Here is a 54,903-nt window from a genome sequence, read left to right as displayed (position 1 = left end):
TGGTGGATGAAGAGCTGCTTCTTTCCGGGCGTCTCCGGGTCGTCCATCATTTCGTAGACGGCGGCCGGGCAGAAGCTCACGCAGGGGTTGCCGTACTCCTCGGTGCAGACGTCACTGCAGAGATCCTTGTCGGCCACGACCAGATGCGAGGGTTGGTCGGCTTCGTGGGCGGTGCCGGAGAAACCGACGAGGTGTTCCTTCGAGAAGGTGAGCACGCCGTCGAACTCGAATTCTTCCTTGACGCGCTTCTCCGGAGGCAGTTCGGAGAGCTTCGTGTAGGCCTCGTGGCCGGCGTGGAAGGTCGGCATGCCGAGCAGGCCTCCGCCGTCGGTGAGGAAACGCCGGAATGGTTCGTTCAAGGCCGTGAAGGCGAAGCTCGAGGCGAACGAAGCGTGGTGGGTGCGCGTCTTCCAATGTTCTTCGAAGGCCCAGCTTTGTCGATAACGCTCGGTGTAGCCGCCGAGTGTGACGGACGTGAAGTCGTCCGCCTGCACGGCGTCGGCGATCGTCTCCGCCGCCATCATCCCGGACTTCATCGCCAAGTGAACGCCCGAGAGTTTCTCTCCGTTGCAGAAGCCCGCCGAATCGCCGATCAGCAACGCGCCGTCGGTGTAGAGCTTCGGCATCGAGGTGAGGCCGCCAATCGGGATGGTCTTCGCTCCGTACCGAACCAGCTCCGCACCGTCGAAGAGCTTCCGGAAGAAAGGGTTCGTCTTGACTTTTTGGGCCCGCAGGTGGGGGTCGAGGAACGGATTGGAAGACTCGAGCGCCGTCACCACGCCGAAGGAAACAAGGTTGTCTTGCATGTCGTAGAGAAACATGCCGCCGAAGGCGTCGATCAGATCAAGTGGCACCATGCCGTGCACGACCCGACCCGGTACGTGGTTTTCGGGCTTGACCCGCCAGATTTCCTTGATGCCTGTCTCGAAGATCTGTGGGTTGTCGCCTTCGAGACCGAAGCGGGAGACCAGCTGCTTGGTGAGCGAGCCGCGGACGCCTTCGCCTAGCACAGTCACCTTGGCCTGGATGTCCATGCCGGCCTGGAAGGTGCCCTTCTGTTTGCCGTCCTTGTCGATGCCCATGTCGCCGAGTCGGACGCCAACGACCTTGTCGCCCTCCAGGAGCAACCGATCCCCAGAGAACCCGGAGTAGATATCGACGCCGAGTTCTTCGCATTTTCCGGCCAGCCACTTCGCCACCTTGTTCAGAGACGCAACCATATAGCCACGCTTTGCGAATTCCGGTGGGTTGATCGGGAGGCGGAAATGGTAGTTCGGCAGGAAGACGTGAGTCTGCGGCTTGTCGCAGACGAACTCGAGGGGGAACCCCTGGTCGAGGAAGTCGGGCATGAGCTCTCGGATGCCGCGGGGGTTCACGCAGGCTCCGGACAACATGTGGTCACCGACTTCGGCGCTCTTCTCGATCACCAGCACGGCCGGTGCCTCGATGCCCCGTTCTTCGCAGGTCTTCACCAGGTGATACGCCGAGGCCAGCGTCGCCGGGCCGGCGCCGACGAAAAGGACATCGACCTCCATAATCTCGCGTTCGATGGGGGCGTTCATCGGGGTCCTCCGGCGTATCCAGGGAAACGGAACAGCGGCCGGACCATAGGGCAGGGAGGGGCGTTTTCAAGCGACATCGAGGGGCACCAATCTGCCCGGAGCCGGAATTTCCCGAGCGACGGCGGGGCGTTGACCCCATAGAGCGCAATCCCTAAGGTGCGCCGCGCGCCAGGAGGAGCCGAGCGGATGTCCACGATGATCACCGAAGAGTGCATCAACTGCGGCGTATGCGAACCCGAGTGTCCGAACGAGGCGATCAGTGAAGGCGAAGAGACCTTCGTGATTGATCCGAAGCTCTGCACCGAATGCGTCGCCTTCCACGAGACAGAGCAATGCGCTGAGGTCTGTCCCGTCGATTGCTGCGTACCGGATCCGAACAACGCCGAGGAAGAGGCTCTGCTCTTCACCAGGGCCCAGGAAATCCACCCGGACAAGGCGTCGGATTTCACTCTCTCGGTGGAGACGTCTCGCTTCCGTCAGTAGCGCTGCCTGGCTGCGGCAATAGTTGCCCGCGTAGCCCAGCGAAGAGCACGAGCGCTGCGACCATCATGGCGCCCGCTGCCCAGAAGGGGGCACCGAGGCCGACGGTCGCCATCAGCTGGCCGCCGCCCCACGCGCCGACGATGCGCCCGGCTGTGCCCATCGAGTTGCTCTGCCCGAGGAGTTCCCCGGCTTCCTCCGCACGGCAGACCTGGGAGTAGAGGCTGGTAAAGGCCGGGAAAGCCAACCCATTGCCGACGGCGATGATCGGGCCCAGCACGTAGAACCAGCCGTAGCTCGGTGCCATCGGAACGCCGAGGAGGCCCGCGGCCATGAGAGCCAGCCCCGCCACCACCAACGAGAACTCGGTGGCGAAGAGCATCAGCCGACGCAGCAGGACAGCCTGGGTCAGCACCAGGAAGATGCCGATCCACCCGAAGATCAGCGCGGCATCCAGCTCGTCTGCGCCGAAGCGTTTTCCGAGATAGAGGGTGATCATGGCTTCGAGCACCGAAAAGGCGCTGAAGAACGCGAAGAAGAGCAGCAAGTAGAGCCCGACGCGACGATCTCGCACATCGACCATCAGGCGGAGGGGCGCCGGGATCAGGCTGCGCCCGAGGTCGCGCAGGGGCGGGCGCGCCAGCTCGGCAGGGCGTGACTCGTCGAGGGCGAAGACCGCCAGCACGCCATTGGCGCCTGCCAGTAGCGCGACGGCGTAGAAGGGCGCCTGCTCGTGGATGATGGCGAGGCCGCCGCCGAGCATGGGCCCCATGATCATGCCGGCGCCGAACGCCGCGCCGATCAGCCCCATCCCGCTGGCCCGTTCCGAGGGTGGGGTGAGATCCGTGACCACGGCCTGGGCCGTGCCGACGCTGGCGGCGAAGAATCCGGCAAGGGCCCGGGCCAGGTAGACCGTCTCGATGTCCCGGGCCATGGCCAGTAGCACGAAGGACGCGGCGGTTCCGAACAGCGAGACCAGCAACACGGGTCGTCGCCCGAGGCGATCCGAGACCCAGCCCCAGAACGGAAGGAAGAGCAGCTGCGCCAGGGCATAGATCGCCAGGATCAACCCGACCTGGACCGGGTTGGCACCCAGGCGGCTCGCGAACAGGGGAAGCACCGGGATCAGCACGCTGAACCCGACGAAGTCGATCAGGATCGTCGTGAAGACGACCCCGAGCAGGGTCCGGCGGCTCGTCATCGAAGTGCGTCGCTTGCCTGAAAGGAGACCCGTCTACCATACTGCGACCCATGCGGACGATCGACTCGACCCTGGTCGATATTGCGCGCGATTTCCTGATCGCCCACCGGGCCCTGCGCCAGGTGGCGGCTCGCCATCACAACGGCGAGCTGCGTTTCGAGGAGGTCGTCGAGCTGGTCGGTGATGACGAGAAGAGCGTGCTCTTCCGCCTGAAGGAGTGCTGTCATCGCGTCTTCCGCGCGACGGATACGGACGCGGAAATCGGCCCCGGTGCGCTTTTCGATCTGGCCATCGGTTCGCTCTTCCATGAGGCCATGAAGTTCCGGGAGAACGTCTACACCCGGGATATCTACGGCCCCCGCGTCTCGGCCCTCCGAAAAGCAGGCGTTGACGACGAGGGTGGCTTGCTTCGAGAGTTCGAGAAGATCGTCGCGGAATCCGGAGTGCGGCTCGAGGAGTCGCTGGTCGAAGCCGAAACCCTGCTCCGCCAGACGACGGGCCAGTTCCGCGTGCTGCTCGTCGCCAATGCAAGCAATCCCTACGTCACCCGCTTCCTGATCGCCCAGGCGGACGACATCGAGGGGGTGATGGGGAAGCCGCTCGACCAGGTGCTCTCGGACATCCACGGCAGCGCCTCCGCGGGCTACGCCCAGGCCGCAGAATCCTATTTGTCGAGCGGATTCTTCGAGGCGGGTGTGGGTGCGCTCGAGAATGCCGGCCGGCTCGGGCATTCGCCCGAGGAAGTCTTCCGCCTGGGGGCCTACGCCCAGGGCATGCAGGCTTTTCTGGAGGGGCGCTTCGCGGACGCCATGGCCTCGCTTGGCGCCTGGTTGGATGCGCGGCCCGGTGAGGGGGACGCTCATTTCGCGAGGCTCGCATTCTCGGCGCTCTCGCGGGTGGGCCAGTTGATCGGAGAAGAGGGTGAGCCAGCTCTCAGCGATGGCGCGGCGGCCCTGGCGGAACGGATCCGCGCTGAAGTGCCATTCGAAGACGAGGCGTCTACCGCCTGAAGAAGGCCGCCGTTCAGAGGCCGGTCGCTGCTTCCGGGTCGACAAGGATTGCCCGAATCACGAGCGCGCGAATCTCCTTGGCGCGCCACTTCACCATATCGGCGGTGAAGAGACTATCGACCTCGAAGATCGCTGCGCCGAGGGGCCCGGTTGCATAGTGGAAGACGGTCGCACCCAAGGTGCTCGTGAGCAGATGCCGAGCAGAGCAGCGCACGAACACGCCTTGATCCATGCCGCCCTTCAGGAAGGTGAGGAGCCTCCCGATCAGGCGCCGGATCGGGCCCCCCAAGAGTTCGCTGCCGGTGATCTCGTAGCTGTCCATGAAGACGCGGATCAGCACCTGGGCGTAAGTGGGCCGTTCCGCCAGGAGGGAGTTGAGCCGATCCACGACCTCGAGCACGCGCTCCACGTGGCTGGTGGGCTTGTCGAGGACGTCCGCGACATGCTGGTCGAAGACTTCCATCATCCCGGCCAATACAGATTCGAAGAGCGCGGCCTTGCTCGGGAAATAGTAGTAGAGAGCCGTCTTCTGAACACCGACCTGGCTGGCGATGCGCTGCAGGTGGGCGCCTGCATAGCCACGCTGAGCGAATTCCGCCTCTGCGATCTCGAGGATCTTCTGTCGGGTGTCGCCGCTGCGGCGCTCGTGGGTCATACAGGAGCCTCTGAGGTTTGGCTGCGATAGTACACCCATCCGCCTGCGCCTAGCACCACCAGGGCCACACCGATCCATTGAGGCTCCGTGAGGCCGAGGGCCACCTTCGGGTTGATGCGAAGCATCTCGATGAAGAAGCGCCCGAAGCCATTTGCCATCAGGTACTCGCCGAAGATGAACGGGCTGGTCTTGCGTCGGCGCCACAACAACGCCCCGGCGAAGACCAGCCAGACCACTTCGTAGAGCTGGGTCGGGTGGACCGGGACCATCGTCGGCGGAGCACCCTCCGGAAACGCGACGCCCCACCACCCATCCGTGGGCCGACCGTAGTCGTCCCCGACCAGGAAGCAGCCGACGCGGCCGAAGGCCTGGCCGATGAGGGCCGCGCTGGAAACGCAGTTCGAGATCATCAGCGTCGAAATGCCGTGAATCCGGGTCCCGATCGTGACCGCCAGGGTTCCACCGATCAGGCCCCCGTACCAGGTGATGCCGGCCCGGTTCAGCAAGGCGTCCATGAAAGGCATGGATCCGAGCGCCCACTGGTCGACGGCGAAGTAGAGCTTCGAGCCCAGGACGCCGCCCACCATCGCGTAGATGAGAATCGTCGATGCAAGCTCGGGATCTTCGCCGTACTCGGCGAGGCGCTTTCCGACGATCCAGGCGGAGACCAGGAAGCCAACCGCCATCATCAGCCCGAAGGTGCTGATCGGGTAACCAAAGACTTCGAACAGGACGGGGTACACGTGGGAGGCCTCCGGCCGCCGAGGCTACGGGAAGCCCTTCGATTGGCAAGCTGGGCCGCCCCAGTCAAATGGCTTCGATGGGTCTGGAGCGGCGGAAGCCGGGCGGGAATTCAGGCGCTAGGCAGCTCGACGTGGAATGTGGCGCCGTCGCCGGGTCGGCTCTCCACCCAGGTTCGTCCGCCGCGGGATTCGGCGATCTTCTTGACGATCGCAAGCCCCATGCCGGTACCGCTGCCGTTATGCGAACCGCTGTGGAAGATCTCGAAGATCCGCTCGTGCTCATCGGCCTCGATGCCCACACCGTTGTCCGAGACGGAGATGCGCGTCCCCTCTCCGAAATGCTCGATGTCGACCTTGATACGTGCCTCGGGGCCCGGGCCCATGTGCCGGAGCGCATTGCCGACGAGATTCGAGAAGAGCTGGTAGAGCCGGGTGCGTTCGAAACGCAGCATCGGCGGGTCGGTGGGCAGATCGAGCAAGACGCGTTCTTCGTCGAGCCGCGGCTTCAGCTCGGCCTGGAGCTGAAGGAGCACGTCGCGAGGATCTATGAGATCCCGGGGCGCGTCGTTGACCCCGATGCGGGAGAGTTCGAGGAGCTCCTGGATCAGCGATTCCATGGTCCGGCCGGCTTCCTCGATGCGTTGGAGGAAGTGCTGCCCCTTCTCACCCAATGCCGGCGCGAAATCCTCACGCAACAACCGTGAGAACCCCAGGATCGAGACCAGCGGCGAACGCAGATCGTGGCTGACGGCGTGGACGTAGTGCTCGAGCTCCTCGTTCTTGCGCGAAAGGTCGCGCTCGAACTGGCGTCGCCGGGTGATGTCCTGCACATAGGCGACGGCACCTATCTGGGTACCGTCTCGTAAGGTCAGTCGGCTCACCGATACGGAGACATCGAGCGGAGAGCCGTCCCGACGCCGCACGGAGAGTTCCATCCCTCGGAGTGACGTGTGATCCGCAAGCGCTGAGGCGAGCGAATCCAGATCCTGCTGCGCGTTGAAGAACACGGCCAGCGGCTGGTCCACCAACTCCTCATGGGACCAACCAGAGAGTTCGAGCATGGCGGGATTGGCGTAGGTGACGAAGCGGCTGCGATCGACCACGATGACGCCGTCGGGAGCGCTATCGAGCACAGCGGCCAGGTAGCGAAGGGTCGAGGCCAGTTCCTCGACCCGGTCTTCGCCGTGCCGGAAGATCGCGACCACCGAGCCACAACCCGGGGCTACGCGCGCGGCGGAAACCGTCGCGCGAACCGGCTCGCCGCCGTCATGGACCAGGGACACCGGCTCACCGGAAATCTTGCCCTCGCTCTCGAGCGTCGCTTCCAATCGGGCGCGGTCTTCGGCGCGAGCCACCGAATCCAGCCAATGCATTCCCTCGAAGCTTTGGCCACCACCGCAGGTACTGGTGAGGGCATCCGACATCCACAGGATCTGACCCTGTGCATTCATCAGCGCAATCCAATCATGGAGCGGGGCGAGGCCCTGGGCCAGGGGAAGGGTGGCTCCGACTTCGCCGCCCGTGTGTTCTGCTACTGCCACGCTCATATGTTGGTTTCGTTGCCTCACCAAGGACGTCCATCCGTGTTACCGGGAGTTTGCTCCCGTCGATGCCACGGAGTTTTCTTCTGATCCTTGAAGGCGACCCGCTGCAATCGCGCGGTTCGCCCCCAAAACCCCGCGTCCTGCGGGGGATTGGATGCTATCAGAGGCCGGAACCGGGGGTCAATCCAAACACTCATTTGGGGAATCACCCAATCGTTCGCGGAGGCCACTACCCATCAGATTCAACTCCTTTGCGCGATGGGTGTGTGGCCCGGGTCACGGACCGGTTCCCAGATATGGGACTCTCGCGAAGGCCAAGAACGTGCCCCCGGGGGACTTTCTGCTTTGGCAGCGCCCGGGTCCATTTAGTAGGTTCCGGCCCGCGCCGGTGGCAGCGAAAAAGGGCGCCCCCCAACATGACCCACTCAATCCACAGAACGTCTCTACGTCGGGGCCGATGGCGTGTCGCCCTCGTGGCCGTGGCTGCGGGTATGACGCTCAGCGGCTCTAGCGCGCCACGCATGGCCGCGGAGCCGACCCCGGAAGTCGCTGAGAACCTGGCGGTGGCCGCTGCGCTACCCAAGGCGATCCGTGGCGAACTCGTGCGGCTCAATCCTCATCTCGCGCCCGCATGGATCGACAGGATCCAGGCCGCGATCCAGGCAAGTAGCGACCGCCACGGGCTGGATCCAGCCCTGGTGCTGGCCGTCATCGAGGTCGAGAGCCATGGGCGGCCGGACGCACGCAGCCCGAAGGGCGCGCTGGGTCTGATGCAGGTGATGCCGTACATGATGCGGCCGATGGGCCTGGCCGGGAATGCAATGACCGTCGAGGCCAACATCGAGGCCGGCTGCATGATCCTCTCTGGCAACATCCAACGCCTGGGCGAGGCGGATGGCATCTCCTCCTACTTCTGGGGCTCCCAGATCCGCGGCGTCGGGTACCTGAACCGCGTGCGCGCCGCCCAGGAGCGCGTCGAGCGCGCTCTCACCTCCTAGCCCGGCCGGGCGCCAGGATGGCGAGCGCAGTAGAGGACGGGCCGCAACTGCGCCGCACCGAGACGACGGTCTCCGGTGCCGACGGCCTCAACCTCTTCCGTCGTACGTGGGTGCCGCCTTCCCCTGAACGGCTGGTCGTCCTGGTGCATGGCTACGCCGAACACAGTGGCCGCTACGAAGGCATGGCAAGCTGGTTGGCCCGCCGCGGCGCGGCCGTCAGTGCCTACGACCATCGGGGCCACGGCCGATCCGGTGGGCGCCGCGCTCACCTGCGAAGCTTCGCGGAGTACCTGGATGATCTCGCGAACATGCTCGAGCTTGCGAAGGCCGAACATCCGACGCTTCCGATCCATCTCGTCGGCCACAGCATGGGCGGGCTGATCACGCTTGCCTATCTGGTCGAGCGCAATCCGGTCATCAGCAGCGCCGTCACATCCGGCGCGGCGATCAACCCCGACGGTGTTTCGGCCGCTCGCGTCGCCGTGGCACGGGCCCTGCGAAGGGTCTGGCCCACGCTCCGAATCGGGAGCGGCCTGGATCTCGACGGCCTTTCCCGGGATCCGGCCGTCATCGAGCAGTACCTCGCTGATCCGCTGGTCTTTCGTGACATGACCGCATCGCTCGGGGCGGAGTTGATCGGCACTGCGGCGCGGATTGCACCTCGAGCTTCCGAGGTGAAAGTCCCGTTGCTGATGCTCCATGGAGAGGACGACGGCTTGTGCGCAGCGCGGGGCAGCCGCGAATTCTTCAGCGGGGTGGAATCCGAGGGCAGCGATCTGCGCATCTACCCCGAGTTGCGGCACGAGATCTTCAACGAGCCCGAGCGCGAACAGGTCTACACGGATTTGTGGCAGTGGTTGGAGTCGCTCGCTTGAGTGGCCCGCTGACCCATCTGGACGAGCAGGGCCGTGCCCGCATGGTGGATGTGGGTGACAAGCCCGTGACCGAGCGCGTCTGTGTTGCGCGCGCCGAGGTGGAGATGGCGCCCGAGACGCTGGCCGCCATCACCGAGGGTCGCGCGCCGAAGGGCGACGTCTTCGCGACGGCTCGCATCGCCGGGATCCAGGCGGCCAAGCGCACCGATGAGTGGATTCCCCTGGCCCACCCGCTGCCCGTGGAATCGATCGAGGTCCAACTCACACCGGATCCAGCGGCATCCTGTGTACGGGTGGAGGCCACCGTTCGCGCCCACGCCCGAACCGGAGTCGAAATGGAGGCGTTGGTGGCCGTCTCGGCCGCAGGCCTGGTCATCTACGACATGTGCAAGGCCATCGACCGCGGCATGACCGTGACCCACATCCGACTCGTCCAGAAGACTGGCGGCAAGAGCGGCGTGTGGAGCCGTCCCGGGGAGTGAGTCTTTTTCTTCGGCGTTGAATATCCCCCGGGGGAACGCGTCGAACGAAGGAGTTCCTTCATCCGTAGACAAGGGAAATTGTGGAACCATCTTGGTGGTCCTCGTGTCCCAAGGACGTGGCTTTCGTGACTCAACCGCTCTTGAACAGACCTTCTTCCCTCACCGCCCACCGGGTTGCCCCGGTGGAGAGCGTCGATCCCGATCTCGAGCTGATCGACCGCTGGCGCGATGGCGACAACCAAGCCTTCGAGGCTCTGGTTCGTCGCCACGAGCGCCGCGTATTCGGCCTGCTCCTGCGCATGCTCGGCAGCCGGGAGGAGGCCGAGGACGCCGCGCAGGACACGTTCCTCAACCTCCATCGTCACGGGCACCGCTTCCGGCGTGAGGCCCGCTTCTCCACCTTCCTGTACAGGGTCGCGATGAACGCGGCCCTGAACCGTCGTCGCAGCCTGGGCCGACGCCGCGCCCACATGGACGCCCTGGTCCGGGAACAATCCGGCGGCAGTGCGTTGCCCTCGGTGCCGCGCGGCCCGGAAGATTCGGCTGCCGGCGGAGAGATTCGCGATCGGGTCCAACAGGAACTTCAGGGCCTGCCCCCCGCACTGCGGGCGCCGGTCGTCCTCTTCGACATCGAGGGGCTCGCCTACGCGGAGATCGCCGAGGTGCTCCAGGTTGCGGAGGGGACCGTGAAATCTCGTATTCACCGGGCCCGAAAGGCGCTGAAAGAACGCCTGCGGGACCTGGTACCGGACGAGGGGCCGGCTGAACAGACGGAAGGCCTGCCCGCATGAGACATGCCAGCTGCGCCCGGCGCCTGAGCCAGTACGCCGACGGCACACTGTCCCCGGAAATCTGTCTTCGCATGGATGCTCATCTTGCGACCTGTTCGGAATGTCGGGCGGAGTTCTCCGAGCTGCGCGGCACCATCGACCTGTTAGGGACCCTCAGCAGTTCCTCCGCTTCCGCCGGCTTGCCGTCGGATTTTGGAGAGCAGGTGATGGCGCGGATCTCGGCTGGAGAGGCCGACCCCGGTGTCTTGGGCCGATTCGGTGACCAATGGCGACGCTGGATGGACTCGAGCATGGGCCCGCCATTAGTGACGGCTGCGTTTGGATTGACACTCCTGGTCCTGGTCCAGGGCGTCGAGGTCGAGGTTTCCCTGCCCGGTTTCGGATCCGCCGCATCCGCCGGGGCGGCCACGCTTTCGCTCGAAACCGCGGCGTCGGACCGGCCCACAGCGTCACCGGCTGCCAGCCCCCTGGCTGTTCGCCGACGTATCGTCCCGATCCCGGCCATGCCTCCCCTCGCGGCATGCCTGCGAGGTGCCGAATCCGGCTGCGGGCGTTGGCATGCCTGGCATGTCGGCCTTGGGATGCGCGAGCCCCGCGTATTCCTGCGCGAGGTCGAGAACGTTCCGGACCGCGCACGTGAACGCTGGTTGGCCGAGCTCTCCCGGTTTGCCGCCCATTCGGGCACCGCATCCGTGCTGGCCGCCCGGCTGCGAGAGAGCGGCGATCCGCGCGCCCACGGGGTGGCCACCCATTTCGAGCAGGTCGCCGCCATTCCGCGTCGCTGATCCGAGCCCGGGTCGCTGATCCGATCCCGGGTCATTGATCCGATCCGCGGGCAGCGTCCCCGAAAGCCCTGTAGCCTCCTCTCCCCGGTGGCGACCTGAGAGGACATGTTGAAGCGCGCTCGTCGAAGATCACGAAACCACATTTCGAGGGTGATGGCTGCGGCCGGGCTCGTCGTCGCCCTGCTCGGCCTCGCGCCTGCGTCGGCTGAGGAAACGATCCACCTGATCCCCGATGACAAGGCGGATTGGACCCCGGGCAATGTCTTCGGCTTCCTTCGGGCCTCGCATAACTACGGCGAGCGCTTCATCAAGGTCGAGACGGTGCCTTCAGGGGCTTTCCTCGACCTCTTCTACATCCGCTCCAATTTCCAGAAGCGCTACGAGCAAACAGAGGCGCCGGTCAAGGTCATCCTTCCCTCGCGAATCGAAGCCGGGCCTCGGGATGCCGTGATGATCCGAGCCTTCCTGGAGGGCTACCGCCAGAAAGAGGCGAGCATCCGTGTCTCCTCCAAACAGGAAACCCTGCTCCTCGAGCTCGAGCCCCTGCCCAACACGTTGGTTGCGGCCTCTCATGTCTACCTGGCAGGCCGCTCCTCGATGGCTTTCCTCACCAAGGAGGCTCTGACGGTTCGGGTCCAGAACCGCTCCGATGGGTTCGGCGTGATCCTCGCGGAGACGGCCAAGAGCGAGCAGGCGAGCGCAACCCTGGCGCAGGTGACCAGCCCGCACGTCGGGGGCGTGGAAGCCATCCAACTCGGTGAGGATCTGCTCGTGCGGGTGGAGACCCGGGACGCAGCAGGAGAGTACGAGCTGCGTTCCCGGCAGAGCCTGGACGAGTTGCGCGATCTCTACGTCTACTCGGTGGAACTCGTGCCCTCCGACGGCGGAATCGAAGCAGCGCGCAAGGCGCGAGCCGCCCTGGCCGAGATTGGCGCCGGCGAGGTGAATGGCTGCGCTGCGCGCTTCGATGAGAACCTGCGGACGGCGCTCGAACCGGCGGCACTCTCCCGGGCGCTTTCGGAGCGCGGGGCCTTCACCGATCGCTACGTGCGCGCCGCCATGAAGCGGCTCGGCGCGGTTTCTCCAGATGGACGCATACGCATGACCGATGGCTCCACGTTCCTCGGGTCGAGCGGGCTGGAGCTGGAGGCGGCGATGAGCCAGCCGGGCGAAGCCAAGGGTTTCCTGGCACTGCTGCGCGCATTCGTCGGTCGGGTCGAAGAGCCCGGCCACCGCCGCAGCACGTTGCGGGGGCTTCTGGCTCCCGAGCTTCCGCCGGACCAGTTCGAGGAGGCTTACGATCGTGCGGAGTCCGCCGAGAAAGCCTGCCGAGCCTGAACGGATTCCACTCCTCCGGTCCCACGGAGATCCGCCATGGGCGGGCGAGTTCGCGCGATCAAGGGCGCAGGGTCCACACACCGAGAACCGAGGGATGGGCCGCGTGAGCGTTTGCATGGACACGGTCCCACTGCGCTCGCAGACGCAGAGCTCGTGGCTTTGTTGTTGGGAACCGGTTCTGGTGGCCGCGGCGTACTCCAACTGGCCGAGGACCTTCTGGCCCCGGGAGGTTTGCGTGCACTCGCTGCAGCCTCGTCGGCAGAACTTCGTCGAACGCCCGGCGTGGGCGCTGCCAAGAGCGCAAGTCTGCTCGCTGCGGTCGAACTCGGCCGGCGCCTGGCGGCCCAGCGACTGCGAGAGGGGGATGCGATCCGCAGCCCGGAAGACGTCTTCCGTCACTTCCATTCGAGCCTGCGCGATGCCCCCCACGAGCGCTTTCTCGTTCTCCTGCTCGATGGCCGGCATCGGGTGATCCGTGAGGTGCTCACCTCCCAGGGCACCTTGACCTCGAGCCTCGTGCATCCTCGCGAGGTCTTCCGGCCAGCTCTCAGAGAGGGCGCTGCCGCCCTGGTGGCGGTGCACAACCACCCGAGTGGGGATCCGACGCCGAGCCCCGAGGATCGCCAGGTGACCCTGCGCTTGATCCAGGCCGGCAAGCTCCTCGGAGTGCCCCTGCTCGACCACGTGGTGGTGGCCGAGAGGGGATTCGCCTCTCTGCGGGAGGCTGGCGCGTTCGAAGAAGCGCCTGCTGGCGTCTTCGGTGCCGAATCGCATCCCCGCGGGGTTTCAGGCTCCTAAAGCCCCTAGAGGGTCTCGGTCGAAGAGAGGTTCATGGTGGAGGAAGCCCGGGAAGACATCCAGACGTACGTGGAGCAGCGCCAGTCGGCTCGTACTCCCGTCACCGTCCGGATCGAATACGAGACGGTGGACTCGTTGTTCTCCGAATTCACCCGCAATATCAACGAAGGCGGCGTGTTCATCGAGACCAAGAAGCCGTTGGGTCTCGAGGAGAAGGTGCAGCTGCAATTCCGGCTGCCCGGTGACGAGGAACCCGTGAAACTGAGCGGGCGCGTCGTTCGCGTGGAGTCGTCCGGGATGGGCATCGAGTTCGGCGAGCTCGATTCCACTGCGCGCGAACGCATCAACCAACTCGTCGTCCAGCTGCGAACCGACCGCTAGCCAAACGAGGAACGCTCCCTCGTAGAACGCTGTTCGCGGGTGCCAGGTGAACTTCAGTTCGCCATTGACGGTCCGCAGCAGGCACGGGATGATCGCGAGACACCCTCATTTGTCTCGGAGTGCCCCCCATGGCAGCAGGCGTCAACAAAGCGATCCTGATCGGAAACCTCGGCCGCGATCCCGAGCTTCGTTATACGAAGGGCGGCCAAGCCGTCGCCAACTTCACCCTGGCGACCAGCGAGTCGTACACCACCAAGGACGGTCGTCGAGAAGACCGCACTGAGTGGCATCGGATCGTCGTGTGGGGCCGGGTGGCAGAGAACTGCGCCCAATATCTCGCCAAGGGCCGGAACGTCTATATCGAGGGACGGATCCAGACCCGGGAGTGGGAGAACAAGGAAGGCCAGAAGCAGCGCACCACCGAGATCGTCGCGCAGAACGTCCAGTTCCTCGGCGGTCCTCGCCGCGAGGGCGGTGGAAGTCAAGGCCAGGGAGCCTCCGGTGGCGGAGACCCCGGCAGCAGCGGTGGCGCTCCCTCCGGCGGGGGTGGCGGGTTCGATCCCGGCGAGCCGCCGCCGAGCGACATTCCCTTCTAGCGCACAGCCGTCCCCGGCGGCCTACCGCCTCGTAGCTTGCCAGTGGCGTCGGGCTGAGTACGCTTGCTCCGTTGCCCGTCCCAATGGGTGAGGGACGCAGGGATGGCTGAGGCCACGCGCGGTTCGCGCCGCGGAAAGAGGAAGAAGAAGGCACGCCGCGGTCGTCGCGGCGGAAGCGCCTTCGAGAACGTTGGTCGTGAAGTGGCCGGGGTGGCGCTCGTCGGCTTGGCGTTGCTGGCCGGGATCGCACTCTGGACGTTCGATCCCGCCGATCCGGTGGGCATCTGGGAGCCGGTCCGCAATGGCGGCGGCGTAGCTGGTGCCACCGTGGCCGGCCTGCTGATTCGTGCCGTTGGAGCGGGGGCCGTGGTTCCCGTGCTCGGCATGCTGGTGCTGGGCCTCCGGCTGATGCTGCCCGGTACGATCCAGCCGCCCCCGAAGCGATTCTGGGTCGGGGCGTTGCTACTGCTCGTGAGCCTCGCAGCGTTGCCCGAGTTGCTGGAATCGTTGGCGCCGCACCTGGCGTTTGCCAGCGGCGGATGGCTTGGTGAGGTGGTGGCACCGGTCGAGCGCATGCTGCTCTCCGGCCCGGGCGCCCTCGCGCTGAATGCCCTGGCATTCCTCGTAGGCGCGCTCGGCGTCGCAGGCGTGCCCCCGGGAGTGGCGCTGGCACGCCTCGGCCAGGGGGCGGGCGTCGCCGCCCAATGGACCGGCGCGGGATTGGGCGCCGGGCTCGCATTCTTGCAGGAAGCTGGCGTGCGGGCAGGGCGACAGCTTGCGCGGGTGCCGGCGGGAATCACCGTATGGCGAGAACAGCGTGCACGTCGTGCACGCCGGGTGGCGCGTGACGAAGAGGTCGAGATTGCGGGCGACGCGGAGACGGCCATCCGGCCGACACGCGACGCTCCCAAGGCGCCACGTCCGAGCAAGGGCGCAGCGCCCGATATCGTCGATCATCGGAACAGCGGGAAGCAGGAGCCCGAGCAGGGGGCGTTCACCTTCTCCGAGAGCACGTCGTTCGGCCCGTACTCGCCGCCCGTCGTTTCGGAGATCTTTCAGGCGGCGCCGAAGGGGAGCCAGAAGTACGACCGCGACAGCCTGATCATGAACTCCCGGATCCTCGAGAAGAAGCTCGCGGATTTCGGCGTCAGCGGGCGCGTCGTGACCGTGCATCCCGGCCCGGTCATCACGATGTATGAGTTCGAGCCCGCGCCAGGCGTCAAGGTCAACCGGATCACGAACCTCTCGGACGATCTTGCTCTCGCGTTGCGCGCCCTTTCGATCCGCATCATCGCCCCGATCCCCGGCAAATCGGTCGTTGGCATCGAGGTGCCGAATCCGGACCGGGAGACGGTCTACATTCGCGATCTGCTCGAATCGAAAGGCTTTCGGACCAACGAGTCGAAGCTCACCCTTGCGCTGGGCAAGGATATCTTCGGCAACCCGGCGGAAGGCAATCTGGCCGCCATGCCCCATCTGCTCGTGGCCGGTGCGACGGGGACCGGCAAGAGCGTGTTCTTGAACTCGCTGCTGTGCTCGATCCTGGTTCGGGCGACACCCGACGAAGTGAAGTTCCTGCTCGTCGATCCGAAGCTGTTGGAGCTTTCGATCTACGAAGGCATTCCACATCTGATTGCAGAAGTCGTCACCCAACCGAAACGCGCCGCGGCGGCCCTGAAGGGCATCGTCTTGAAGATGGAGGAGCGCTACCGGGCAATGGCGGCGCTCGGTGTGCGCAACATCCTGCAATTCAATGCGCGTGTCGACGAAGCGTTGGAAGCCGGCGAGAAGACCTATCGCCTGAAACCGCTGCCGGGCGAGGATGAAGGGCGAGAGGTCGAATTCCAGCGCATTCCGTACATCGTGGTGGTGATCGATGAACTCGCCGATCTGATGGTCGTGTCAGCCCGTGACGTCGAGGAGAGCCTTCAGCGCCTTGCGCAGATGGCGCGGGCTTCCGGGATTCATCTGATCCTGGCGACGCAGCGGCCCAGCGTTGACGTGTTGACGGGCATCATCAAGGCCAACTTTCCCTCGCGCATTTCGTTTCAGGTCTCGTCGCGCACGGATTCCCGTACGATCCTCGATCAGGGTGGTGCCGATACTTTGTTAGGCCAGGGTGATATGCTCTTCCTTCCGCCGGGCACCTCGAAGCTCCAGCGCCTGCATGGTTCGTTCGTCACGGAGAAAGAAGTGACGAAGCTCGTTGCTCATCTTCGCGCGCAGGGAGCTCCCAAATTCGATGACGACCTCGTTCGCATCGAGGAGTTGGTCGAGGCCGGCGAGGTCCTGCCGGGAGAGGAGACCGACGAGCACTACGATCTGGCCGTTCAGATCGTCGCCGAGACACGCAACGCCTCGATTTCCTACATCCAGCGCCGGCTGAAGGTCGGTTACAACCGGGCAGCGCGGATGATCGAGCAGATGGAGCAGGAAGGCGTCGTCGGTCCCCAGGTCGGTACCCGATCCCGCGAGGTCTTCGTCCAGCCGATCGGTGGCGCCGAAGAATGAGCCGAGTGCGTTGCCTGGCCCTGGCCGGGGGGCTGGCGTGGATCCTGTCGGCTGGCTCAGCCGCCGGAGGCGATCCCGCGACCCCGGATCCCGCGCCAACCCCGGAATCGGTCGCGGACGCGGCACCGGCGGAACCCGCGACTGCCGACTGCGGGGAGAACGTTGCCGCTCGCGTGCAGGCCTATTACGACGAAGTGCGAAATCTGTCGGCGAACTTCCGGCAGACGACGCAGAGCGTAGCGTTTGGATCCGCGGCCGGCGCGGGCCAGCGCGCTGCGGGAACGGTCGAGTTCGCGAAGCCCGGCAAGATGCGCTGGACCTATACCGAGCCCGAGCCGAGCGAAGTGGTGAGTGATGGCTCCACGCTCTGGGTCTACGATCCGGCTGCGAAAGAAGTGCAGATCCTTCAGGTAGGCGAGGCCTTCCTTTCGGCCGCGGCCATCCAGTTCTTGCTCGGCTCCGGCAAGATCCTCGAGACCTTTCGCGTTGCGGCGACAGATTGTGACGCCTCACCCGTCCATCTCGTCCTCTCGCCGCGGAAGCCCGCCACCTACCAACAGCTCGAACTCGATGTGGATCCGGCCTCCGGCGTGATCACCCGTACGCTGGTTCTCGATGTGCTCGGCAACCGCACGGAAGTCGCTTTCGACGGTCTGCAGATCAATCGCTCACTTCCGTCGGACCGCTTCGTCTTCCAGGTGCCGGAAGGGGTCCGCGAGCTCCGTCTGGACGCCCCCTGAACACGGGATTGTCGGGAAGGACCGCGCTTTGGCCCCGGAATCGGCAACCCGCCGGCATCTGGGCTCCGTTCCTGCCCAGGCCCGGCAGTTTCCTCCACTCTTTCTGCTGTGACTGCAAACCAGCGCATAGCCGTCGGGAGCGTCGGCCGAGCGACACTAGCGTCAAGAACCCACCAGCATGCGGGTGCAGCAATGCATCGTAGAGCGGCACCCCAGGGGCAGCTTTCGATGGAATCCAGCCAACTCAAAAGGGTTCTCCGCCAATACCCGGTTGGGCCGAGAAGGGAGGGTCGGGTGGTCCGAAAGGAGCACGGCCGCGCGCTGGTCTTGGGCGGGAGCTGCCTCTCGGAGTGCTTGACACCCCTTGGCCCTACCCTATGCTCGATCGGTCAAAATGTACGTGAAAACAAGGGGTTTGGGGATTCCGATGCATCCTCATACAGCTTCCTTGGCGGGGTCCATCGGTGTTTCCGGGGATCCGCAGCTCAGCCTCGAAGGCCGCGAAGTGACTGAGAAAGGCTTGGCCCCCAGGCCCCACCATCGTCTCTCGTCGAGGCACTCCCACCCCGCAGGAGCCGGCAGCGGTTCCTCTATCTTGCGTTTCAAAGCCGCGCCCCCCCGGGCGTTCTACCTGCAGCGGCATGGGCTTTGCACACTCCAGGGTCGTCTCCGTGATGGGCACGGAAGCAACCAGGAGAGGGCGCAATGAGCGAATTCGAATCCGATGGTGGCCGGCGGGGTCTCATGAGAGACGTCATGCGACGGATCTCCCCGAGCGGTCCCGGAAACGAGGATGACGATTCGCAGGCGTCTGCTTCATCGCCTGGCGATAGCGCCAGGTCGACGGATTCGGAGCGCGGGCAATCCATGGCACGATCCCTACAGGACGAGATCGAAGATCTCCGAGAGGCACTGCGCTTCTTCGGGGGAGATTCCGCTGAGTTCCGGCGCCGCCTCGATCGGCTGCTCGCCGAGCACGAGGCGATCCGACGTCGCTTCCATTTGACACGCGACCAACTCACCGATGCGGAGCGTCAGAACGAGAAGCTGGTCGCCACGCTTCAGGAAGCCAAGCAGCAGATGGAGCTCCTGAAGGAAGAGGTCGACAAGCTATGCGCGCCGCCGAATGGTTACGGCGTGTACCAGCGCTCCAACAAGGATGATACCGCCGAGATCGTGGTCGACGGCAAGCCGATGCGCGTGAACGTGCATCCGAACATCGATACTTCCCATTTCGAGGAAGGTCAGCTCGTCGTCTTGAACGAAGCGTTCAACATCGTCGAGGGTGCGGGCTTCACGGCCCGTGGCGAAATCATGGCGATCGTCGACAACCTCGGCGATGGCCGCGTCGTCGTGCTCGGCCATACCGATGACGAGCGCGTCGTAACGCTCTCCGACCCGCTTCGCCGCGAGCGCCTGAAGGTGGGCGACCATGTCCTGGTCGATCCCCGGACGCAGTATGCATTCGAGAAGATGCCGAAATCGGCAGCCGAAGAAGTGGCCCTCGAAGAGGTTCCGGACATCACCTACGACCAGATCGGTGGTCTGGGCGAGCAGGTCGAGATCCTGCGCGATGCCATCGAACTGCCCTACCTGCACCCGGATATCTTCAGGGAGCACAAGCTTTCGCCGCCGAAGGGCATCCTGCTCTACGGTCCTCCGGGCTGCGGAAAGACCCTGATCGCGAAGGCGGTGGCCAATGCCCTGGCCAAGCGCATCGAAGAGAAGACGGGGCGGGAAACGCCTGCGTACTTCCTGAACGTGAAGGGCCCGGAGCTCCTCAACAAATACGTCGGCGAAACGGAGCATAAGATCCGTGAGGTCTTCAAGCGGGCACGCGAGAAGGCGAACGAAGATGTGCCCGTCGTGATCTTCTTCGACGAAATGGATTCGCTCTTCCGTATGCGCGGCTCTGGAATCTCCTCGGATATGGAGGCCACCGTGGTCGCCCAGTTCCTTTCGGAGATCGACGGCGTCGAGTCGCTGAAGAACGTGATCGTGATCGGCGCTTCGAACCGCCAGGATCTGATCGACCCGGCCGTGCTGCGGCCCGGTCGCCTGGATCTCAAGGTCAAGGTGCATCGCCCGGATCGGGATGCTGCCTACGAGATCTTCACGAAGTACCTCGTCGAGGATCTGCCCTACCACGCGGACTCGGAACAGCGTTATGGCAGCGATCCGGCGAAGATCGTCGACGGCATGATCCGCGACACGATCGACGACATGTACGCCATGGGCGAGGACAACAAATTCCTCGAGGTGACGTACGCAAAGGGCGAGCGTGAGATCTTCTACTTCAAGGATTTCGCCAGCGGCGCAATGATCGAGAACATCGTGGCTCGGGCCAAGAAGATGGCGGTGAAGCGCTACCTCGACAACGAGGAACGCGGAATCCGGGTTGGCGATTTGATGCAGGCCGTTCAGGACGAGTTCAAGGAGAACGAAGATCTCCCGAACACGACCAACCCGGATGACTGGGCGCGCATCTCTGGCCGCAAGGGCGAGCGGATCATCAACGTCCGCACCCTGATCAGCGGGATCAGCCGCAAAGAGCGCTCGATCGAGAACGTCGACTCCGGCCAGTACCTGTAGGAGGATCTCGCGTCGCTGCGGCGCCAGACATCGATATGGCGATTCCGATGGTGATGGGGACGGAGATCGAGTACGGGATCACGGTCAAGAACGACCGTGATTTCGATCCGATCTCGAGCTGCGTGCTTCTGGTCAACGCCTACCGCGAAGACCGGGTTACGAAGATCCTCTGGGATTACGACCAGGAGAATCCGCTGGCCGATGCGCGGGGCTTCCAGGTGGACGGCGAGAAGTACACGCCGAACCAGCAGGAGAACATCGCCCGCAACAAGACGCTCGAGAACGGTGCGCGTTACTACGTCGATCACGCACATCCCGAATACTCCTGCCCTGAGGTCACGAACCCTTACGAGCTCGTCGTACACGAGAAAGCCGGTGAGCGCATTCTCGAGTTCTCTCGCCGCGAGGCGACGGCGCTATTGCCCGAGGGTGTGACGATGCTGTTGCACAAGAACAACAGCGACCACAAGGGAAACAGCTACGGCTCCCACGAGAACTACTTGATGAATCGACGAACCTCGTTCAAGCGAATCGTCGAGCACCTGATGCCCTTCTTCGTGAGCCGCCAGGTCTACAGCGGTTCCGGCAAGGTGGGTAGCGAGAACAGGGCCCAGCCCTGCGACTATCAGATCTCCCAGCGAGCGGATTTCTTCGAGACCGAGGTCGCGCTGGATACGATGGTCAAACGGCCGATCATCAACACCCGCGATGAGCCCCACGCGGATCGCGAGAAGTATCGCCGCCTCCACGCGATCATCGGCGATGCGAACATGAGCGAGTACACGATCTACCTGCGCCAGGGCGCGACCTCGATCGTGTTGGGAATGATCGAAGACGACGCCATCGATCGGGAGCTCTCGCTCCGGGATCCGGTGAAAGCGATCAAGGAGATCTCCCACGATCCGACCTGCCGCCGTGAGGTGGAGCTGACGAACGGCAAGAAGCTCACCGGCGTGCAACTGCAGCTCGAGTACATGCAGATGGCACGCAAGTACATCGAGAACTACGACGTACCGGCCTGGACAGCCGATATCGTCGAGAAATGGGCCGAGGTGCTGGACGCTCTGGAGCGCGATCCGTTCGAATTGGCCGATCGCATCGATTGGGTGATCAAACAGGTCATGATCGAGCGTTTCATGGAGCGAAAGAGCCTGGAATGGGGGGATCCGCAGGTTCAGCTGCTGGATCTCCAGTATCACGACCTTCGACCCGACAAAGGCTTGTACTATCTTCTCGAGAGGCAAGGAAAGGTGGTGCGGATCGTGACGGATCAAGAGATCACGAAAGCGATTACCGAACCCCCTGAAGACACGAGGGCGTATTTCAGAGGCCACTGCTTGAAGCGCTTCGGCAACGAGGTCTTCGGCGTCAATTGGGACTCGATCTCGTTCGGTATCGGTGACGATCCGATCAAGCGCGTCTTGATGGCCGAGCCGCTGAAGGGCTCGAAACAGCACGTTGACGATCTGCTCCAACGCTCCAGCAATGCGGCGGAGCTGGTCAAGAACCTCCGCGCCTGAATCCCGCCAGGAGACATCTGATGATGCGAAGAATCGAACGACCCACGAGAGCCTCTACCGATCCCAATGCGGATCTCCTCCGCTTCGCCAGCGCAGCTGAGAGCAGCCAGAAGCAGAAATCCGGTGGTGGTGGCGATGACGGTGGATCTGGGACGAGTGGCGAAGGTGCAAAGAAGCTCGCCAAGAAGGGCGAGGATCTGAAGGAAGAGATGGACGCCCTCGTCGACGAGATCGATGAGGTCCTCGAGGAGAACGCCGAGGAATTCGTCAAGAATTACGTCCAACGCGGAGGCGAGTAGGCCAAACGGCCTCGACACGATCCACGCACACCGGGGGGGTTACGTGCGGTTCTGGGATGGCTACAAGGGCTCCAGTTTCATGGAGCTGATCAACGACGAGTTTCCGCAGTTGAAATGCGACCTGAGTGCTGGGTTGGCCAGCGCGGGCACGCTACCGGAAACGGCACATGGCACGACCTGCGTCGGGCTTCGTTTCGCCGACGGTGCGCTGGTGGCAGGTGATCGCCTTGCCACGATGGGCCATCAGGTTGCCAATCGTGACATCGAGAAGGTCTACGCTACCGACGGATACTCGTTGATGGCGATTGCGGGTGCAGCGGGCCCGGCCATCGAGATGGCGCGGCTGCTCGGCGTGCAGTTCGAGCACCATGAGAAGATCGAGGGCGAGCCCCTCGAGCTCGAGGGCAAGGCCAACACCCTGGCCAACCTCATCCGTCAGAACCTGCCTGCCGCCATGCAAGGGCTGGTGGTGGTTCCGCTCTTTGCCGGCTACGACCGCCGGCGCCACACGGGTCGGGTCTGGAAATACGAAGTGACGGGTGGACGCTACGAGGAACTCGAGTTCGACGGAATCGGTTCGGGTTCGATCTTCGCGAAAGAATCCTTGAAGAAGTCGTTCCGCGCCGACGCGACCCGCGAGGCCGCAGTCGGGATGGCCATTACGGCTCTCACCGACGCAGCCGACGAGGATCGGGCCACCGGGGGGGTCGATCTCGAACGCGGCATCTTCCCTCGGGTCAAGATCGTCACGGAAGGTGGAGTCGAAGAAGTGGGCGATGACGAGATCGCTCAGGTGTACCAGGGCGTGCTCGGAAGCCGCCGCCGGCCGGGAGCGTAGTCATGTCTTTTCCGTTCTACGTCAATCCGGAGCAGATGGCCCAGGACAAGGCCGAGTTCGCCCGCAAGGGAATCGCTCGGGGCAAGTCCATCGTCAGTGTCGAATACGATCAGGGCGTGATGATGGTCGCGGAGAATCCGACCCGGCTGCACAAGCTGGGAGAAGTCTACGATCGGGTCGCGTTCGCCGGCGTCGGCAAGTTCAGTGAGTTCGATCGCCTTCGAAAGATGGGTGTGCAGTGGGCCGATGTAGAGGGCTACCGCTTCAGCCGCGACGACGTTCGCGGCAAAGCCCTCGCCAATGTCTACTCCCAGATCCTCGGGGAGGAGTTCAGCCGTTCGATGAAGCCCTTCGAGGTGGAAGTCGTGGTGGCCGAAGTCGGCGACCCGGAACTGGCCGGGCACGAGGGCAACTCGCTCTTCAAGATCGGCTTCGATGGCACGGTGCAGGACCAGGAAGGTTTCTGCGTGATTGGTGGCTCCGAGAGCAATCTCCAATCCCATATGCAATCCAACTATCGGGATGGTCTCAGCCTGGCGGAGGCGATCGCGCTCGGGCGAGAAGCCTTGCAGCGGGCCGAGAACGGCACGCCGGACCTTCCGGCCAAGAGCCTCGAAGTCTGCGTTCTCGACCGGAGCCTGAACGGCCGGAAGTTCAAGCGCCTGACGGTCGATGAGGTCGCCGCGCTTCTCGGCTGAGCTTCGAGAGAGGCCCCCCCCCCCCCCCGGGGGGGGCCCCAGTTGACCGGATCTTTCAGGTCTCCGTTGGCAGCAGATCACCTCGCGGAGACGTCGAAAGGTCTCGCACGTACCTGCCGATAGAGGAATGGCTACATTGGCCCTCCGAATTGGGTGGGAGCACGTGCAAAAGCGGATCTACGGAGTCGAGACCGAATACGGAATCATCTTCACGCCCGAAGGGCGGAAGACGTTGCCGGTCGAAAAGGCGATTCGCTTCCTCTTCGAGAAGCTGATCACCACGGAGCACTTCCTGAACGTGTTCCTGGAAAACGGCGCACGCTTCTACCAGGACACCGGTTGTCATCCGGAGTACGCCACGCCGGAGTGCGCGTCGCCGCGGCAGCTGATCGTCTACGACCGGGCCGGTGAGCGCATCCTCGAGGATCTGCAGGATTACGCCGAGAGCAAGATTCGCGAGGAGCGGATCGCCGGCAAGTTGTCGATCTTCAAGAACAACACGGATTTCGTCGGCAACAGCTACGGCTGCCACGAGAACTACCTCGTCGATCGTGACGTCGATTTCTACTACCTGGCCGAGCAGTTGATTCCGTTCCTGGTGACGCGCCAGATCTACACCGGTGCGGGCAAGGTCTTCCAGACCCAGGACGGCGTGCACTACTGCATCAGCCAGCGTGCCCAGCACATCTACCAGAAGATTTCCGGCACCACGACGAACGATCGCTCGATCATCAATACCCGCGACGAGCCCCATGCCGATCGCGAGCGCTATCGCCGCCTGCATGTGATCGTCGGCGATTCGAACATGAGCGAGTACACGAACTTCGTGAAGATCGGGACGTGCGCAATCGTCCTGCAGATGATCGAAGACAACTACATCAACAAGGATTTTACGCTCCGCAATCCGGTCAAGGCGATCAAGGACATCTCCTGCGACACGACCTGCAAGCGGAAGCTTCGCCTCGACAACGGGCGCGAGTACTCACCGATCGAAATCCAGCGCGAATACTGCGAGATGGCCCAGAAGTACATGGAGCAGTATCCGGTTTCCGACGAGCTCAAGGAGAGCGTCGGAATGTGGCAACACGTGCTCGACTGTCTGGACGACGATCCGAACAAGCTCTCCCGCCAGATCGACTGGGTGATCAAGCGCAACCTGATCGAATCCTACGTCGACAAGCACGGCTCTCGCTGGGCCGATCCCCGCGTCTTCATGCTGGATCTCCAGTACCACGACATCCGCGTGAACCGCGGACTCTATTATCTGCTCGAGCGCAAGGGAGCGGTGGACCGCATCCTGAACGACGAAGAGATCAACAAGGCGAAGACCGAGCCGCCCCATGATACGCGCGCACGAATGCGCGGTGAGTTCATCAAGCTCGCCCGCCAGAATGGCATCCAGTACGATCTGGATTGGTCGAATATCCGCCTCGGCAACCTGCTCAACGTCCGGGTGATCTGCAACAACCCGTTCGAGACGGACACCGAGAAGGTGGCCGAGCTGGTGCGCACGATCCAGAAGACGAACTTGCGCAAGACCAGCCTTTCGAAACTCGTCATCCAGTCCTGATTCGCCAGCGCGCCCGTTCGCGATTCCCTCCCCAACGCGTCGAGGTTCCCCCATGAACGATGCACGCCCCCAACTGGTCGCCATCGACGGCGACGCCTTGCCCCACGAAGCCAACGGAGGGCAGGGCGGAGAAGCCCCTCGCAATCCGGCAGGCCTGGGTCGGAACGGCCGAATCGCCGCGGTGCTGGCCATCGTCGGCCTGCTCGGCTGGGGATACATGGGCTACCGGGCCTGGCAGCTCGAAGCCGCTCTGGCGGCCTCTGAGGCCGCTCTGGCGGCGGCTGAGGGCCGCATCGAGGGCTATCAGGCGCATCTCCTCCAGGTCCGCGATCGGACGGGAACACTCGTCGAGGGGATGGACGCCGTGGTCGGCCAGCTCGGGTCGCTCGCTTCGGACCTGGAATCCCTCGGCTCATTGGTAGGCGAAGACCCCACGGCAACCGGCAACGACAAGGCGGAAACACCCGCTCGGCCGTAGTTCTTCCAGCCTCGCTGCCGGCTCCCTGCGCATCGGCTGAGCGCGCATTTCCTGCGCAATTCCGCCCACTTCCGGGTGCGTGTCACTCAACTCCTGCCGCCCGGTGCCGATACGGAGAGAGCTCCCCGGTCCATCCCGGAGCCGGGACTCGCGAGAGGCGATCTTCATGCTCGATGCCATTGCCGGCCTCTTCTCCAGCGACCTGGCCATCGATCTCGGTACGGCCAACACCTTGGTGTATGCCAAGGGCAAAGGCTTGATCTGTTCTGAGCCTTCGGTCGTGGCCGTTGCCCAGGATCACAGCGGCCGGGGCGAGAGGGTCCTCGCCGTGGGCCACGAGGCAAAGGAGATGCTCGGGCGCACGCCCGGCGGTATTCGTGCGATTCGTCCGATCAAGGACGGCGTGATCGCGGATTTCGAGATCACCGAGGCCATGCTTCGTTATTTCATCCAGCGCGCGCACAACCGGCGCAAGCTGGTGCGGCCGCGGATCGCGATCTGCGTTCCGCCCTGCATCACCAGTGTCGAGAAGCGCGCTGTGCGCGAATCCGCTCTTTCGGCGGGAGCTCGCGAGGTCTACCTGATCGAAGAGCCGATGGCGGCCGCGATCGGTGCGGGCCTCGATGTGACCGCGGCCACCGGCAACATGGTCGTCGACATCGGTGGTGGCACCACCGACGTGGCGGTGATCTCGCTCTCAGGCATCGTCGCCAGTCGCTCCATCCGCTGCGGTGGCGACGCAATGGACGAGGCGATCATCAACTACGTGAAGCGCAAATACAACATGTTGATCGGTGAGCGCAGTGCCGAGGCCTGCAAGGTGAACATCGCCACGGCCTCTCCCACCGCGAAGACAGAGACCCAGGAGATCAAGGGGCGAGACCTGGTCGCCGGAATTCCGAAGGTCGTCGTGACGACCAGCGAGGAGATCCGTGAGGCGCTCCTCGAGCCCATCGGCCAGATCGTCGAAACGGTCCACCTGACCCTCGAGCGCACGCCGCCCGAACTCGCTGCCGACATCATCGACCGCGGCATCATGCTCGTGGGAGGTGGTTCGCTGCTGAACGATCTCGACCAGATCCTTCGCCAGGAGACCAAGCTGCCGATCCTTCGCAGCGAGGATCCCTTCACCGCGGTCGTCCACGGTGCCGGGCGGGCCCTGGACAATCTGGATCTCCTGAAGGAAGTCGCGATCCAGTAGCCCCGGTGCTCTCGCGCCAAGGCACCGTGCCCTGCTTTCCGTCCGGACTCTGGCTAGTGGTTGACAATCAATCCTATATAGTACAGACTAGTACGTACGATTCAGGATCCATCCCGATGTCGACACCGCAACGCAGAAGCCTTCTGAGTAGAGAGCGAATCCTTGCTTCTGCCACGGAGCTGTTCGCGGCCAGAGGCTACGCCGGCACTGGCGTAGACCGCGTCGCCGAGAGTTCTGGCATCGCGAAGACCGCCATCTACTACCACTTCGGCAACAAAGAGGGATTGCTCGCGGCAGTCGTCGAGCGCGCGGCCGGTGCCTGGATCGAAGGAATCTCCGAGGCGTCGCGACAGGCAGGCGAGCCGGCGGCACGCCTCGATCGTGCGCTGCTCGGCATGCGCGCCATGCTGGAAGAGAAGCCCTGGATCCTGAAGCTGATCCAGATCCTGGCGCTCGAGGTCGCTGCTGAAAAGCCCGAGATCCGCGCGAGCCTGCAAAGGCTCATGGATCAGGCACGGGCCGCCATCGTCCAGGGCATACGGGATGCGCTCGGTCTCGACGTGCCCGACGCGGATGGCGTCGCTTCCGCTCTGTTGGCGATGCTCGACGGCATTGCGCTCGGTCGCGAGATCGATCCCGACGGTTTGTCGCTGGACGACGCCTTCGTGGACATCCGGCGCGCGACCGCGTTCCTGATCGCCATCCGCCTGAACCCGGAACTCGGACGCTTCTTCGATGCGCCCTCACCGGAACGCGCCCCCGAGCTGGCAGCGCTCCTATCAGGAGCCCTACCGGCAGGAGAGGAAAGACCATGACTGCGACGACATTCACGGCCGAGCTGCCCCAGGAAGAAAAGCAGGGAGCTCCCGACGGCGGGGCGTACGAGCGACTGCTGGCGAAGCTTTCCCAGCAATCCGTGACGAAGCATTTCGATGCCTATGCGGACATCCCGTGGGAGGATCCTGAGTACGCGGTCGACCCCTCCGACCCGCGCTTCGCGATTCCCGAGGACGATCCGCTCGGGCGTACGGCCTGGTACCGCAGCCTTCCCGCGGAGACACGTGCGAGGATTGGCCTGCATATGGTGGCGACCTTCGCACGGATCGGATGGTCGTTCGAGAGCGTCCTCAAGCGCGGGTTGCTCGAGTTTGCGGCACGGCTGCCAGATGATGCTCCCGAGTTCCGCTACTGCTACCACGAGGTCATCGAAGAGGCGCATCATTCGCTCTTCTTCCACGAGTTCGTGTTGCGCACGGGCCTCGACGTGAAACCGCCTCCGGTCCTGAAGCTCGGCGCGCGTCAGGTGATCGGGTTCGGACGTTGGTTCCCCGAGCTCTTCTTCATCTTCGTGCTGAGCGGAGAGGATCCGATCGATTGGGTACAGCGCCGTGCGGTCGCGAGCGATCACGAACTCCATCCGTTGATCGAGCGCATCAGTCGCATTCATATCACGGAAGAGGCGCGGCATATGGCCTTTGCGCGCCACTACCTGCTCCGGCATGTGCCGGAAGTCCGAGGCCCGAAGCTCTTCCTGCTGCGGTTGCGGTCTGCGATCGTTCTGAAGATCGCATCGGCGCTGATGATGCGACCCTCCCGCCAGATCATCGAAACCTATGGCATCCCGAAGGCGACGATCAAGGAAGCCTATGGACGAGGTTCGTCAGGAGCCCTGATGGCTCGTGCCGCGTTGTCGAAACCGCGTGAATTGTGCTGGGAACTCGGCATCCTGAACGAGCGCTGGACGCCGCTCTGGAAGGCGCTCGGCATCTGGGCACCGCGTGGGGCGAAGTTCGACCTGTAGACCAGCGATCCCTACCGAGAGAGACTCATGGGTCTCCGGCTCATCCCTCTTCGAGCTTCCGGGGCGCCATGAACCAGGTCAGCGGCCTGGGCTCCCGTTCTGCAGGCTCGGAGACGCCTTCCAGCAGATCGAGGCCCCGGTCCCGGACAGCGTTGAAGATCCGCTCGGTCCTGCGCAGTTCTTCCTTGTCGGTCGTGGGAGTGCCTATTTCTCCTGCGAAGCCCAACAGGTCTTGACCGTCGGAGAAGTGACCTCGGTTTGCGCGATGATAGGTTCCGCAGCTGGTCAGGTGCTCGTCGATCCTCTGGAAGAAGGAGGCAAAGTTCGAGAGTGCAGTGAGAACGTAGTTGCGTTGGATCAGTTGGCGCTTGAGCTGGCGGGCGTTCAGGTGCTTGTCCTGGAAGTAGGATGAGACCCAGAGGTTGTAGTAGCAGGCGACATCGAAATCCCATTTGAGCTTGCAGAGCTCGTAGCTTCCCAGCACCGAGTACTGATCCCGATAGAGGCGCATCGCTGCCTCGACTCGAAACTGCATGAATTCATCGTAGAGATCCACGCGAGCACCGAGGGCTTCTGCGTCCTCGCCTCCGAGGTCCCGGACGATCAAGTCCGCGGTGAAGTCGTTTCCGAGCGCGATGAAGTCGGCGCCCGGGCTGTAGAACGGATCTGGGAATGCCGAGGCTTCTCCTGCCAGTGCCCAGCGGTTCGGGCTGTAGAAGCGCTTCGTGCCGTAGGCCAGGTGCATGAAGCATTGGGTCTCGACCACCTTGGCATCCTGGAGCAAGGAGGCCACGGCGCGGTGGCTGCGCAGGAATTCGACGAATCCCTCGGTCGTGCGCCAGTCCATGTCGAAGCGGCCGCGATCACAAACCACGCCGATGCTGGTGAGTCCGTTCTGTAGCGGGATGAACCAGATCCAATACCCGCGCGCCAGGAAGTGGAGGGTCGAAAGTCGGCGCGGAGTCCAACGCACGCGCTCCCGGAAGGAATCGGGACCGAGGCTGTCGATATCCTTGACGCCTTCGAACCAGCCCCAGACCGACGCGTTGTCGAGGTCGTCCACCGGAACGTTCAGCTCGAACTGGCGTGCGAGCATCCGGTTGCGCCCACTGGCGTCCACGAGCCAGCGGCTCTCGATCGTCTCCGACTCTCCACCGGTCGAGACCACCAGGCGGTGGTTCCGCCCCTCTTCGCCGCACTCGATCTTCTCCACCTTCGTTCCCAGCCGCACATCGATGCCGGCTTGCCGGTTCATGCCGATCAGGTCGGCTTCTAGCCGGCTGCGATCGATCTGGAACGCGGGAATCAACGGGATCCCGGCCGAGCCGATCTCGCTCATTTCCTGTAGAGGAACGTCCAGCTCCGGGCTGTCGAAGAAGAAGCGCAGGCCGTTCTTCGGGTAGTGGCGGTCGTAGAGGTAGCTGCCGAGCCCCAGCCTCTTCACGAAGTAGTGGCTGGCGATTTCGACCATCGACTCGCCGATATTCAGCGAGAAGCGGGTCTTCTTGTCGAATACGGCGATTCGCCGGCCGGGAAGGGTCCGGGAGAGCTGGCGTGCCAGCAGGCTTCCCGCCATGCCTCCGCCGATGATGGCTACGTCCAGCGTTGTGGTGCTCACCGGGGGTGGAAGATAGAAGACGGATCGAAGCCGCGGAAGCTCTGATGATGGCCGGAATGCTCGAGGCACCCGAGATCGGAGTGTGGCAATTCGCCAACCTGTCGGGGGAGGATGAGCCGTCACGGCCCTGCAGGTCGGATTCGCACGAAACTCAGCTTGCCCGTCGATTTTCCGTTCCCTAGCGTTCGCCGACATGGGCAGCCGAATTCGCAGCGTAGCCATCATCGGCGGTGGCCCGGCAGGCTCCGCCCTTGCTTTCTATCTGGGCCGCGCCGGCCGGAAGGTCGTGCTCTTCGACAAGGGCAACCGGCCGCCGATCATCGTCGGTGAATCCCTCGTCCCGGCCACCGTTCCGTTCCTCGCCGAGCTCGGAATCGAGGATGAGGTGCGCAGTTACAGCACCTTCAAGGAAGGGGCGAGCTTCATCTTCAACAGCGAAGAGAGCTTGAGCTTCAGGTTCGCGGAGGTGCGCGGTGCGAAGACCAGCTACTCCTACAACGTTCCGCGCGACAAGCTCGACGCCTCCATCTCCGAGGTAGCGGCGCGCTCCGGCGCCAAGCTGGTGCGAGAGACGGCGCGGGTCGAGCGGGTGGGCAAATCGGATCGGGTGCAGCTCACTCCGGAGACCCTCGGCCACACGAAGGACGTCTTCGAGGGCCAGCCTGATCTCATCGTGGATGCCAGTGGGCGCCCGCGCATGCTTCCGAACCTGCTCGATCTCCCCTATCAGCACGGTGACCGCAGGGATACGGCACTCTTCGCGCATTGCGACGGCGTTGCCCAGGTGATCGAAGGCAATGTTCATACGGATACCCTCAGTCACGGATGGAGCTGGCGCATCCCCCTGCCCGGGAAGATGTCCGTGGGCTTCGTGGCCGATTCGGATTACGTGAAATCCCTGGGTGCGAGTCTCGAGGAGCAGTTCGACGCAATCCTGGCCCGAGAGCCTGTGATCAAGCTCTGGGGAGACTCACCCCGGCGCATTACTTCCGTGCTCAAGTACACGAACTATCAACTGGTCTCGAAGCGAGGCTTCGGGAACGGTTGGGTATTGCTAGGCGACACCTTCGGTTTCGTGGATCCTGTCTTCTCGAGCGGTCTGTTGCTGGCCTTCGACGGAGCGAAGGCCCTCTCGAAGGCGATCCTGGCCGGGGGCGACGAACGCGCCATGCGGCGCTACGACCAGCACGTGCGGCATCACATCCAGGCCTGGCAGAAGACCATCGACCATTTCTACGACGGCAGGCTATTCACGCTCTTCAAGGTCGGAGAGGTCGTGCGACATACGCCCATCGGGCGCATGATGGATTTCCATTTCCGCAAGCACGTGCCGCGGGTCTTCACTGGCGAGGCTTCGTCGAAGCGCTACAGCCCGGCCCTGGTGGATTTCATGTGCCGCTATGCGCTGATGGACAACGATCCCAGCACCCTCGCCATCCGCTGAGTTGCGCTTTGCATCAGGTTCTGGACGTGCTGCGTCTGGCTAGCTCGCCCTCAGCGCGTAGGCGAAGTACGTCCGTCGCCCGCTCTGGAAGTCCTCGTACATCGGCGAGCCGATCGAGTCCTCCGAGGGTAACCCTTCACGAAAAGGGTTTCCCTGTTCCTGAGCCCAGCAGCCCGTCGCGGTTATTCGGGGGAGAGGACGGCCAGGGCCAGCTGCATGGCGAGTTGCATGTCGCCGTCGAGTTCGATCTGGCCGGAGAGGAAGGCATCCTGAGCGGCGAGTTCGCCTGTCTTGAGGGCTTCGTAGGCTTCTCGATCGACACGGATGGTGGTGGTGGGCTCGGTCGGTAGGGGGTCCTTGCCGAAATGAGCGAGCAAGGCGAAGCCTCCTTCGCCCTGGAGCTGGAAGCGCAGGGTGCCGGTGAGGAGCTCCAGGTTCTCCATCCTCGAGGCGGTGATCTTGAGGTCGCCGCCCTGGCTGGCCAACGCGCCGAGGAAGCCCAGGGGCGAATCGCCGGCTTCGCTGGCCAATCGTTCGAAATCCGGCCGCTCGAGCACGAGGGTCAGGAAGGGCGGGTGAGTCGCTGCGTCGCCTTGTGCCATGACGCCGTCGACTATGTTCAGGGTGAAGCTTCCGCCGCCCTCCCCGCGCACCTCGATCAACATCGTCGCGTTGACACCGCGCAGATCGTCGAGCACGCGCTGGGAGGTTTCGACGGCCCGCTCCTGCTCCCGGAGCGTTCGAGCCCATTGGGCGGGAAAGAGTTCGGTGAAATAGGTGCGGGGATCGGAAGCGCTCACCTGTGTCCTCGTTGGTAGCGATCGACGGCCCGGGCGTGCTCGGCGTAGGTGCGCGAGAAGTGATGGGTACCATCGTTCTTCGAGACGAAGAAGAGAGCTTCTTCGTCCTCGTTCGGCTCCACCACGGCACGCAACGCGGCCGCGCCCGGGTTGGCGATCGGTCCCGGTGGCAGGCCGGGGATCTTGTACGTGTTGTAGACGTTCGAGGTGTCTTCGAGGTGGATTCGGCGCAGGTTGCCGTCGAAATCCGGGATGCCGTAGATCACCGATGGATCCGTTTCGAGGCGCATTCCGCGCTCGAGCCGGTTCAGGAAGACGGCCGCGATGCGAGGCCGCTCCTCGGGCGCGCCGGTTTCCTTCTCCACGATCGATGCGAGAACGACGACCTCATGCATCGATAGTCCCCGGGTCTGGGCGGTCTCCGCGAGCGGTGCCCAGGCCAGGCGGAACTGCTCCACGAGATCTTCGATCATCGCCCGCGCGCCGACGCCGCGTGCCCAGCGATACGTTTCCGGGAAGAGGTATCCCTCCAGGTCGTCGCCATCTACGCGCAGTTCCTTGGCCAAGCTGGAGTCATGCACGAGGGCGAGAATCTCCTCGGCATCGGCAAGCCCCGCTTCCTCGAAGCGCGTCGCGATCTCGGTGGCGGTCAAGCCTTCGGGGAAGGAGAAGGGATGGGTGCGCACCTGACCCCGGGCCAGCCGGTCCAGGATCTCCGCCGGCGACTGCGTGGCCGAAAGCTCGTATTCACCGGCGCGAAGGGATGCGCCCTGCTTCTGCCAACGGGCCAGGCCCTCGAACGCCCATGCGCGTCGCACGAGCCCCGCCTGCTTCAGCGAGCGGGCGACGCGGCCCAGGGTGGCGCCTTCCGGAACCTCGAAGACGACCGGCTGCGCGTTTTGCTTGGGAGCGGTGAGTGCCCGTCGCACGGTGAAGCCACCTGCTACCAACGCGGCTGCGAGGACCGCGACCATCGGGATCACGATCCGCTTCATACGGCGCCCCGCGCTGCCGCTCGAGCTGCCCGTTGCTCCAGATACGTGCGCAGCAGCACGGTGGCCGCCACGGAATCCACCACCGCCTTCTTCTTGCGTCGGCCGCGTCGGCCGGTGTCATCGAGCGCACGCTCGGCCTCGCGCGTGGTCCAGCGCTCATCGATCAGATCGACGGGCAGGTCGAGCGCTTCGCGAAGCCCCGTGGCAAAGCGATCCGCGGCTTCGGCCTGGGCGCCTCGCGAACCGTCCAGGTGGATTGGCATGCCGACGACCACCCGCGATACACCGCGATCGCGCACCAACTCGCCGATCGCCGCTACGTCCAACTTGGCTCCGCGGCTCTCGATGGGCTCGAGCGGCAAGGCGATGCGGTCGTCCAGATCGGATACCGCGAGGCCGAGCCGTCGGCTCCCGAAATCGATCCCCAGTACCGGCATGGGCGGAAGCTAACGACTCCGCCGTTCGAGCGCGGTCTGGGCCGCCTCGCGCAGCTGGGTGTCGCGCAGACGCGCAGCCTGGGAGAGCACACCGACCGCATCGTCGCCGGACAGTTGGCCGAGAGCCCGTATGGCGGCCAGTTTGAGTTCCCGCAGGCGCTTGCGACCGAGGAAATCCCGTCGCAGGACCACCTTCCCGAGCTCTGTCGATGCCTCCGGACGGCCGAGTTCGCCAAGGGCCCGGATCAGATCCCTCGAATTCTCCAGCTCGCGGGCTTCGATGGCGGCGTGAAGCGCGCTCGCAAGCGCGGGAACGGCCCGCGGACTTCCGGTGGCAGTCAGACACTCGATGGCCAACGGAGGCAGCTGTGGATCGGCTGCCGAAAGGGCCCGGGCAAGCGCTCGCAAGGCCTGCGCGTCGTCTGCGCCCTCGGGTTGGCTCAGACGGGCGAGTGCCGCACCGGCTGCCTCGCGTACGAATGCATCCTCGCTGCGCAGCAGGTCGGCGATCCGTGCCACCGCATCGTTGGTTCCGATTCGTTCCGCCAAGCCGATCGCTCGCTGGGCGATCTCACGCTCAGGGGAGGCCAGGCCCTCGATGATGGGCGCCTGGGCCGCGTGGGGCCCCAGGGCGAGCAGCCGGGAGGCCAGGCGCTCGGCCCGCTCTGAATCCGCCTCGGTAAGCGTGCAGACGGCGAGCGCCCGAATGCCGTCCTCACCTAGTTGAGCCAGCACGCTGGCAGCCCGCTCCGCATCGGCGCCGCCATCGGCCGCACGGTCGATCACCGCATCGAGTCGTTCGCCCGTCGTAAGCTGGCGAAGGGCCGCTTGCGCGATCCCCTGTTCTTCGTCCGCCCGTTTCGCTTCGCATTCTACGGCCAGGGCGGCCAGGATGCGCAGTGTTGCTGCCAGCCCCAGGCCAGCGGCCTCGTTCTCGACCAGCCGGACGAGCCCATCGATCAACTCGGCGTAGGTGCTGCCTCCAGCCGAGCCCTCGATCTCGCGTAGCAACGTAGCGGCGGTATCACTTGGCGGAGGCATGCCTGCGCCGGAGCACATGGTGTCGCCGCTGCTCTCGCCGAGCGGCAGGGCAACGGGCTGGGTGTCTTCATCCCCGGTTCCCCCGCTTTCGGAGGATGCCCTCGCCGGGTTGGGAAGCGTCTGCTCCGTGTCGCTCGGGAATCCTTCCTCGGCGAGGCGCCCCGAAATCGGATCCGTGGGTTCTCCTGTCTGCTCTCGCAGTTTCTCGAGCGTGGCGGTTCCCGTCGGCTCCCGGGCGTTTTCGAGTGTCGGAGCGTCGTCTTCAGGCTGCGACCTCGGAAGGGGTTGGAGCGCAGGTTTCCCTTCGGAAGGGATCGGCTCCTTCGGCATGGGGAGACCGGGGGCATCCGCTGGCATTTCGATGCTCACGCCGTCGGGTACCCGACGGGCGAGAGCGGGCCCCGCACCACCTTCCTCGGAGAGGGCCTGGTCCGGCAGGGCCAGTACTTCGATGAGGCCCGCGAGTGCGTCGCCATCTGCCTCCGGCTCGACCCGCAGGCGCCAGACGCCCCGGGCCTGCCAGTCGGCAAGTGGAGTCGCCAGCCGCCCATCGATGGGCACTCGCATCCCGCCCTGCTCGAGTCGGCCCGGTTCGATGGCCAGCTCGATCGGCCCGTGGCGTTGTAGATCTGCGGCCCACACCCGGCGGGCGTGTTCGAAGACAGGCCCCAGCCGCGGATCGCCCGGCTCGAAATAGCTACGGGCTTTCACGACACGCGCCAGCTCCAGCAGGAGCGAGACCAGCTCGGGCGTACTTCGAGGTTGGGTGGCGGCCATGATCGGCTCGAAGGATAGGGTGTGGTTGGCGTCGGGCATCCCGAGAGCCTTCGGTTCAACCGGGCGCTTGTACGGGATCCGAAGAGCGGGCGGCTTCCGCCGATGGTATCCTCGCCCCTTCGCCCGGCTCCCCCCGCCTGAGGCGAGACCCACCCTCCTCCGGTCCCGGACCCAAGCCATGGGACCCCACGATGGTCGCGCGCTCAGCGCCGCGGCACCCGACTCCGCGCCCGAAGGCCCGGTCCGCTGGGTGGCAATCGCCACTTCGACGAGCCTGGGCGCGGGTTTTCTGCCTTGGGCGCCTGGAACCTGGGGTTCTGCCTTTGCAGTCGGAATTTTCGTGTTATTTTCGCCTTTACCTTCTTGGCTGCTAGTGGCCAGTGGGTTGGCGCTCTGCGCGCTGGGGGTCTGGTCGGCGGACGTGAGCGAGGCGGTGTTCGAGCAGACGGATGATGGACGCATCGTGATCGACGAGGTGGTCGGGCAGCTGTTGACCCTGGCTCCCCTGCGCATGGTGTTCGGTCCGCAGCAGGCGGGTCAGGAAATGTTCTGGCTCGTGACCGGATTCGTCGCATTCCGGGTGTTGGATATTGCCAAGCCGGGGCCCGTAGGGTGGGTCGAGCGGCATACCTCGGGAGGCTTTGGCGTCATGGCGGACGATGTGGTGGCTGGCGCGATCGCGGCCCTCGTCCTGGCACTGGCGCTGCTCGCCACCGGGGGCGCCGGATGATCGCCGAGGTGCTGACCATCGGTGACGAGCTGCTGCGCGGTGAGATCATCGACTCGAACAAATCGTTCCTTTCCGAGCGCCTGCTTCGCATCGATGTCCATACCCGCTTCCACGCCTCGGTCTGCGATTCCCCGGAGGATATGACCGACGCCTTCCTGCGCGCGGCTTGTCGTTCGGATGTCGTGCTCGTTTCCGGTGGGCTCGGGCCGACGCGAGATGATGTCACCCTCGAAGTGCTGGCCGAGACCTTCGGCCGCAAGCTGAAGCTGCACGAGCCCTCCTTGCGAGCGCTCGAGGCGTTCTTCGAGCGCTTCGGCCGCAAGATGGCTGAGAGCAACGTCAAGCAGGTCTGGCTGCCGGAAGGCTCGGAGGCGCTGCCCAACCCGGTTGGTACGGCGCCCGGTTGCCTGTTCGAAGCCGAGGACACGCTCTTCTTCTGCATGCCCGGCGTACCGCGGGAGCTCTACCAGATGATGGACGAGCAGGTGATCCCCCGGATCGCAGCGCGGACGCCGGAAGCCGAGGAGCGGGGCAGTGTGGTGCGTTCGACGATGCTCCGAACCTTCGGGATCGGGGAGTCGACGCTGGAGGACGAACTCGCGGACCTGGCGAGGGACGAGCACCTGAGCCTTGGCTTTCGAACCAGCTTCCCGGACAACCTCCTGCGCCCGGTTGCGCGGGGAGCCAACGAGGCCGAGGCCGAGGAGCGGCTGGCGAAGCTATGTACGTCGATTCGCGAGCGGCTCGGCGCCCTGGTGTACAGCGAGGCTGAGGACCAGACCATGGAGGCGGTCGTCGTCAGCGGGTTGGTGGAGCGTGGCCTGCGCATCGCTACCGCGGAGAGCTGCACCGGCGGGCTGCTCGGCGCAAGGCTCACCGCGGTGCCCGGCTCTTCGGCCACCTACCAGGGAGGGGTCGTCGCCTACGCGAACGAAGCGAAGGTGGCGCAGTTGGGCGTATCGCAGGAGTTGATCGAGGCCCACGGCGCCGTTTCGGAGCCGGTCGCCCTGGCGATGGCACGGGGGGCGCGGGAGCGCTTCGGGGCCGACCTGGCGATCTCGACCACCGGCATTTCCGGGCCGGGCGGTGGCAGTGACGAAAAGCCGGTTGGCCTGGTCTGGATCGCGCTTTCCACAGCCGCCGAAGACGTTGCCCAGGATTTCGTGTTCCCCCTCAGTCGGGAGGGCCATCGGGTGATCACCGCCCAGGTCGCTCTGGATTGGATCCGCCGGCACCTGCTCGGCGAAGAGCGCGCGGCGCCCCGCTACCTGCTCGCACCGAGGGGTACGTCGCATGCGACTTCGCACGGTACGGGAGCTGCGTCATGAGTTTCGGTCGCCGTCAGGGCTCGCTGGTGCGAAGTTTCATTGCCGTGCCGCTGCCCGAGCCGGTACGCGTCGATTGTGCGGCGCTGGCCGTCGATCTGGCGGGTTCGCCCGGGGGCGAAGGCGTCCGTTGGGTACGCACCAAGGGGTACCACGTCACCTTGCGCTTCCTGGGCAACGTCGCGTCGGAAGAGCTGCCGGGGCTTGGCGAGCGGTTGACGGATGCGGTGGCGGAGAGGATGCCCTTTTCCCTTTCGCTGAGCGCACCGTTTCTGTTCCCGAAGGGTCGCCGTGCGAAGGTGGTGGCGCTCGGGCTCGCGCCCGAGGGACCGTTGGCAGAGCTTGCCGCTTGCGTCGAGCGAGTGGTATCGGACTGTGGATTCGAACCCGACTCACGCGCGTTCCACGCGCACCTGACGCTCGGGCGGATTCGCAATCGACGCGTCCCTTCGCTGGAGAAGGCTTCGGCCCCGACCGCAAGGTGGACGGTTTCGGAGGTCGTGCTCTACCGCAGCGATCTCGCCCGGGATGGTGCCCACTATGAGGCGCTCACACGTTGTCCGCTCGGCTCGGAGATGCCAGTCGCAGCGGTTTCGCTCTCACCCTGAGACAGTTTTCTCAATCTGAGAATCATGGATAGGAGAAGTGGACATGGCAAAGAACAGTGGACCGCCGAAGCCCGAGGTCAAGGTGGCGCGTGGCGCGGATGCGAAGCGCAAAGCGATCGACATGGCGGTATCGAGCATCGAAAAGCAGTTTGGCAAGGGTTCGATCCTCTCCATGACGGATGACTCGGTCGATCGGGAGATCGGCTCCTTCTCGTCCGGCTCGGCGAGCCTGGATGTGGCCCTCGGCATCGGCGGTTATCCGCGCGGCCGGGTGGTCGAGATCTACGGCCCGGAGTCGAGCGGCAAGACCACGCTCTCCCTGCACGCCGTAGCCTCCGTGCAGCGGGCTGGCGGCGTGGCGGCCTTCGTCGATGCCGAGCATGCGCTGGATGTCAACTACGCCCGGCGGCTCGGTGTGAGCGTGGAGGATCTGCTGGTCTCCCAGCCCGATACCGGCGAACAGGCACTCGAGATCACCGATGTGCTTCTGCGCTCCGGCGCCATCGATGTGGTGGTGATCGATTCGGTGGCGGCATTGGTGCCGCGGGCCGAGATCGAGGGCGAAATGGGAGATACCCATGTCGGCCTGCAGGCCCGCCTGATGAGCCAGGCGCTGCGCAAGCTCACGGGTACGGTCGCGAAATCCGGTGCCACGGTGATCTTCATCAATCAGATCCGCATGAAGATCGGCGTCATGTTCGGCAACCCGGAAACGACCTCGGGCGGAAATGCGCTCAAGTTCTACTCCTCGGTTCGGCTGGACGTTCGTCGAATTGCCGCCATCAAGGATGGCGACGAGGTGGTGGGCAACCGCACCCGGGTGAAGGTGGTGAAGAACAAGGTGGCGCCGCCTTTCCGTCAAGCGGAGTTCGACATCCTCTACAACGAGGGCGTGTCGTTCGAAGGCGATCTGCTGGATCTCGGCGTCGATCTCGGCCTCGTGGAGAAGAGCGGCTCCTGGTACTCCTACGATGACGAGCGCATCGGTCAGGGGCGGGAGAACGCGCGCCGCTTCATGAAGGAAAATCCGGATGCGCGGGAGCGGCTGGCCGAGGCGGTCTACTCCGCCAAGGGGTTGAAGCGCGAGGTGCTGGCGAAGCCCGAAGGGCTGGAAACCTCGCCGGCGGAGGTCGCTCCGGCGGACGAGTAATCCGTCCATTCCGGTGTGACGTCGATTCTGGCGTCGCGTCGACCGCGGCGTCGGGTCTAGCCGGCGCTGGGTCGGCGCGATCGTCGGGCCTATTCCTAGGGGAAACCTCCTACGGCGTGCCGGGCGGCGGGTCCTAAGTTCCGAGTGTGCCGAAAGACTCAGCCCGTTCAGCTCAGGAACTCCAGGCCGGCCTCCTGCAGCTCGTCCATCGGCTGCGAGACATCGGCGGCGTCATCGACGACGACGAGGTTGTACAAGTCGTCGGCACCGCAGCTCGGCTGGCCGGCGCCGAACGTTCGCTCCTGCGGATGATCGACCCCGAGGGCGAGCAGATCGCCGTCTACATCTGGGCAGAGGACGGCCGCGCGGAGGATCCGTTCGTCGAGATCACTCTCCCTGGCGCACGAGAGATGTTTGCCTGGACGACCCGGCGATACATGGCTGGCGCGATCACCATGGTCGAGGAACTCGACGAGCTTCCGGAGGAGGCCAAGGTCGAGCGCAGCTTCCTTGCCAAGCGAGGTGTCCGTTCCTGGCTTACGATTCCCTTCCAGAGCCGCGGTGTTGCCATCGGCTACCAGAGCTTCGAAACCTTCGGCTACGCGAAGCGCTGGAGTGACGAAGAGGTTTCGGCGCTCCAACTCACGGCCGAAATCCTGGCTTCGACGATCATGCGCGTACGGGCCGAGCAAGCGGGCCGCGAGAGTGAAGAGCGGTTCTTCCGGGTCTTCAACGATCACCCGGATGCGATGGTCATCGCGAGGCTCGAGGATGCGGCAATCGTCGAATGCAACCCTGCCTGGGTCCAACTCGCGGGAATCCGTTCCGCTTCGGAGGCGATCGGTCGTTCGGTCTATGAATTCGCCCCTGATGTGGGTACCGACGTCATCAAGAATGTCGGAAGGAAGCTCGCGGCCGAGGGAGAGACCGAGGAGATGGAATTCCGAGATGCGCAGGATGGTCGCGCCGAGCGGATCGTTCAGGCGGCGACCGCCCTGATCGACTTCGCTGGTGAGACGTGTGCGCTTACGACGGTACGCGACGTGACAGAGCGTCGTCGTTTGCAAGAGCAGCTACAGCAAGCCCAGAAACTCGAGGCGGTGGGACTCCTTGCAGGTGGGATCGCCCACGATTTCAACAACATGCTGACCGTGATCCAGGGGCATAGCGAGATCCTGAGTCAAGCACTCGAAGGGCCGCTCGGTGAGAATGCACTGGCCATCGAGGATGCCGCCAAACGTTCATCCCGGCTCACACGCCAGCTGCTGGTGTTCAGCCGCGGGGACATGCATTCGCCGATCGTCGTTGCTCCGAACCAGCTGATCGAGGATCTCGAGCCGATGCTCAGATCGACGCTCGGCGAGACGATTCACATGAGCACGGAGTACGATCCGGAGGTTCCTGGGGTGCTTGCCGATCCAAGCCGTCTCGAACAAGCGCTCATGAATCTGGTCCTCAATGCTCGTGACGCATGCACGCAGGGACGCGGAAACATTGCGCTCGCTACCCGCCGAACACACATTCAAGCCGGCGATCATCCCCCGCTCAAAGCCGGCGACTACGCGGTCCTCGAAGTCCGGGATGATGGCCGGGGAATGGCCCCCGAGGTTCTCGAGCGAGTCACGGAGCCGTTCTATACCACGAAGCTCCAGGGCACGGGCCTCGGCCTGGCCATCGTTCATGGGGTGGTCCGTCAGGGCCACGGGGATCTCGTGCTGGAGAGCAAGCCCGGGCAAGGAACCACTGCCCGCATCCTTCTTCCGGCTGCCGAGTCGGCCCCGCGAGAGCAGGAGGCCTCTCGTTCGCAGGACCCCATCGCGATTGTCTCCGAACCGCTGTGCATCCTGCTCGTCGAGGATGAAGACATGGTTCGGGCGCTCGCGCGTCGGGTGCTCGAAGCCGGGGGGCACCGGGTCGTCGAGGCGGTCGATGGGTTCGAAGCCCTCCAGAAGGCCCAGGAGATTCCTGGTGGGCCAGGCGCATTGGTGACCGACATCGTGATGCCCCGGATAGGCGGTATGAGCCTGGCCGAGGAGTTGCGAGTGCGCTCACCGGAGCTCCCGATCGTGGTGGTCAGCGGCTATCCGGACAGCGGTTCCGACCCGGGTGCCGGGAAACTCCCCCGTGACATGGTCTTTCTCGTCAAGCCATATCAGCCGGCAGGACTGCTCGCCGCCCTCGAGGACGCCAGGGCCCTATTCGCCTGACCTCACACACCGGCAGCCAGCGCTCCAACCTCCCGGAATTCCGGGAGGGTCCAGCGGAACCTTTCGGCCTGCGGCTTCCCCCTCAAGGCCCGGGCCGGAAAGGTCGAAACGCGAGCTGACCCCCGGCGAATCCGGATGAGGATCCCTGCGTTCAATGCCCATTCAGCTCGATGACATCCTCAAAGTAGCCCTGAAGGGCGGTGCTTCGGACATCCACTTGAAGTCCGGTCTGCCGCCCATGTTCCGGGTCGATGGCGCGCTCGTGCCGCTGAAGAACGGCGAGCGGATCCTTCCCGACGAAATACAGAAGCTCGCGGTCGGAATCATGAACCCGGTCCAGAAGGCTCGCTTCGAAGAATACCGCGAGGCCGACCTGGCCTACGGAATTCCAGGCCTCGGACGTTTTCGCGTGAACGTCTTCCAGCAGAGGGGCACGGTCGGCATCGTCTTCCGGGTCATTCCCTTCGGTGTGAAGACGATCGAGCAATTGCTCCTGCCTCGAGTGATCGAAAAGATCGCCATGGAGCACCGCGGTCTCGTGCTCGTCACCGGCACGACGGGCTCGGGTAAGTCGACCACGCTTGCCGCGATGATCGACTACATCAACTCGAATCGCACCTCGCATATCATCACGATCGAGGACCCGATCGAATTCCTGATTCGCGATCGGCGTTCGATCGTCAATCAGCGCGAGATCGGCGTCGATACCCAGAGCTTCTCGAATGCTCTGCGCGCCGCACTTCGCCAGGATCCGGACGTGATCCTGGTCGGCGAGATGCGGGACTTCGAGACGATCGAGACGGCCATCACCGCAGCCGAAACAGGGCACCTGGTGATGAGCACGCTGCATACCCTCGATGCAACAGAGACGATCAATCGCATCATCTCCGTGTTCCCGCCGTACCAGCAGAAGCAGGTGCGACTCCAGCTCGGCTCGATCCTTCGGGCCGTCGTTTCCCAGCGTCTGGTTCCCCGTGCGGACGGGAAGGGCCGGGTTCCCGCGCTCGAGGTGATGGTATCCACCGCCCGCGTGCGCGAGTGCATCAGTGACAAGGAACGCACCAAGGAGCTGAGTGACGCCATTGCGAAGGGCTTCACCACTTACGGGATGCAGACCTTCGACCAGTCGCTCATGCACCTCGTGAAGCAGGATCTCGTGACGTACGACGAAGCCTTGAAGCATGTCTCGAATCCGGACGACTTCGCGCTCCGCTTCCGCGGTATCGCCTCGACCTCAGATGGCACGTGGGACGATTTCGAAGCCGATGAGGGTGCGGAGGAGAAGGTCGAAGAGGATTCGGCGCCGCCCTCTGAGGACTCGGACGCGGACTTCATCGAGCGCTTCTAGCCGACTCGGCGGTGTAGAGCCGCTTCGCTTCTCGTGTCGGATCGCGGGGCGGGGGGCGGCCAGCGCGGAATGGCTCGGCCGGGCCTTGGGCGGCCGCGTTCGACCTGGATGCGGGTTCGCTTGCGCGGCTTCGCCGCTAGCGAACGAGCGCACGCTCAATGAGGGAGACGCCTGCGCTTTATTTCCGCGCTGACCGCCCCCCGCCCCGCGATCGGCGGAGCAGGTAGCTGGGGCTCATTGCTCGGCTGCCGGGGAGGAGCGTTGTGGGGGGGCTCGGGTATCCTCCGGGGCTGTTTGGGAGGATGGCTGGTGGCTTGGGCTGCGCGGGATGTGCGCGAGACGTTTCTTTCGTTCTTTGACGAGCGGGGGCATACCCGTGTCGCGAGCTCTGCGCTCGTGCCGGAGAACGACGCCACGTTGTTGTTCGTGAACTCGGGGATGGTTCCTTTCAAGCGGGCGCTCACGGGGGAGGAGAAGCGGGCGTATACCCGGGCCGTTTCTACCCAGAAGTGCATGCGGGTTTCGGGCAAGCACAACGATCTCGAGGAAGTCGGGCGCAGCGCGCAGCATCACACCTTCTTCGAGATGCTCGGCAACTTCTCGTTCGGTGACTACTTCAAGCACGAGGCGATTCGGCTGGCGTGGGAGTTGATCACTGAGCACTACAAGATCGATCCGGCGGATCTGGTGGTCTCCGTGTTTCGCGAGGATGATGAAGCCGCGGAGATCTGGGAGCGCGAGATCGGGCTCCCTCCGGGCAAGATCTACAGGCTCGATGAGGACGAGAACTTCTGGGCCATGGGAGACACGGGGCCATGTGGCCCCTGCTCGGAGATCCATCTCGATCGCGGGCCGATCCCCGGTGTCGAGAATGATGATCCGTCCAGCGAGTCGGGCCGCTTTCTCGAGTTCTGGAATCTGGTGTTCATGCAGTTCAATCGGGACGCCGCGGGCAACATGGAGCCGCTTCCGAAACCCTCAGTGGATACTGGGGCCGGCCTCGAGCGCGTCGTCACCGTCTTGAACGGGATGCAGACCACCTACGAAACGGATCTCTTCACGCCGATCCTCGCCAGGGCCCAGGAGTTGGCCGGGGTTTCTCTGGGCGTTGATTCCGAGAAGGATGTATCGCTCAAGGTCGTCGCGGATCACGCCCGCGCGGTCGCCTTCTTGATCGGAGACGGTGTGCTCCCTGCAAACGAAGGGCGTGGCTATGTCCTTCGGCGGATCCTGCGACGCGCATCGCGGCATGGCGTGCTGCTGGGGATCGATGGCCCCTTCCTCCATTCGGTGGCCGGCACCGTCATCGATGAAATGGGTGGCGTCTTTCCGGAGCTTCGAGAACGTCGGAACTATGTGATCGACCGCGTGCAACGGGAGGAGGAGCGTTTCCTGGAGACGCTTCGCAAGGGGCTTACGCTGCTGGAGGACGAAATCGGTGAGGCCAAGGCGGCGGGTAGCGATGTGCTGCCGGGACCGGTCGTGTTTCGCTTGTACGATACCTTCGGCTTTCCTGTCGATCTGACCGATGACATCTTGCGCGGCCGTGGCCTGCACGCGGATCAAGAGGGCTTTCGCACCGAGATGGAGGCGCAGCGTTCGCGCTCGCGCCAGGCGTGGAAGGGAAGTGGGGACGAAGGGGTTGCCGCGATCTACGGTCGCATGGCTTCGGAACTCGCAACGTCCTTCGTCGGTTACCAGACGCTCGAACACACCTCCTCGATTCTCGCGATCCTGCGCGGAGGCGAGCTTGCGGACGAGGTGGCCGAGGGCGACGAGATCGAACTCATCGTTTCCGAGACGCCCTTCTATGCGGAGAGCGGCGGCCAGGTGGGCGACGTCGGTGTGATCAAGGCTCCATGTGGAGAGCTGAACATCGATGACGTGCAGCGCCCTTCCGGGGAGCTCGTGGTCCATCGGGGCAAGGTGACAACCGGTGTCATGCGCGTAGGGGAATCCGCTTTGCTGGCGGTCGATGCCGAGGCAAGGGCGGCCACCGTGCGCAACCACACGGGGACGCATCTGCTGCACGCGGCATTGCGCGAGGTCGTGGGCCCCCAGGCGATGCAAAGAGGTTCGCTGGTTTCGCCCGATCGGCTTCGATTCGATTTCACCCACGACGCTCCGCTGGCCGAGGAGGAGATCGAGCGCATCGAGGATCTGGTGAATACCTGGATCGAATCCAACGACGCGGGCTCCGTGCGAACGATGGACTACAAGGCTGCCGTCGATGCCGGCGCGATGGCGCTCTTCGGCGAAAAATACGCCGATGACGTGAGAGTCGTGTCATTCGGAAATGTATCGACGGAGCTCTGCGGCGGAACCCACGCCACGGCGACCGGCGACATCGGCTTGTTGAAGGTCATCTCCGAAACGGGAATCGCAGCGGGTGTGCGACGCATCGAGGCTGTCACCGGGCTGGGCGCCCTCCATCACCTCCGCGAGCAGCAGCACATGCTGCGAGAGCTGGGTGAGTTGTTGAAGGTGCCGGCGAATCAGGCGCCTGACCGGATCCGGAAGATCCTGGAGGAGCGCAAGACCGCTGAAAAGGAGATCGCCTCCTTGAAGCGCGCCCAGTTGCAGGGAAGCGGCGGTTCGGATGAGAGCGGAAGCTGGGAGCAGCGAGGCGAGCTCTGGTGCTATGCGCGGAAACTCGAAGGGGCGAACGGCAAGGAATTGCGCGCGATGGTCGACGATCTTCGCAACCAGAAATCCCCGGCGGTCGTCTGCCTCGTCTCCGACGCGGGCGAAGGCAAGGTGGCGGTGGCGATCGGCGTCACTCCTGAGGTCCGTGATCGGCTTCCGGCTGGAGAGCTGATGAAGGATGTCGCCAAGATCGTGGGTGGCAAGGGCGGTGGCCGGCCTGATTTCGCCCAGGGCGGTGGAACTGACGTCACCCGCATCGATGATGCGCTCGCGGCATTCGGAACGGCGGTGGCCTCGAGGCTCGCTTGAGCTACGTGGCAAGCCCGTTCGCCTGGGCGCGCCGGCGCACGCGGGAAGTACGCATCGGGAACGTCGGGATCGGAGGGACGAATCCGATCCGCGTGCAATCGATGACGACCACCGATACCCAGGATACGGATGCCACCGTGGCTCAGGTGGTCCGGCTCGCCCAGGCTGGCTGTGAGATCGTGCGCATCACGGCGCCAGGGATCAAGGATGCCGAGAACCTCGGGCCGATCAAGCGGGCCTGCCAGGGGCGCGGTGTGGACATCCCGCTCGTTGCCGACATCCATTTCACGCCGAATGCCGCACTCGAGGCGGCGATCCATGTCGAGAAGGTTCGGATCAATCCGGGCAACTACGCCGACAAGAAGCGCTTCGAAGTTCGCGAGTACAGCGAGGCTCAGTACGCCGACGAGTTGGCCCGGGTGGCCGGACGTTTCCTGCCGTTGGTGCAGCGTTGCAAAGAACTCGGACGCGCCATGCGGATCGGAACGAATCATGGCTCACTCTCCGATCGAATCATGAATCGGTACGGAGATTCGCCGCGTGGAATGGTCGAGAGCGCCCTGGAGTTCCTGGACGTCTGCGAAGCCGAAGCGTTCCATGACGTGGTCTTCAGCATGAAGGCGAGCAATCCCCAGGTCGCGATCCATGCCTATCGTCTGCTCTCCGCCCGTCTCCAGGAGCGTACTCCGGACATACCCAGCTATCCCTTCCACGTCGGAGTGACCGAGGCGGGCGACGGTGACGACGGTCGCGTGAAGAGCGCGATCGGAATCGGCGCGTTGCTCGAGGATGGCATCGGCGAGACGATTCGTGTCTCCCTGACAGAAGATCCGGTCAAGGAGATTCCGGTGGCCCAGGCTTTGGCGCGTCGCTACGACGAACGCCTCGAGACGGCTGCCCCACCCGCCCCGGGTGCAGACTTCGTGGAAGATTCGTTCGTTCACGAGCGTCGGCCGACCGCCGAGGTTCTTGGAATGGGCGGTGATTCGCCGGTGCGCGTCGAAATCGATCTCGGGCCTGTTCCGCAGGACCCGAAGAGCGCGGTCGCGGAACTCGTCGCGGCGAAGGGTCGGCTCGGTGATCTTGCCTGTGAGGGTCTCAGCCTCGATGTCGCGGAGGATGGGGACGTCGCACGGGCAAGGGCCTTCGCGGAGGAGGCCGACGAGCAGGGCCTCGACCTGCCCCGCGCCTTTCGCGGTACAGCGGAGCGGCTTGCGCCACTCGGAAGCTGCTCCGACCGTCTGGTCTACGAGCTGACCGACGCCCCCGGGAGTTCCCTCGAGGCACCCGGCGTTCCGATCGAGTGGTGCTTTCGCGCTGCTCCGAGCGAGATGGCGAAGGTCCTCGATGCCAGCCTTGCCCAGTCATCTCCGCCCGCCTTGGTTTCATTCCTTGGAGAGCCACCGACCCACGTGGTTCGTCTCGGAGTGGCGCTTCTGCGCGCGCGGGGGCTCGATTCGATCCCGGTCGTCCTCCGACACCGAGCAGATCCCTTCGAAGACGCAGAGGCCGCTCTCCTGCGGGCTGCCACCGATCTCGGTGCTCCGCTCTGCGATGGGATCGGCGACGCCGTCTGCCTCGGAGGTTTCGGCGTTCCCGAACGCGATGTCTCGCTCGCCTATCGCATCCTCCAGGGAGCGCGCCAACGGACATCCTGGACCGAATTCATTTCCTGCCCCTCCTGCGGACGCACGCTCTTCGACCTGGAAGAAACGACGGCACGCATCAAGGAGCGCACCGAGCACCTCCCCGGTTTGAAGATTGCCGTGATGGGCTGCATCGTGAACGGCCCAGGAGAAATGGCGGATGCGGACTTCGGATACGTCGGCTCCGGTGTCGGCAAGGTGAGCCTGTACGTGGGGCATGAGTGCGTCTTGCGAAATGTCCCCGAGGAGGCCGCGCCAGATCGACTGGTCGAACTGATCCGCGAACGCGGCTGCTGGGTAGAGCCGTAAGTCAACCAGCGGGGACGGGGTTTACAATTGACTTTTTGAAGGGCTCCGCCCTTCAAAAAGTCAATTGTAACCCCCGTCCCCGCTGGTTGACTTACGAGGTGGCGCTGCCACGTCCGGTGGCGGGGGGCGCAAGGTGTCTGCTGCGGTTTGCAGGGCGGCGAGGGTCCGGGTGTCGCGGAGGGCAGGGTGGTCGGTGCCGATCGTTGCGCTTGCCAGGAACATCAGGACGGTGATGATGAGCGCACCTTCGGCAGCGCCGAAGGCTCCTCCGCCCAGGCGATCGGCAAAGCCGAGGCCGGCGGCATGAAAGCCGCGGCGGATGCCACGCCCCGTCAGGCGGATGCCCACCAACGTTCCCACACCGAGAAGGGAGCCGGCGACGATTTGTCCGGCCAGGGGTGAGAGGGTCCACTGCGTGACCTCGGCGAGCCAGAGCGCGAAGGGCAACGTGCCAAAGCGGACGGCGATGCAGGCTGCGGCCAGGGCAGCCAGCGAGAACGCCATGCGGATCATGCCCTTGAACAGGCCGCGGAGTATCGCGATCGCCAAGATCACGGCTGCGGCCGCGTCCACCGCGCCCAGGTCGCGAAGAAAATCGAACGTGTCCCCATCCATCGAACGGGAGTCTACACTGTGATGATGGGGGGCGGTCGTTTCGATGCGATCGTGGTCGGTGGGGGCCACAACGGGCTCACGGCCGCGGCGTATCTGGCGAGGGCCGGCCGGCGGACCCTCGTTCTCGAGGCCCGGCCCATCCTGGGTGGGGCCTGCGTGACGGAGGAACTCTGGCCCGGCTTCCAGGTTTCGCGTGCAGCGTATGTTGCGGGGCTCGTGCGCCCCGCTGTCGTTCGCGAACTCGACCTGGCCGGTCACGGTCTGACTTTCCTGCCCCGGGATCCGTCTTCGTTTACGCCGCTGCCCGGGGGTGGCGGCCTGCTGATGGGACGCGACGCCGCCGCGACGGCGGCTTCCGTTGCGCGATTCTCGCCTCGGGATGCGGAGGCATTGCCCCGCTACGAGGCGTTTCTCGATCGCACGGCTCGCGTGATCGAGCCCTTGCTCGACGCTCCCGCGCCGGATCCGTCTCGGCCCCGGCTCGCCGATGGGCCGCCCGTCGCCCGCGCTCTCCGGGCCGCCTGGGGCCTGCGTCGGGAACTCCCCGAGGCGCTCGCCCTGTTGTTGGGGCCGGCGCGCCCGGCGCTCGAAACCTGGTTTGAGAGCGAGCCCTTGCGCGGCACCCTGGCGACCGACGCGCTGATCGGCGCCTGGGCTTCGCCTTCGACGCCAGGAACCGGGTACGTCTTGTTCCACCACGTGATGGGTGAGACGGGTGGCGCCCGCGGCGTCTGGGCCTACGTCAAGGGCGGCATGGGCGGCTTTTCGGCGTCACTCGCAGCGGCTGCTCGCGCAGCGGGTGCAGAGATCCGGGTCGACGCAAGGGTCGCGCGTATCTGCATCTCGGGCGGGCGGGCACACGGTGTCGAACTCGAGGACGGAAGCATGCTCGAAGCGCGGCATGTGCTCTCGTGCGCGGATCCACGTCGTACGTTCCTCGATCTGGTGGGTTCGGATGCCCTGCCCGATCCCTTCGTTCGTGGCGTGGAAGCCATCGATTTTCGAAGTCCGGTGGTGAAGATCAACGCAGCTCTGGATCGCCTGCCGATCTTTGCGGGCCACTCGTCCGGGCCGGAGCCGGGCCCGGAGCACCAGGGCACGATTCATCTCGGCGCCCTGGATCTCGATTCCCTCGAGGTTTCCTACCAGGCCGCCGCCAGGGGAGGTTTTCCGGAGCGGCCGATGGTCGAGCTGACGCTGCCCTCGGCGGTGGATCCTTCCGTGGCGCCCACCGGCCGCCACCTGGCTTCCTTCTTCGTACAGCACGTTCCTCCGGAGCTTCCGTCCGCGGATTGGGATGCCCTGCGGCCGCGCATCGCCGAGCGTGTCTTCGGGTTGGTCGACGAGGTCGCTCCCGGCTTCTCCAGCAGCGTGTTGCATCATGAGGTGCTCGCGCCGCCGGATCTCGAGCGCATCTTTGGCCTGGCCGGAGGCAACATCTTTCACGGCGCCATGACGCTCGATCGTCTGGCTTTCCTCAGGCCTCTGCCTGGCGCGGGTCGTTATGCCACGCCGATTGCCGGCCTCACCCTGTGCGGTGCCGGCGCCCACCCGGGTGGAGGCGTGATGGGGGCTTGCGGGCGCAATGCGGCTGCGGTGGTCCTACGAGGTCGCGCCTAGGGAACCATCCGCAGGTACATTCGCGCGTCGTCCCGGGACGGGTCCGTTTCCAGTACCTCGTTCCAGGCGGTGCGGGCCTCATCGGTGCGGCCGAGCGTGTAGCAAGTGAGGCCGAGCTGGACTCGGGCCTCCAGGTAATCCGGGCTCACGCGCAGGATGCGCCGAAACTCGGCCAGGCTCTGGCTGGGAAGGCCGGCCTCGCGCAACGCGATGCCCAGCCTGTAGCGGATGTCGTGAAAGCCAGGTGCGCGGTCTAGCGCCTTCCGGTACGCATCGACGGATTCGTGCCAATCGCCGACCTCGGCATAGGCATCGCCAATCGCGGAATGCAGGTTGGCGAGCTTGGCGCGGGTCGTGGCATCGACCCGTTCCGCACCTTCGTTCCGCACCGGCTGCTCGGCACTGCGCTCGATCAGCGAACGGGATTCGTCGAACATGCCGCGCTGCTCGTAGACGCCGGCCAGGGCGAGCACGGCCTCCGAGTAGCCCGGGTTGATGGCAAGGGCCCGTTCGAAAGCATCGGTTGCCGGTTCCAGGGCCCCCTGACGCTCGTGGAGCATGCCGACCATGTAATGGACATCCGCAAAGCGGGGGCGACTCTCGAGCAGAGGCCCAAATGCCCGCAAGGCACCCGCATCATCTCCGGTCTGGAAGCATTGACGCCCGAGCAGGTAGGTCTCCCGCTCGCCGGCTGTCATGCGGCTCCCGTGCCGCATTGCCATGCTAGTTGGCGGCCGGTAGCAGGTCCTGGGCGGCCCGAGCTACGTCGCTGCCGTCGTAGTTCTCGAGCAGGACTTCGAAGATCTGAGTCGCTTTGTCATTGCGATTCAAGTTCTGGTAGCAGACGCCCAGCTTGTAGAGTGCGTCCGCATCCAGGCCCAGGCCCGGGTACTCGTTCAGCACCGAGCGGTAGCGGTTGGCGGCGCTCTGGTGCTCGCCCCGCTCGAAATAGTAGTCGCCAATGCCCATCACATGGGTGCCGAGCCGCGTGCGCAGATCCTTCCAGAGGGCCTCCGCTTCGGTTGCTTCCGACGAGTAGGGGAAGCGGGTGATCACGGCATCGAGCTGATTCAAGGCGTCACGCGTCGCTGTCTGATCGCGCCCGGGTGCGCGGCTCTGGTGCCGGTGGCAGCGGGCTGCCTGCAGCAGCGCATACGGCACGGCCGGATGGTCCGGGTGAAGCTCCGCAAAATCCCGGAAGTAGGTCAGAGCCTCTTCCCAGGATTCCTGCTGGAAGAAGGCGTCGGCGATCTTGAGCTCGGCGTCTGCCACGAGATCGCTGTAGGGGTAGTTGTCGATGATGTCCTGGAACTTCTGGATGGCGGCCGTGTAGTCCGTCAAGTCCACCGTCAGGAAGCTCCGGTGGTTGGCGAGGAGCTCCTCGCCTTCCTGGAAGAGCTGCTCCGCGGTCGGCATCTCCTCGAAATCTCCGGAAGTCGTGGATGTACAGCCCGACAAGCTGCCAAGCAGAAGCGCCAGCATTCCAACCAACGCGAGCCGGGACCAGCGAACGACAGACTCAGACCGCATGCGATACACCCCCGAAGGCCACCCTGAAGATCCCCGATTTCGAAGGGCTTTACGGCAGCATTGGCAAGCTACCTGAAGCGTTACAGCGATGTCAATTTGCTAGGGTCCGCGGCTTCGAACGAGACATCAAGAAGAGCTTATTACCCCCGGGGGATTCCATGGTCCATTCATCGATGAAGAATCTGCAGCACGATCGTCGCCTTCAAGGCCGTCGGGGCTGGACAAGCGCGGAGAACTTCGAAAAGCACCTGGAAGAGCTGCCGGACGTGGCGGACAAAGGGCAGCTCGCCGGCGAGCAGGCGGAGACGCCCGCGCCTTCGGATGCCTCTCCCGAGCCCCCGGCCTCCGCGCCTGGAGTGGGGTTCCCGCCCTCCGACCAATAGCGGGCGAAAACGCTCGTGATCAAATCACAATACGGCGAAGGGCTCGATGAACGGATTCATCGGATCTTTCCATTTCTCTTCGTCCGACCGATCGATCCCAACCTCCTCTCGGTCGCGGGTGTGCTGGTGTCGTTCGCCGGTGCCTGGGCGTGGGCAGAGGGCCAATTCCGTCTGGGTGCGTTCATCGTGTTGTTGGGCGGCTTCTTCGATCTCGTCGACGGCGTCGTCGCACGGCACAACGACAGCTCGAGCCTGTTCGGTGCGTTCCTGGATTCGACCCTCGATCGCGTCGTCGATGGCGCACTGCTGCTCGCGCTGGTGATGTTCTACGCGGGCCAGGACAATTTCGGAATGGCCTGGCTGGCCGGCGTCGCGCTGGTCGCGACCCAACTGGTCTCCTACACGAAGGCAAGGGCCGAATCCGTGGTCCCGGATTTCAAGGGTGGCATCCTCGAGCGCGCGGAACGGATCGTCATCCTGGTGGCAGGGGCCGTGTTCGGGCTGATGCCGCTGGCGATCAGCGTGGTGGCCGCGGGCTCGACCTGGACGGCCGGCCAGCGCATCATGATTGCAAGGCGCCGAATGACAGAGCTTTCGGCACCGGAGAACGCCTGAGGAGGAATGGCATGTCCGACGAAGAGAGCCACGCACCCGATGACGAAACCCAGGAGAAGGGTTTCAAGATCGTCGATCGACGCGGAGAGGAGGCCGGTGCGCCGGCTCCCCCGCCGGCCGAGGAACCCGCAGGGCCTGCTGATCTGCCCGGGGTCGACTTTGCGAGCTTCAGCCTTTCCCTGGCGACCTCGGCGCTCTACCACATGGGACTGGTCGCGGATCCCGAGACGGGCCAATCCGCCGAGGCGAATCTTCCCGTAGCGCGTCAGACGATCGATACGCTCGTGATGCTCCAGGAGAAGACCCAGGGCAATCTCAGCGACGAGGAGCAGGGACTCCTGACGAATCTCCTGACGGAGCTTCGCATGCGGTTCGTCGAAGCGGCGAAGTGAAGCTACGAGCGCCGGCCAAGATCAACCTCGGCCTGCGCATCCTGGGATGTCGCGACGACGGCTACCACCTGATCGACAGCGTGTTTCTCCCCTTGGAGTGGGCGGATGAACTCGAGTTGGAGGATGCGCCCCCAGGAGAGGTGGCCTTCGCTTTGACCGGGCAGCCGCAGCCCGACGTCCCGACCGGGCCCGAGAACCTGGCGGTTCGCGCGGCTCGGGCCTTCCGGGCCGCCGCTGGGCCTGGGCCGGGTGTGGCCCTGCGTTTGAACAAGCAGCTCCCCTCCGGGGCTGGCCTGGGCGGAGGCTCGAGCGACGCCGCCGCCGTTCTGCGGGGTCTCGCGGCGAGGGAGCCCGAGGCACTCTCCCGGGAAGCCCTCGCCTCTGTCGCTCTCGAGCTGGGGGCCGATGTGCCCTTCTTCCTGGATGCGCGACCGGCCCACGTGACGGGGATCGGTGAGCGGATCGAGCCTCTGGCTGAAATCCGCTCCTTTTCCATCCTCCTGGCCCGGGCCGGGCCTCCTCTGGCCACCTCAGAGGTCTTCCAGGCCTTCGATCGCACGGCGGCGGAGCATGGGCCGGCTGCTTCGTTGACGCCCGAGGGGGCAGAACCTACGATTCGCCCGCTCTGGGCCCTGCGGGAAGAAGGGGGTCTTGTCCGGGCCGGTCCGCTGCTACGCGGCCTCCTGCACAACGACCTCGAGCCGGTGGCCGGCTCCCTTCATCCCGAAGTTGCCCGGCTGCGAAGAGAAATCGAAGAGAGCGGGGCGTTGGCCGCCGCAATGTCCGGAAGCGGGCCGGTCGTATACGGCTTGTTCGAGGATGAAGGTCGCGCAACAGCAGCGGCCGTTCGCATGCGGGAGCGCAGGGAAGTCAGCGTCACGGTGACGCGCACACTTGCCTCGCCCTGATCGATTCGAACCCAGACGGATTCGAACCCAGACATCGTCAATTCAAAGCCGCCTTGGGGCGTCGCCAAATGGTAAGGCAGCGGCCTTTGGAGCCGCCATTTGCAGGTTCGAGTCCTGCCGCCCCAGCCATCAATCGGAATCCCCCCACACCGAGGGAGCAAATCTCGTGGCCGAAAACGCACTCGCAGCGGAACTCCGCACCAGCGCCGGGAAGGGCGTCGCCCGCAAGCTTCGCGCTGCAGGTCGTATCCCCGCCGTCATGTACGGTCGCGGAACGGAGACCGCCGTCCTCGCCATCGATCCGAAGGCGCTCGATGATGTCCTCCATGCAAGTGGCGCTGGGCGCAACACGCTGATCAGCCTCGGCGTCGATGGAGCGACGCATACGGTGCTGCTGAAGGACTTGCAGCGCGATCCCATCGTTGGCGATTCCCTCCACGCGGATTTCCTGCTGGTCGACCTCGCGCAGACGGTCGAAGTCACCGTGCCGTTGCACTTCATCGGCAAGGCGGTCGGAACCGATTTCGGCGGCATCATGGACCACCCGGTCCGCGAACTCTTGATCGAGTGCTTGCCCACCGCCATCCCCGAGTTCGTGGAGGTGGAGATCTCGGCCCTCGAGGTCGGCGATACCCTCCACGTGCGCGACGTGGCCCTTGCGGACGGCCTCATCTGCAAGACCGAGGCAGATCTCGCGGTGGCGATCTGCGCTACCCCCGCGGCGGAGGAAGAGGAGCCCACCGAGGAAGTCGCCGAGGGCGAGGAGGAGGCCGCCGAAGGCGATGCCGCACCGACCGAGCCGCCGGCCGAAGGCGGCGGGGACAGCTAGCCCCAATCCGTCGTTGTGAGGTGAACGCCGGACATTGAAATGGCCCTGTGAGTGTGAGATGAAGGAGTTACAAGGCTTCTCCACCGACACCCAACAAGGCCACTTCAGTGCGATTGATTCAAGGCTCTATTCGG

The 54,903-nt window shown here is 64.6% G+C and carries 51 protein-coding genes and 1 tRNA gene; 39 read left to right on the top strand and 13 right to left on the bottom strand.

Annotation, left to right across the window (positions count from 1 at the left end; translation table 11 throughout):
- Positions 1-1,562 (bottom strand): electron transfer flavoprotein-ubiquinone oxidoreductase (locus GY937_16480; protein MCP5058301.1); only part of this gene is annotated, 1,562 nt, incomplete at its 3' end.
- A gap of 186 nt (positions 1,563-1,748) precedes the next feature.
- On the opposite strand from GY937_16480, the gene GY937_16475 reads away from it, so the two are divergent.
- Positions 1,749-2,045, top strand: coding sequence for a YfhL family 4Fe-4S dicluster ferredoxin (locus GY937_16475; GenBank protein MCP5058300.1), 297 nt, complete (start codon positions 1,749-1,751; stop codon positions 2,043-2,045).
- Here GY937_16475 and GY937_16470 read toward each other — a convergent pair.
- On the bottom strand, positions 2,008-3,243 hold the full coding sequence (locus GY937_16470) for an MFS transporter (protein ID MCP5058299.1): 1,236 nt from the start codon (positions 3,241-3,243) through the stop codon (positions 2,008-2,010). The genes GY937_16475 and GY937_16470 overlap by 38 nt on opposite strands.
- Positions 3,244-3,293: 50 nt before the next feature.
- Between GY937_16470 and GY937_16465 the strand changes: the two genes are divergently transcribed.
- Entirely contained in the window at positions 3,294-4,253 is a 960-nt protein-coding gene (locus GY937_16465; GenBank protein MCP5058298.1) for a hypothetical protein, read from the top strand.
- A 13-nt stretch (positions 4,254-4,266) separates the two neighbouring features.
- Here the strand turns inward: GY937_16465 and GY937_16460 are convergent, their stop codons facing one another.
- The 3 genes from GY937_16460 to GY937_16450 all read right to left on the bottom strand — a co-directional run bounded on the left by GY937_16460 (position 4,267) and on the right by GY937_16450 (position 7,192).
- On the bottom strand, positions 4,267-4,908 hold the full coding sequence (locus GY937_16460) for a TetR/AcrR family transcriptional regulator (protein ID MCP5058297.1): 642 nt from the start codon (positions 4,906-4,908) through the stop codon (positions 4,267-4,269).
- The gene (locus tag GY937_16455; protein ID MCP5058296.1) at positions 4,905-5,651 is read right to left on the bottom strand and encodes a prolipoprotein diacylglyceryl transferase; all 747 of its coding nucleotides are present in this window, start codon (positions 5,649-5,651) and stop codon (positions 4,905-4,907) included. Before GY937_16455 ends, GY937_16460 begins: the two co-directional genes overlap by 4 nt.
- 110 nt (positions 5,652-5,761) lie before the next feature.
- Positions 5,762-7,192, bottom strand: coding sequence for a PAS domain S-box protein (locus GY937_16450; protein ID MCP5058295.1), 1,431 nt, complete (start codon positions 7,190-7,192; stop codon positions 5,762-5,764).
- 524 nt (positions 7,193-7,716) lie between these two features.
- On the opposite strand from GY937_16450, the gene GY937_16445 reads away from it, so the two are divergent.
- The 21 genes from GY937_16445 to GY937_16345 all read left to right on the top strand — a co-directional run bounded on the left by GY937_16445 (position 7,717) and on the right by GY937_16345 (position 28,487).
- The gene (locus tag GY937_16445; protein MCP5058294.1) at positions 7,717-8,193 is read left to right on the top strand and encodes a lytic transglycosylase domain-containing protein; all 477 of its coding nucleotides are present in this window, start codon (positions 7,717-7,719) and stop codon (positions 8,191-8,193) included.
- A 17-nt stretch (positions 8,194-8,210) separates the two neighbouring features.
- Complete coding sequence (locus tag GY937_16440) at positions 8,211-9,068, top strand: alpha/beta hydrolase (protein ID MCP5058293.1); 858 nt, start codon at positions 8,211-8,213, stop codon at positions 9,066-9,068.
- Entirely contained in the window at positions 9,065-9,550 is a 486-nt protein-coding gene (gene moaC, locus GY937_16435; GenBank protein MCP5058292.1) for a cyclic pyranopterin monophosphate synthase MoaC, read from the top strand. Before GY937_16440 ends, moaC begins: the two co-directional genes overlap by 4 nt.
- A gap of 125 nt (positions 9,551-9,675) precedes the next feature.
- Complete coding sequence (locus tag GY937_16430; GenBank protein ID MCP5058291.1) at positions 9,676-10,341, top strand: sigma-70 family RNA polymerase sigma factor; 666 nt, start codon at positions 9,676-9,678, stop codon at positions 10,339-10,341.
- Positions 10,338-11,126 (top strand): zf-HC2 domain-containing protein, encoded by a 789-nt coding sequence (locus GY937_16425; GenBank protein ID MCP5058290.1) that lies wholly within the window; start codon positions 10,338-10,340, stop codon positions 11,124-11,126. Before GY937_16430 ends, GY937_16425 begins: the two co-directional genes overlap by 4 nt.
- 150 nt (positions 11,127-11,276) lie before the next feature.
- Positions 11,277-12,464, top strand: a complete 1,188-nt coding sequence (locus GY937_16420) for a hypothetical protein (protein ID MCP5058289.1) — start codon at positions 11,277-11,279, stop codon at positions 12,462-12,464.
- Positions 12,465-12,500: 36 nt separating this feature from the next.
- The gene (locus GY937_16415) at positions 12,501-13,262 is read left to right on the top strand and encodes a JAB domain-containing protein (GenBank protein ID MCP5058288.1); all 762 of its coding nucleotides are present in this window, start codon (positions 12,501-12,503) and stop codon (positions 13,260-13,262) included.
- 33 nt (positions 13,263-13,295) lie between these two features.
- Positions 13,296-13,643, top strand: coding sequence for a TIGR02266 family protein (locus tag GY937_16410; protein MCP5058287.1), 348 nt, complete (start codon positions 13,296-13,298; stop codon positions 13,641-13,643).
- Positions 13,644-13,771: 128 nt separating this feature from the next.
- On the top strand, positions 13,772-14,239 hold the full coding sequence (locus GY937_16405; protein MCP5058286.1) for a single-stranded DNA-binding protein: 468 nt from the start codon (positions 13,772-13,774) through the stop codon (positions 14,237-14,239).
- Positions 14,240-14,341: 102 nt separating this feature from the next.
- On the top strand, positions 14,342-16,750 hold the full coding sequence (locus GY937_16400) for a DNA translocase FtsK (protein MCP5058285.1): 2,409 nt from the start codon (positions 14,342-14,344) through the stop codon (positions 16,748-16,750).
- Entirely contained in the window at positions 16,747-17,490 is a 744-nt protein-coding gene (locus tag GY937_16395) for an outer membrane lipoprotein carrier protein LolA (protein ID MCP5058284.1), read from the top strand. Before GY937_16400 ends, GY937_16395 begins: the two co-directional genes overlap by 4 nt.
- Positions 17,491-18,357: 867 nt before the next feature.
- Entirely contained in the window at positions 18,358-20,082 is a 1,725-nt protein-coding gene (arc, locus tag GY937_16390) for a proteasome ATPase (GenBank protein MCP5058283.1), read from the top strand.
- Positions 20,083-20,117: 35 nt separating this feature from the next.
- Positions 20,118-21,602, top strand: a complete 1,485-nt coding sequence (locus GY937_16385) for a proteasome accessory factor PafA2 (protein ID MCP5058282.1) — start codon at positions 20,118-20,120, stop codon at positions 21,600-21,602.
- Between the two features lie 23 nt (positions 21,603-21,625).
- Positions 21,626-21,901 (top strand): ubiquitin-like protein Pup, encoded by a 276-nt coding sequence (locus tag GY937_16380; GenBank protein ID MCP5058281.1) that lies wholly within the window; start codon positions 21,626-21,628, stop codon positions 21,899-21,901.
- A complete protein-coding gene (gene prcB / locus GY937_16375; GenBank protein MCP5058280.1) occupies positions 21,837-22,739 on the top strand; it encodes a proteasome subunit beta in 903 nt (300 codons plus the stop codon). Before GY937_16380 ends, prcB begins: the two co-directional genes overlap by 65 nt.
- A gap of 2 nt (positions 22,740-22,741) precedes the next feature.
- Complete coding sequence (gene prcA, locus GY937_16370; protein ID MCP5058279.1) at positions 22,742-23,437, top strand: proteasome subunit alpha; 696 nt, start codon at positions 22,742-22,744, stop codon at positions 23,435-23,437.
- Positions 23,438-23,600: 163 nt separating this feature from the next.
- Positions 23,601-25,007, top strand: coding sequence for a Pup--protein ligase (pafA, locus tag GY937_16365; GenBank protein ID MCP5058278.1), 1,407 nt, complete (start codon positions 23,601-23,603; stop codon positions 25,005-25,007).
- A gap of 52 nt (positions 25,008-25,059) precedes the next feature.
- Entirely contained in the window at positions 25,060-25,485 is a 426-nt protein-coding gene (locus GY937_16360; protein ID MCP5058277.1) for a hypothetical protein, read from the top strand.
- Between the two features lie 166 nt (positions 25,486-25,651).
- On the top strand, positions 25,652-26,686 hold the full coding sequence (locus GY937_16355) for a rod shape-determining protein (GenBank protein ID MCP5058276.1): 1,035 nt from the start codon (positions 25,652-25,654) through the stop codon (positions 26,684-26,686).
- A gap of 116 nt (positions 26,687-26,802) precedes the next feature.
- Positions 26,803-27,501 carry a TetR/AcrR family transcriptional regulator gene (locus tag GY937_16350; protein ID MCP5058275.1) on the top strand — a complete coding sequence of 233 codons (699 nt, stop codon included), beginning with the start codon at positions 26,803-26,805 and terminating at the stop codon, positions 27,499-27,501.
- Positions 27,498-28,487, top strand: coding sequence for a diiron oxygenase (locus GY937_16345; protein ID MCP5058274.1), 990 nt, complete (start codon positions 27,498-27,500; stop codon positions 28,485-28,487). The genes GY937_16350 and GY937_16345 overlap by 4 nt, the downstream gene beginning before the upstream one ends.
- 40 nt (positions 28,488-28,527) lie before the next feature.
- On the opposite strand, the gene GY937_16340 is transcribed toward GY937_16345, so the two are convergent.
- A complete protein-coding gene (locus GY937_16340) occupies positions 28,528-30,105 on the bottom strand; it encodes an NAD(P)/FAD-dependent oxidoreductase (GenBank protein MCP5058273.1) in 1,578 nt (525 codons plus the stop codon).
- Positions 30,106-30,298: 193 nt separating this feature from the next.
- Between GY937_16340 and GY937_16335 the strand changes: the two genes are divergently transcribed.
- Positions 30,299-31,549 carry an NAD(P)/FAD-dependent oxidoreductase gene (locus GY937_16335; protein MCP5058272.1) on the top strand — a complete coding sequence of 417 codons (1,251 nt, stop codon included), beginning with the start codon at positions 30,299-30,301 and terminating at the stop codon, positions 31,547-31,549.
- Between the two features lie 182 nt (positions 31,550-31,731).
- On the opposite strand, the gene GY937_16330 is transcribed toward GY937_16335, so the two are convergent.
- From GY937_16330 to GY937_16315, 4 genes are read right to left on the bottom strand one after another with little or no spacing between them, the layout of a single operon-like run.
- A complete protein-coding gene (locus GY937_16330; GenBank protein MCP5058271.1) occupies positions 31,732-32,349 on the bottom strand; it encodes an SCP2 sterol-binding domain-containing protein in 618 nt (205 codons plus the stop codon).
- Positions 32,346-33,344, bottom strand: coding sequence for an endolytic transglycosylase MltG (gene mltG / locus GY937_16325; GenBank protein MCP5058270.1), 999 nt, complete (start codon positions 33,342-33,344; stop codon positions 32,346-32,348). Before mltG ends, GY937_16330 begins: the two co-directional genes overlap by 4 nt.
- Complete coding sequence (gene ruvX, locus GY937_16320; protein MCP5058269.1) at positions 33,341-33,781, bottom strand: Holliday junction resolvase RuvX; 441 nt, start codon at positions 33,779-33,781, stop codon at positions 33,341-33,343. Before ruvX ends, mltG begins: the two co-directional genes overlap by 4 nt.
- Positions 33,782-33,790: 9 nt before the next feature.
- The gene (locus tag GY937_16315) at positions 33,791-35,638 is read right to left on the bottom strand and encodes a hypothetical protein (GenBank protein MCP5058268.1); all 1,848 of its coding nucleotides are present in this window, start codon (positions 35,636-35,638) and stop codon (positions 33,791-33,793) included.
- A 139-nt stretch (positions 35,639-35,777) separates the two neighbouring features.
- Between GY937_16315 and GY937_16310 the strand changes: the two genes are divergently transcribed.
- From GY937_16310 to ispG, 8 genes are all read left to right on the top strand, one after another.
- The gene (locus GY937_16310) at positions 35,778-36,329 is read left to right on the top strand and encodes a phosphatidylglycerophosphatase A (GenBank protein MCP5058267.1); all 552 of its coding nucleotides are present in this window, start codon (positions 35,778-35,780) and stop codon (positions 36,327-36,329) included.
- Entirely contained in the window at positions 36,326-37,657 is a 1,332-nt protein-coding gene (locus GY937_16305; GenBank protein ID MCP5058266.1) for a competence/damage-inducible protein A, read from the top strand. The genes GY937_16310 and GY937_16305 overlap by 4 nt, the downstream gene beginning before the upstream one ends.
- Positions 37,654-38,262: an RNA 2',3'-cyclic phosphodiesterase gene (thpR, locus tag GY937_16300; GenBank protein ID MCP5058265.1), complete on the top strand. Its 609-nt coding sequence runs from the start codon at positions 37,654-37,656 to the stop codon at positions 38,260-38,262. Before GY937_16305 ends, thpR begins: the two co-directional genes overlap by 4 nt.
- Positions 38,263-38,344: 82 nt before the next feature.
- Positions 38,345-39,412: a recombinase RecA gene (gene recA / locus GY937_16295; GenBank protein MCP5058264.1), complete on the top strand. Its 1,068-nt coding sequence runs from the start codon at positions 38,345-38,347 to the stop codon at positions 39,410-39,412.
- Positions 39,413-39,558: 146 nt separating this feature from the next.
- On the top strand, positions 39,559-41,619 hold the full coding sequence (locus GY937_16290) for a response regulator (GenBank protein MCP5058263.1): 2,061 nt from the start codon (positions 39,559-39,561) through the stop codon (positions 41,617-41,619).
- Positions 41,620-41,779: 160 nt separating this feature from the next.
- Entirely contained in the window at positions 41,780-42,967 is a 1,188-nt protein-coding gene (locus GY937_16285) for a type IV pilus twitching motility protein PilT (protein ID MCP5058262.1), read from the top strand.
- 309 nt (positions 42,968-43,276) lie between these two features.
- A complete protein-coding gene (alaS, locus tag GY937_16280) occupies positions 43,277-45,922 on the top strand; it encodes an alanine--tRNA ligase (protein MCP5058261.1) in 2,646 nt (881 codons plus the stop codon).
- Positions 45,919-47,877 (top strand): (E)-4-hydroxy-3-methylbut-2-enyl-diphosphate synthase, encoded by a 1,959-nt coding sequence (gene ispG / locus GY937_16275; GenBank protein ID MCP5058260.1) that lies wholly within the window; start codon positions 45,919-45,921, stop codon positions 47,875-47,877. Before alaS ends, ispG begins: the two co-directional genes overlap by 4 nt.
- Before the next feature lie 60 nt (positions 47,878-47,937).
- On the opposite strand, the gene GY937_16270 is transcribed toward ispG, so the two are convergent.
- Complete coding sequence (locus tag GY937_16270) at positions 47,938-48,492, bottom strand: CvpA family protein (GenBank protein MCP5058259.1); 555 nt, start codon at positions 48,490-48,492, stop codon at positions 47,938-47,940.
- Positions 48,493-48,513: 21 nt separating this feature from the next.
- Here GY937_16270 and GY937_16265 point away from each other — a divergent pair, with 21 nt between their 5' ends.
- On the top strand, positions 48,514-50,112 hold the full coding sequence (locus tag GY937_16265) for an NAD(P)/FAD-dependent oxidoreductase (protein MCP5058258.1): 1,599 nt from the start codon (positions 48,514-48,516) through the stop codon (positions 50,110-50,112).
- Here GY937_16265 and GY937_16260 read toward each other — a convergent pair.
- Both GY937_16260 and bamD read right to left on the bottom strand, forming a co-directional pair.
- Positions 50,109-50,810 (bottom strand): tetratricopeptide repeat protein, encoded by a 702-nt coding sequence (locus GY937_16260; GenBank protein ID MCP5058257.1) that lies wholly within the window; start codon positions 50,808-50,810, stop codon positions 50,109-50,111. The genes GY937_16265 and GY937_16260 overlap by 4 nt on opposite strands.
- A gap of 25 nt (positions 50,811-50,835) precedes the next feature.
- Positions 50,836-51,642, bottom strand: coding sequence for an outer membrane protein assembly factor BamD (gene bamD, locus GY937_16255; protein ID MCP5058256.1), 807 nt, complete (start codon positions 51,640-51,642; stop codon positions 50,836-50,838).
- Between the two features lie 173 nt (positions 51,643-51,815).
- On the opposite strand from bamD, the gene GY937_16250 reads away from it, so the two are divergent.
- From GY937_16250 to GY937_16225, 6 genes are all read left to right on the top strand, one after another.
- Complete coding sequence (locus GY937_16250) at positions 51,816-52,025, top strand: hypothetical protein (GenBank protein ID MCP5058255.1); 210 nt, start codon at positions 51,816-51,818, stop codon at positions 52,023-52,025.
- A gap of 15 nt (positions 52,026-52,040) precedes the next feature.
- A complete protein-coding gene (locus GY937_16245; GenBank protein MCP5058254.1) occupies positions 52,041-52,640 on the top strand; it encodes a CDP-alcohol phosphatidyltransferase family protein in 600 nt (199 codons plus the stop codon).
- Between the two features lie 11 nt (positions 52,641-52,651).
- Positions 52,652-53,032 carry a DUF1844 domain-containing protein gene (locus GY937_16240; GenBank protein MCP5058253.1) on the top strand — a complete coding sequence of 127 codons (381 nt, stop codon included), beginning with the start codon at positions 52,652-52,654 and terminating at the stop codon, positions 53,030-53,032.
- The gene (locus tag GY937_16235; GenBank protein ID MCP5058252.1) at positions 53,029-53,940 is read left to right on the top strand and encodes a 4-(cytidine 5'-diphospho)-2-C-methyl-D-erythritol kinase; all 912 of its coding nucleotides are present in this window, start codon (positions 53,029-53,031) and stop codon (positions 53,938-53,940) included. Before GY937_16240 ends, GY937_16235 begins: the two co-directional genes overlap by 4 nt.
- Positions 53,941-53,994: 54 nt before the next feature.
- A tRNA-Gln gene (locus GY937_16230) sits at positions 53,995-54,069 on the top strand.
- Between the two features lie 37 nt (positions 54,070-54,106).
- Positions 54,107-54,769 (top strand): 50S ribosomal protein L25, encoded by a 663-nt coding sequence (locus GY937_16225; GenBank protein ID MCP5058251.1) that lies wholly within the window; start codon positions 54,107-54,109, stop codon positions 54,767-54,769.
- Positions 54,770-54,903: the final 134 nt, after the last annotated feature.

This window comes from bacterium, from assembly GCA_024228115.1.
Classification (GTDB): Bacteria; Myxococcota_A; UBA9160; order UBA9160; family UBA6930.
Note: the sequence above shows the minus strand (reverse complement) of the source record. Positions and strands in the feature narration are given on the sequence as shown.

Bases quoted from the DNA above. Each gene is read 5' to 3' on its own strand.
- GY937_16475 (MCP5058300.1), top strand. From the start codon at position 1,749: ATGTCCACGATGATCACCGAAGAGTGCATCAACTGCGGCGTATGCGAA.
- GY937_16470 (MCP5058299.1), bottom strand. From the start codon at position 3,243: ATGACGAGCCGCCGGACCCTGCTCGGGGTCGTCTTCACGACGATCCTG.
- GY937_16465 (MCP5058298.1), top strand. From the start codon at position 3,294: ATGCGGACGATCGACTCGACCCTGGTCGATATTGCGCGCGATTTCCTG.
- GY937_16460 (MCP5058297.1), bottom strand. From the start codon at position 4,908: ATGACCCACGAGCGCCGCAGCGGCGACACCCGACAGAAGATCCTCGAG.
- GY937_16445 (MCP5058294.1), top strand. From the start codon at position 7,717: ATGGCCGCGGAGCCGACCCCGGAAGTCGCTGAGAACCTGGCGGTGGCC.
- GY937_16440 (MCP5058293.1), top strand. From the start codon at position 8,211: ATGGCGAGCGCAGTAGAGGACGGGCCGCAACTGCGCCGCACCGAGACG.
- GY937_16425 (MCP5058290.1), top strand. From the start codon at position 10,338: ATGAGACATGCCAGCTGCGCCCGGCGCCTGAGCCAGTACGCCGACGGC.
- GY937_16415 (MCP5058288.1), top strand. From the start codon at position 12,501: ATGGGCGGGCGAGTTCGCGCGATCAAGGGCGCAGGGTCCACACACCGA.
- GY937_16410 (MCP5058287.1), top strand. From the start codon at position 13,296: ATGGTGGAGGAAGCCCGGGAAGACATCCAGACGTACGTGGAGCAGCGC.
- GY937_16405 (MCP5058286.1), top strand. From the start codon at position 13,772: ATGGCAGCAGGCGTCAACAAAGCGATCCTGATCGGAAACCTCGGCCGC.
- GY937_16400 (MCP5058285.1), top strand. From the start codon at position 14,342: ATGGCTGAGGCCACGCGCGGTTCGCGCCGCGGAAAGAGGAAGAAGAAG.
- GY937_16395 (MCP5058284.1), top strand. From the start codon at position 16,747: ATGAGCCGAGTGCGTTGCCTGGCCCTGGCCGGGGGGCTGGCGTGGATC.
- arc (MCP5058283.1), top strand. From the start codon at position 18,358: ATGGCACGATCCCTACAGGACGAGATCGAAGATCTCCGAGAGGCACTG.
- GY937_16385 (MCP5058282.1), top strand. From the start codon at position 20,118: ATGGCGATTCCGATGGTGATGGGGACGGAGATCGAGTACGGGATCACG.
- GY937_16380 (MCP5058281.1), top strand. From the start codon at position 21,626: ATGCGAAGAATCGAACGACCCACGAGAGCCTCTACCGATCCCAATGCG.
- prcB (MCP5058280.1), top strand. From the start codon at position 21,837: ATGAGGTCCTCGAGGAGAACGCCGAGGAATTCGTCAAGAATTACGTCC.
- prcA (MCP5058279.1), top strand. From the start codon at position 22,742: ATGTCTTTTCCGTTCTACGTCAATCCGGAGCAGATGGCCCAGGACAAG.
- GY937_16360 (MCP5058277.1), top strand. From the start codon at position 25,060: ATGAACGATGCACGCCCCCAACTGGTCGCCATCGACGGCGACGCCTTG.
- GY937_16355 (MCP5058276.1), top strand. From the start codon at position 25,652: ATGCTCGATGCCATTGCCGGCCTCTTCTCCAGCGACCTGGCCATCGAT.
- GY937_16350 (MCP5058275.1), top strand. From the start codon at position 26,803: ATGTCGACACCGCAACGCAGAAGCCTTCTGAGTAGAGAGCGAATCCTT.
- GY937_16345 (MCP5058274.1), top strand. From the start codon at position 27,498: ATGACTGCGACGACATTCACGGCCGAGCTGCCCCAGGAAGAAAAGCAG.
- GY937_16335 (MCP5058272.1), top strand. From the start codon at position 30,299: ATGGGCAGCCGAATTCGCAGCGTAGCCATCATCGGCGGTGGCCCGGCA.
- mltG (MCP5058270.1), bottom strand. From the start codon at position 33,344: ATGAAGCGGATCGTGATCCCGATGGTCGCGGTCCTCGCAGCCGCGTTG.
- ruvX (MCP5058269.1), bottom strand. From the start codon at position 33,781: ATGCCGGTACTGGGGATCGATTTCGGGAGCCGACGGCTCGGCCTCGCG.
- GY937_16315 (MCP5058268.1), bottom strand. From the start codon at position 35,638: ATGCCCGACGCCAACCACACCCTATCCTTCGAGCCGATCATGGCCGCC.
- GY937_16310 (MCP5058267.1), top strand. From the start codon at position 35,778: ATGGGACCCCACGATGGTCGCGCGCTCAGCGCCGCGGCACCCGACTCC.
- GY937_16305 (MCP5058266.1), top strand. From the start codon at position 36,326: ATGATCGCCGAGGTGCTGACCATCGGTGACGAGCTGCTGCGCGGTGAG.
- thpR (MCP5058265.1), top strand. From the start codon at position 37,654: ATGAGTTTCGGTCGCCGTCAGGGCTCGCTGGTGCGAAGTTTCATTGCC.
- GY937_16270 (MCP5058259.1), bottom strand. From the start codon at position 48,492: ATGGATGGGGACACGTTCGATTTTCTTCGCGACCTGGGCGCGGTGGAC.
- GY937_16265 (MCP5058258.1), top strand. From the start codon at position 48,514: ATGATGGGGGGCGGTCGTTTCGATGCGATCGTGGTCGGTGGGGGCCAC.
- GY937_16260 (MCP5058257.1), bottom strand. From the start codon at position 50,810: ATGACAGCCGGCGAGCGGGAGACCTACCTGCTCGGGCGTCAATGCTTC.
- bamD (MCP5058256.1), bottom strand. From the start codon at position 51,642: ATGCGGTCTGAGTCTGTCGTTCGCTGGTCCCGGCTCGCGTTGGTTGGA.
- GY937_16250 (MCP5058255.1), top strand. From the start codon at position 51,816: ATGAAGAATCTGCAGCACGATCGTCGCCTTCAAGGCCGTCGGGGCTGG.
- GY937_16240 (MCP5058253.1), top strand. From the start codon at position 52,652: ATGTCCGACGAAGAGAGCCACGCACCCGATGACGAAACCCAGGAGAAG.